Origin of the sequence: Barnesiella sp. An55 (assembly GCF_002161555.1) — a bacterium.
GTDB classification, from domain to species: Bacteria; Bacteroidota; Bacteroidia; order Bacteroidales; family Barnesiellaceae; genus Barnesiella; species Barnesiella merdipullorum.
Genome location: NZ_NFHZ01000004.1, coordinates 57,672 through 115,342 on the forward strand (window position 1 = coordinate 57,672; position 57,671 = coordinate 115,342).

Sequence of the window (57,671 nt, forward strand, 5' to 3'; positions counted from 1 at the left end):
ATGGGATTTTTCGACGACAATCTGGCCTTGAAGAAGTCGCTACCCAATTTCCAGGGCGACTGTTCGGCCGTCGAAGCCTTTGCCACAGCCAACAATGTCGATGAAATCTATTGTGCTTTGCCCATGAGCCAGGAGGAGAAAATCACCCGGTTGCTCAAGTTTTCAGAGTCGCACAACATTTCGTTCTTCATGGTGCCCGACGTAGGGCGCTACATACACAGGCAACTCGAGTTTCAGTTGGTAGGCAATGTGCCGGTGCTCTCGTTGCATCCCGAGCCGTTGCAAAATATCTTCTCCCGCATGTTGAAACGAACCTTCGACCTCGTTTTCTCGACCACCGTGCTCGTTTGCTCGCCGGTCATCTTTACCCCTATTGCCATAGCCGTAAAGCTCTCGTCGCCGGGGCCCGTCTTCTTCAAGCAGAAGCGTACCGGCTTCAAGGGGAAAGAGTTTAACTGCTACAAGTTCCGCACCATGAAAATCAATGCCGACAGTGACGAAGTGCAGGCTACTCGCAACGATCCCCGCAAGACCCGGGTGGGAGAGTTCCTGCGCAAGACCAGTCTCGACGAACTGCCCCAGTTTATCAACGTATTCCTGGGCGATATGTCGGTCGTAGGGCCCCGCCCGCACATGGTCAAGCACACCCACGACTACTCCAAGATTATCGATAAATACATGCTCCGCCACCTCATTAAACCCGGCATTACCGGTTGGGCTCAGGTGAACGGCTACCGGGGGGAGACCCGTGAACTGTGGCAGATGGAGCGCCGGGTCGAGTATGACGTGTGGTACATCGAGCATTGGAACTTCTGGCTCGATATCAAGATTATATTCCTCACCGTGGTCAACGCCTTCAAGGGTGAGAAAAACGCCTTCTGATACTCTCCGTTTCTCCGGTTACATCATTTTTATCCCGTTAAAAAACAGGACGAAATTAATCGGCGGTAACGATATCGTATGTATCTTTGCACCCCGAAAGGGAAAAAGAGATGAATACAAAGGTTAAAGGCACGATACTGGGCATCGTTTCGGCAGTAAGTTATGGCACCAATCCTCTGGGAGCCTTGTATCTGTATCGCGAGGGGCTGAACTCGAGTTCGGTACTCTTCTATCGGTTTCTGTTTGCCGTTATCATTCTGGCCGGCATCATGCTGGTGCAGCGCCAGTCGTTCGCCTTAACAAGGAAGGAGCTGAAAACCCTCTGCACGCTGGGGCTCCTCTTTGCCGTCTCTTCGCTCACCTTCTACACGAGTTTCCATTATATCGATGCCGGCATTGCCGCCACCATGCTTTTTGTCTATCCCATCATGGTCGCTGTGATTATGGCTCTCTTTTTCAAGGAGCGCATATCAAAGGTCACCCTCTTTTCAATCGCTTTGGCCCTCTCGGGCATAGCCCTGCTTTATCGGGGTGGCAGCGGAGCCGGAATCAGTACTACCGGGGTTGTGCTGGTGTTGGTCTCGGCACTTACCTATGCACTTTATATGGTTGTGGTCAACCAGTCGGCCATTGTCATGTCGTCGATCAAGCTCACCTTTTATGTCCTGCTCGTCTGTATGGTTGCCATTGCACTACAATCGGGCCTGGGCAACGGCACACAGTTACAGCCGCTTACCACGCCGCGCATGTGGCTGTTCTCCCTCATGCTGGGACTGGTACCCACCGTCATTTCGCTGGTAACTATGACACTGGCCGTTCATGCCATAGGTTCCACCCCCACGGCTATTATGGGAGCCCTCGAGCCCCTCACCGCCGTGGTCATCGGGGTGACTCTTTTTGGCGAAGCCTTTACTCCACGGCTGGGCATAGGTATCGTCATGATTCTCACCGCCGTGCTTCTCATCATCGCCTCCAAGTCATTGCCGGTTCACAAGGCCATGACCAAATTGGGGCACCTCTTGCAGGCTGTCCCTTTGCACAAGCATTGACGCCATACGAGCGTCGTTATTCACATTTGAAATGGTCGTCGAGGTGGAATCCTCGCAACAGGTCGGCCGCAGCCATGCGTTTCTTGCCGGCGAGTTGCAGCTCTTCGATGCGCACATAGCCATCGGCACAGGCAATGTCGATGCGGCTTTTCCCGTCGGTATGCACCGAGCCAGGCTCAAAAGAGTGCGATGCCGGCACGGGCGTTGTGCGGAATATCTTTACCCCCAGTCGGTTCCCCTCGGGCGATACCCACTCGCACCAGGCGGCAGGGTAGGGCGAGAGTCCCCTCACGAGGTTGTGAATCTGTATGCAAGGTTTCGACCAGTCGATGTGGCAGGTGTCCTTGAAAATCTTGGGAGCCGGGCGCAACGGCTCGTCGGTCTGTATCGAAGCCTGGTCGATAGGTTTTACCGTACCGGCAAGAATGGCATCGACCGTCTCGACCACCATGTCGGCCCCCAGTACCATCAGCTTGTCGTGGATGGTCCCCACGTTGTCTTCGGGCAGAATGGGGATGCGCTTCTGTTGGATGATTTCGCCCGTGTCGATTTCGTGTTTCAGAAAGAAGGTGGTGATACCCGTTTCGGTATCGCCGTTGATGATGGCCCAGTTCAGCGGAGCGGCCCCCCGGTATTGAGGCAGCAGCGAAGCGTGCAGGTTGAAGGTCCCCATCGGGGGCATGTTCCATACCACCTCGGGCAACATTCTGAAGGCCACGACAATCTGCAAGTCGGCATGCAGACTTCTCAACTGTTCAATAAAGGCCTCGTCCTTCAGCCGTTCGGGTTGCAAGATGGGTAAACCTTGCGAGAGAGCATACTCCTTGACCGGCGAGAACTGAATCTTGTGGCCCCGACCGGCCGGTTTGTCGGGCATGGTGATGACAGCTACCACGTTGTAGCCGCCCTCGACCAGGCGGCGCAGACTCTCGACGGCAAAGTCGGGAGTCCCCATATAGACGATACGTAAATCTTTCTTTTCCATTCTTTTTTAGTCTTGTGAGAAGTGAACCAATACTCGGCGGTACGAGTTGAAAATTTTCGATTTCGAGACAAACCCCACATACTTCCCGTTCTCTACGACCGGCAGGTTCCAGGCGTTGGTCTGGTCGAACGTTTTCATCACGTTGTCCATGCTGCTGCCCACCTCGATTTTGGCCGGAGGCATGGTCATGAACTTGCGCACATAGAATCGCTTGTACAGCTCGGGACGGAACATGATGTTGCGGATATCGTCGAGAATGACGATTCCCAGCAGCATCCCTTCGTTGTCGGTTACGGGGAATATGTTGCGGTGCGATTGCGAAATCACCTTCACCATATCGCCGAGCGACATGTCGGGGTGAACCTCGATAAAGTCTTTCTCGATTACACTGTCCATCTTCAGGAGCGTGAGCACCGCCTTGTCCTTGTGGTGGGTGAGCAGTTCGCCCTTCTTGGCCAAACGCATGGTGTAGATGCTGTGAGGCTCGAATATCCGTATGGTGGCATAGGCTACGGTCGAAGTAATCATCAGCGGCAAGAACAGCTCATAACCACCGGTCAGCTCGGTGGTGAGGAAGATGGCCATGAGGGGAGCGTGCATCACGGCCGACATCACACCGGCCATACCCATCAGGGCAAAGTTCTTGTCCGACAGCTCCAACGGGAATATACCCATATGGTTGATTATATAGGCAAAGAAAAAGCCGGCAAAACAACCCACATACAAACTGGGGGCAAACGTACCACCCACACCGCCACCTCCGTTGGTAGCGCTGGTGGCCAGCACCTTCACCAGAATGATGAGGGCCAGGAAGAGCATCATCACCCACATGTTGCCGTTCTCGGTATAGAACAGACTGCCTTCGGCCAGTTGCTTCAGGTTGTCGTTCAGCAGGCTGGTAATGGAGCCGTAGCCCTCGCCATAGAGTGGCGGCAGCAGGAAGATGGAGAGACTGAGGATAACCGAGCCGAAGATGAACTTTTTCCACGGGGTGCCTATCTTGCGGAAGATATCCTCCATGCGGGTCATCACCCGGGTGAAGTAGAGCGAGACAAAGCCGCAGAAGACACCCAGGAATATCACATAAGGGATACGGGCCGCCTCGAAGGTCTCGGTCTGCACGAAACTAAACTCGGCGCTGTAGCCCGTGAAGATATATGACACCGTCACGGCCGTAATCGACGAGATGAGCAGCGGCAATACCGAGGTCGTGGTCATATCGATCATCAGCACCTCGAGCGTAAACAGGATACCGGCAATGGGTGCCTTGAATATGCCCGCTATGGCTGCCGCCGAGCCACATCCCACCAGCAGCATGAGCAGCCGCTGGTCCAGCCGGAAGAGCCGCCCGATGTTCGACCCGATGGCTGCTCCCGTGTACACGATAGGGGCCTCGGCTCCTACCGATCCGCCGAATCCGATGGTAATTGAACTGGCAATGACCGACGTGTACATGTTGTGCGGTTTCAGTCGGCTCTTCTTCTGCGAGATGGCATAGAGTATGCGGGTAACACCGTGGCTGATGTCGTCCTTGACGATATAGCGCACATAGAGCCCCGCCAGCAGAATACCGATGATGGGGTAGATGAGGTACAGGTAGTTGGCCCCGTTGGCATCGAAGTGCGAGGTGAGCAGATTCTGGATGAGGTGAATGAGAAACTTCAGAATCAAGGCTGCCGCCGCCGTGCAGATACCGATGATGAAACTCAGGAACAGCACGAAGTTGTGCTCGTTGATATGCTTCTCCCGCCACAGCAGCAGGCGCATCAACCAGTCGTTGCGTTTCTCTTGCGGGGTATCGTCTATTTCAATATCTTCGTCTTCTATCATATCGTTTTTCTATTATACTCCTTTCCCGGTGATCACGGTGCGTATCGTGTAGATGATAATCTTGAGATCGACCAGCAGGGACATATTTTCCAAATAAAGAATATCATATTTCAGCCGGGCAATCATCTCGTCGATGTTGCGGGCATAACCATATTTCACCATACCCCACGATGTGATACCCGGGCGTATCTGGTGCAGCAGCACATAATAGGGCACCCGTTCCACGATCTGGCGGATAAAGTATTCGCGTTCGGGCCGCGGCCCCACGAGCGACATGTCGCCCTTGAGCACATTCCAGAACTGAGGCAGCTCGTCCAGCCGGTATTTGCGCAACACCCGGCCGATGTGGGTAACGCGCTGGTCGTTCTCCTCCGAGAGCAGCGGAGTCCCCGACTCGGCATCCGACTTCATCGTCCTGAACTTGTAAATCTTGAACGGGCGATGCCGATACCCGATGCGCTCCTGCTGGTAGAATACCGGCCCGCTCGAGTCGCGTTTGATAAGAATCGCCAGCACGACAAACAGTGGCGAGAGCACAATCAGGGCAATCGACGAAATCAGAACGTCGAATACCCGTTTCATGTTTTTACCCCCTTCAGAGATGGCGCAGTTGCTCATATCGACGAGAGGGGCCCCGTAGATATTGGTCAGCTTCACCCGCGACGAGATGATACTGAACTCGTCGGTCCCCAACTTGATGGGCAGGTTGAGCGGATACAGCGTGTTGATGAGGCGGTGCAATTCCACCAGATTATCCTCTTCGGGAGCCACGATCAGTTCCTGGACCTTCATCTCCCGGCACAGGCGGGGCAACTCCTCCAGGGGGTATGTGCGGTCGGCCACCTCACACGCCGGTGTCTCGTGGTTCACCCTGATAAACCCCACAATGTGGTATCCCAGAGCCTGGCGGGGCTCCTCGAGTTCGTGCATCTGCTTCACCGCTTTGGCACCACACCCGATGATAAAGGTGTTGAATTGCCATTTGCCCCGGTGGATAAGAGTGGTGGCGTTGGCTGTGATGGTAGCCCTCACGCTATACACACATACGAACTGCAACCCATAGAGCAACAGCAGCAGCTCATAGTTGTCGATTCTGATGCGCAGCACATCGTTGATGAGTGCAATAAAAAAGATGAGCAGCGTATTCACCAGCACCGACCCCATGGTTTGTACCAGCTCCTGGATGCGCGACTTGAAAAACGGCTGGTTGTAGTAGCCCGACAGATAGAAAACTCCCATCATCAGCAGCGGGAAGATAATCTGCCCTTCGATTACTCGCGACGAGAGCAGATACACCTTCAGCGACCCGCCGGCCTGGATGCCGGGGAAATGAAACCGCACGATATTGAACAAGAACCAAGCCACATTCGAGGCCAGGTAATCGCCCAACACATATCGCCTTGTCTGTCGCTTCTTGTTAATCACTCACGTATAATCTTGATGGAACCGTCGGCCTCGATTTTGATGATGCTCGAGGGTACCGACTCTTTTGCTTCGTCGCGGCGAGCCTCCACAATATAATCGACCGCGTTTTTAATCTCGTCCGAAATCTCCGAAAAGTTATGCGGCGAAGGCTGCCCGCTGATATTGGCCGATGTCGATACAATCGCTTTTTTGAACCGGCGGCACAACTCTTGCGAAAAGGTCTCGTGAGTGATGCGTATGGCAATACTCCCGTCCTCGGCCAGCAGATTGTGGGCCAGGTTGCGGGCTCCCGGATAGATAATCGTGAGCGGTTTCACCGCCACGTCGAGCAGTTGCCACGCCGTCTCGGGCACCTCGCTCACATAGTATTCCACCTTCGGCTCGCTGTCGGTAAGCACGATAAGCGCCTTGCTGTCGGCCCGCTGCTTGATTTCATACACCCGTTTCACCGCCTCGGCATTAGTCGCATCGCAGCCGATGCCCCAAATCGTGTCGGTCGGGTACAAAATCACACCGCCGCGTTCCATTACCTCGCAAGCCTGCTTGATATCTTCGCTGATTCCCATTGTAAATCCTCTTAATTAATACGATAATACGTTATATATCATGACGTCGGATAGGCGTTGAGGCCGCTTGCTGCCCCCCTTCGCCTTTTCGCAGTTGTACAAAGATAGTAAAAGGTGAGCGCAGAGAGAAACCGAAAACACAGTTTTCGAAGTTTATCTATGCCGAACCGCTATCTATCTTCTACAAAGATAGCAAAAGGAGAGCGCAGAGAGAAACCGGAAACGCAGTTTTCAAGTTTGACAAGGCCAAGCCGATATCTATCTTCGTGGCGTAAAGATAGCAAAAGGTGAGAGCAGAAAAACAAGTTTACTCGAATTTTTTTCGAGCCGCCTCCTCTCTTGAGCGTGTCACGCCGCAGGTCGGGGGTGCCCTCCGACTCCAAACCGTAAACGGTGCAACCAATCATCGGCCGGCATGCCACGGCAAGAAAAAACGACATCCCGGCGGTGAGGACGGAATGTCGTTCAGACTATGGAGGAGAGTCCGATTCCCGGCTTCGGGGATGCGGCACTCTTGTTCGGGATTAAAGAACAACCTTGCGGGTGGCGGTCGGAGTCTTGAGGATGTAGATGCCTCGCGACGGCAATTCGATCTCGGTGGCATTGCCCGTGTAAATCAAAACGCCCTGCATGTTATAGACGTTAAGGTCGGCACCGCTCGGATTGTAAAGCAAGCCGTTGGCAGCGTAGCAGCCTGAGTTATCCTTTTGGGGCGAGATAATGCCAGACGGGTCGTTGTCATACAATCGGAATTCGCTCCAGTAGGCATCGGCCTTATAGGCTTCGAGGCTGCCTTCAGGAACATAAACGGGAATAGAGCGATCTACCTCGTAGAAAGTTTTCGCCTCTATGGTCGGAGGAATGGCAGCGTTCACGATGATGCGTTTCAAATTGGAGCAGGCAGCGAAGCCGTTGTCGCCGATAGTCTGAAGAGACGACGGCAAGACAAGCTCTTCCAGATGCGAGCAACCGTAGAATGCGGCCCAACCTACTTTGGTAACGCTGGAAGGAATGGAGACAGAGGTAATTCCGGAACAATTATAAAAAACCATCTCGTTAATGCCTGTTACTGTGTAGGTATATTCTCCATAGGAGACAAGTCTGTGACAAGTATGGGAGTGGGGGAATATTCATGGATAAAATAGCGTTTATGATTGATAAATTCCGTAACTTTGTCGAGGCCTCCTCGATGAGGAAGATGCCGTTCGACCCTGTGTGACGATATCCGGTTGCCGGGGGGAGGGCGGTTTGAGCGCATGAATTTACAGATTTTTGTGCCGGTAAAAGGGGTACTGAAAAACAAGAAACGATGAAAACGAAAAAACAAGTGGTGGCAGCCGCCCTGTGTGTGGTTGCCTTGTCGGGCGGAAGTGTATTTGCCCAAAGTATGGCCGAGGATATGGCTCGATTCCGTCAGCAACAGTTGGCCGATATGAGAAAGTTTGCCAAAAACCGTTTGACCGATATGGTCAGCTATCGTGACTCGGTCAATGCCCAGTATGTCGATTTCCTGAAAAAGAGATGGGAGAACTTCAAGCTGCTCAAGCAGGGACGCAGTTTTACCCCCATGCCCGAGCCGCCGGTGTATGACCCGCGCGACAGTGTGCCGGCCGACGATGTATCGATACCGGTTGTCGAGTTGCAACCTCTGCCGCAGAGCAAGCCCGAGCCTGTAATCGTCGAACCCGATCTCCCCAAACCCAATATCGAGCCGGTACCCGTGGAGGTGAAAAAAAGAATGTCGGCCGACTTCTTCGGTACACGGGTGCAGGTAGCTGTGGCCGGTGGTCGTTGCAGCCGGATGACCGGTGTGTCTGAAGCCGAGGTGGCAGCCTATTGGAAAGCCCTGTCGGCCATGCCCGTCTCGACCTGGATAGCCGATGCCCAGCGCCTCGCCCAGGAGTTGCGCCTCGACGACTGGGGAACCTTCCAGCTGATGGGTACGCTCTTCAACGCCTATCTGCCGGGAGGAACCGAAAACGAGCTCGTCGTTTTCCGCACCTTCATGCTCAACCAGTTGGGCTACAAGGCCAAGATAGGCCGCTCGCAATCCGAACTGTTTGTGCTGCTGGCCACCACATCGCCTTTGCAGAACACATCCTATTTCACAATCACCGAGCGGGGTGGCCACACGCAATACTTTGTAATCAATCCGCACCATCGCAACCTCACCCAGGTGCAGACTTGTGCCGGCGAATATGGCGACGGAGGTCGGGCCATGAACCTTGCGGTGGTTTCGCTCCCCGAGCTGGCCAACGATATCGAGTCCACAGAGCTGACCTTCGAGAATCGCACCTATACCATCGACTGCAACCGCAACCGGGTGCGCTATTGTGAGACCTATCCCTATGTCGATTTCTCGGTCTATGCCAACGCTCCCATCGACAAGCCCACCTTCGACTGCCTGCGGGAGGAGCTCTTGCCGCAGATTACCGGGAAGTCGCAGAAAGAGGCCGCCAATTTCCTGTTGCACTGGGTGCAGAGTTCGTTTCGCTACAAGACCGATCCCGACCAGTATGGATATGAGAAATGGAACTTTGTCGAGGAGACCATCGTCTCGGACTACTGCGATTGCGACGACCGGGCCGTATTGTATGCTCAGCTGGTAAAAAATCTGCTGGGGATGAAAGTGGTGCTCATCTATTACCCGGGAGTGCATTTGGCTACGGCTGTACATTTTGATAATGACCAGGTTAAGGGCACCCATGTGAACGTGGGCAACGAGAAGTATTTCGTGTGCGACCCCACCTATGTAGGGGCCGATGTGGGCATGGCCATGCCCGACTTGCGCAATACGAAAGTCGAGATTATCACGCTGCAGGATGTCCGGTAATATACTGGTAAGAGCGAAAATATTTGCGCCGACGGGAAGCCTGGCCTGGCAGCTCGCCGGCGCAAACCGTATTACCGGGGTAATCGAATGAGCCTTCGGGAGTTGGACGATGGCAACGATATTTTGTACGCTCCCCGAAAAGTCGTATCTTCGCAGAGAAAACAGAGCGGAATAAAATGGCAGCAACAAAAGCAGATTTACCGGTAGCGATTCGCCCGTATCGACTGGGGCTCACGCTGAGTGGCGGAGGCGCCAAAGGGTTTGCCCACGTGGGCGTGTTGAAGGCGTTGGAAGAGTTGGGTATCCGACCCGATATCATCTCGGGCACCAGTGCCGGAGCCGTGATAGCCGTGCTTTATGCCGACGGCTATTCGCCCGACGAGATTCTCGACCTCTTCTCGGGCCTGTCGTTCAACGATCTGGCCGAGATTACACTGCCCCGGGCCGGCTTCTTCAAGATAGACCGTTTCAAACACTTTCTGCTGAAGTCGCTGCGGGCCCAAAACATCGAAGACCTTTCCATACCGGTAGTGGTCACGGCTACCGATCTCGACCACGGCACCTGTGTGGTGTGGCGTTCGGGAGCCATTGCCGAGCGGGTCACCGCCTCGTGCAGTATTCCCATCATATTCCCGCCGGTACTCATCGACGGCACCCACTATGTCGATGGCGGCGTGCTGCGCAATCTGCCCGTATTCCCCATACGCAACGAGTGCGACACGGTAATCGGCATCAATGTGAGTCCGCTGGTCAACAAGCGCTACAAGCAGTCGATTGTCGATATTGCCGCCCGCTCCTACAGCTTCATGTCCAAGAGCAACGTGACCGAGGATATGAAGATGTGCGACCTCTTCATTGCCATGAAAGAGGCGGCGCGCTATGCCGTCTTCGACATACACGCCCTGCGCGACATTGCCAACGTGGGGTACCAGCAGACCCTCAAACTCTTCACCGGCAAGCGGGCCTCTCGCATAAACGAATTGAACAAATAGACGAATTTCACACGATATGACCAACGAAAAAATAATCATCTACCAAGTCCTTCCCCGTCTCTTCTCAAACACTTGCGACAACTGTGTGCCCAACGGTACCTGCGAGCGCAACGGCTCGGGGAAACTGAACGACTTCACCCCCAAGGTTTTGCAGGAAATCAAGAAACTCGGGGCCAACTACATCTGGTACACCGGTGTTATCGAGCATGCGACCAAGACCGATTACTCCCGCTATGGCATCCGGCCCGATAACCGCTATGTGGTCAAAGGCGAGGCCGGGTCGCCCTATGCCATTAAGGACTATTACGACATCGACCCCGACCTGGCCGAGAATCCCCTCGAGCGCATGCAGGAGTTCGAGGCCCTTGTGGCCCGCACCCATGCGGCCGGCCTGAAGGTGGTGCTCGACTTTGTCCCCAACCATGTGGCCCGTCAGTACCACTCCGATGCCGCCCCTCAGGGAGTCGAGGATTTGGGAGCCCACGACAATAAAGAGATGCACTTCTCGCCCTCCAACAACTTCTACTACATACCCCGGCAGGCCTTTACCCCGCAGTTCTATATCGGCGAGGGCAACGACCGTTACTTCGAGTATCCGGCCAAGGCAACCGGCAACGACTGCTTCGGGGCCTTCCCCAGTGAGAACGACTGGTACGAGACGGTGAAACTCAACTATGGCGTCGATTACATGGGCGGCCATCGCCACTGTTTCGACCCCATCCCCGACACCTGGCACAAGATGCTCGATATCCTCCTCTTCTGGTGTGGCAAGGGCATCGACGCCTTCCGTTGCGACATGGCCCACATGGTGCCCGTCGAGTTTTGGGGATGGGCCATCGCTCGGGTCAAGGAGAGTTACCCCGAGGTGCTGTTTATTGCCGAGATTTATGACCAGGCCCTGTATAGGCTCTACATCGAGAAAGGCAAGTTCGACTACCTCTACGACAAGGTAGGACTCTATGACAAACTGCGGGGTGTGCTGTGCCATCAGGTATCGGCCGCACAGCTCACCTATTGCTGGCAGGCTGTCGATGGGATAGGGGGGCACATGCTCAACTTCCTCGAGAATCACGACGAACAGCGTTTCGCTTCGCCCTTTTTCGCCGGCGATGCCGCCAAGGCCATCCCGGCCCTGGTTGTAGCCACGATGATGAATACCGGCCCCATGATGATCTACTTCGGGCAAGAGTTGGGCGAGCGGGGCGATGATGCCGAGGGCTTCAGTGGGCACGACGGCCGCACCACCATCTTCGACTACTGGAGTGTACCCACCGTGCGGCAGTGGTACGACGGAGGCCGATGCTCGGTAGCCCGCCTCACCACCCCGCAGAAACGGTTGCGCAACCTCTACAAGACGATACTCAACATAGGGCGTCGCGAAAAAGCCATCGGTCAGGGCAGCTTTTTCGACCTCATGTATGTCAACGGCGAGAATCCCCGGTTCAATCCCCACCGTCACTACGCCTTCCTGCGCAAGTATGGCCACGAGCTGCTGCTTGTCGCCGTCAACTTCGATTCCTGTCCCGCCGAGGTCGCCATCAATCTGCCCGACCACGCCTTCGAAACGATGAAAATCGAAGCCGGACAATATGAGGCAACCGAGCTTATCGGTGGCGAGAAAGCCTCCAAAACCGTTGCCCCCGATGCCCCCTTTGTCTGCACCCTTCCCGCCAGTGGTGCCGTGGTGTGGAAAGTGGAATTAAAAAATTTTTCCCAACGAAACATAGAAAAAATGAAAAAGGACAAGAAAATTTCGAAATAGAAATTGTACCTTTGTCCCACAAATAATAACCTCTGTTTTTACATACCAAAAATCATGAGTCAAACACCTCCCTTCAAGGTATTTTCGGGAACCAATTCAAGGTATCTCGCTGAGAAAATCTGTAATAGTCTGGGTTGCGAATTAGGCCAAATGAACATTCAGCACTTTGCCGATGGTGAATTTGCCGTCTCTTTCGAGGAGTCGATTCGTGGCTGCCAGGTATATCTGGTACAATCGACATTCCCCAATTCCGACAACCTCATGGAATTGTTGTTAATGATCGACGCCGCTAAGCGCGCCTCGGCAAAATCTATCGTAGCTGTCGTTCCCTACTTCGGTTGGGCTCGTCAGGACCGCAAGGACAAACCCCGTGTTTCCATCGCCGCCAAGCTCTTGGCCGACATTCTGAGTGTAGCCGGTATCAACCGCCTCATCACGATGGATCTGCACGCCGACCAGATTCAAGGTTTCTTTGATGTTCCCGTGGATCACCTGTATGCTTCGTCGGTATTCATTCCCTATATCCAATCGTTGAATCTCAAGGATATGGTAGTAGCTACCCCCGACGTAGGAGGTTCCAAACGCGCCAGCACCTATGCCAAGTATCTGGGTGTGCCCCTGGTACTCTGTCACAAGCAACGCGCAAAAGCCAATGTAGTCGAGAGCATGACCGTGATTGGCGATGTAGAGGGCAAGAACGTAATTCTCGTGGACGATATGGTCGATACCGCCGGTACCATTACCAAGGCTGCCGACCTGATGATAAGCAAAGGAGCCCTCTCGGTACGTGCCATTGCCTCGCACGCCGTGATGAGCGACCCTGCCACCGAGCGTGTACAGAACTCGTCGATGACCGAGATGATCTTCACCGACAGTATTCCCTACACCAAGAAGTGCGACAAGGTACACATCATCAGCATTGCCGACCTCTTTGCCGATACCATCCGTCGGGTTTACGAAAACAAATCCATCAGTTCGCAATACCTGCTGTAATCCAGCAACCGTCATAAACGACAAAGGCCGGTACCGTCAGGTGCCGGCCTTCGTCCGTTTTATCCCCAGCTGATTGATGCCGGGTGACACGCGATGAATCGGGGGAGGGCAGGGGAGTAGCTTCCGGTTTCTGTGCCGATCTCCCTCTCCCCGTTTCCCTGTATCTCATATAGGAATGGTATGGCCATAAAAAAAGCGAGGCGCATCGCTGTTGCGATACGCCTCGAAAGGGAGAGATGATACTATGTAGGGTTATCAAATAGATTCTATATATGACTATTTACAAAAACATTATCACTATTTTTGTATTCAAAACTTGACTAATTTTTAATATCATGAAAAGAAAAAACATTATTATTCTTCTTTGTTGTCTGTGGATTATTTCTATAATAGTAATTTTTTTTGGTGTATATAAATATATTGACCAAAAGAAAATTAGATTACGATATGAATTAAGGACAAATATACAATCCTTGTTTCAAGGACAATCAAGTGGAGATGCTTTTGTCGACAATGAGGATGGTCTTTTTTATGCAAAATATTGTGATTATCCTGTACGTCATTATAAAAAAGTGACCAAACCTTTACGGCCAAAGAAAAATAAGACGTCAATAGCTATTGACCCCGAAATTGAGGAGCGGATAATCGATGAATGGAATCAAGATTATGGTGATATTGCTTTATTATATGAATTAAATTGGGGAGATGATTATCCTAATCAAAATGATGAGGGATGGAATATTATACGCGTGTATTGTGGTGGCCTCAATGAGGAATTTATTCGTACCAATACGATTTTTCCGTATAAAGTTGGATTAAAAAATACAGAATGGGGTAATTTCTATACTGTTGAACAGGCTGTTAGTGAAGCTTATGACTTTTATACAACTAATCCTAAATCTAGTTATACAAATAAATTTAGACAAGGAAACGTTAACGAACTGTGGAATAAAATCTATCAATTTAGTAATGAAAATGAATTCTTTTCCATTGAAGAAAGCATGAGGAATGGGTGGACAGCAGGAAAACCTATATATATACCTAAGAACAAAAGCTACGATGAGGCTCAGCGTGTTATGCCATATGAAAACGGATGGATGCACAATGGCTATTATCGTGTTTATATTGCAGCTACACAGGAACGGGTATTTGGCATAAAAGAGCAAGAATGGGCTGTTTCTGCTAATCGCAATCAGCTTTTACTTTGGTGGTGTGTTGGAGTGTCTCTTTTATTTTTACTATTAATTGCTCCGTTTACAATACGGCAAATAAAATCACACAAAAAGAAATCAGAAACAATTTATCAACGCCTTGTTAGACTGTGTAATCCAAAAGAGTTTATCGATAATTATGATAAAAATAAAGTAGAAAGAGCAAATTTGATATACAAGAGATTATTAGATACCAGTCCTGATGATAAAGATGCGCTGATGAGCATTTTATCATTGGCTTCATCGGAACTTGGTATCAATTTCATTGATAAAGATGAAATAAAAGAGTTAAAAGAAAAGGTTAATCCCAAGAGATTCTTAAATCCATATAATGCAGAAAAGGTTTCTTTAGCTAATAAACTATACGCAATTCTCAATAAGGATGATATCAGTTATAGTGAAGTGATAGAAGTGAAAGAAAAATTAAAAAACTTATAGATATGGGAAAATTATACCATTCATATAAGTTAGCTTCGTCAAACTGTTGTATTTGTTTAGTAATAAAAAGGTTTTCTCTAAAATCGTTTCAAATATGTATAATATAAGAATCGTAAGAAGGAGTCTGAGAGAGTAATTTCTTTATTCACTCCATCCGTTCTCGTATTCGGGCAGACACAAAAAAAAGCGAGGCGCATCGCTTTTGCGATACGCCTCGCTGGGTATAGAGGATTAGAGATTTATTAGCTTATTTCACCTCTTCGAAGTCCACGTCGGTCACATCCTTGTCGTTGTTACCGCCCTGTTGAGCGTTAGCACCCGGTTGAGCCTGTTGAGCACCGGCAGCCTGTTGTTGAGCCTGAGCGTTGTACAGGTCTTGAGCAGCAGCTTGCAGTACACTCTCCAGTTCGCTCGAAGCCGAGTCGATACCGGCAATGTCTTGAGCCTTGTGAGCCTCTTTCAGTTTGTTCAGAGCCGATTCGATGGCACTTCTCTTGTCGGCCGGAATCTTGTCGCCCATCTCTTTGAGCTGTTTCTCGGTTTGGAAGATGAGGGCATCGGCGTGATTCAGTTTGTCGATACGTTCTTTCTCTTTGGCATCGTTTTCGGCGTTGGCAGCAGCCTCGTCCTTCATCCGTTTGATTTCGGCGTCGGTCAAGCCGCTCGAAGCCTCGATACGAATACTTTGCTCTTTGCCCGTGCCTTTATCCTTGGCCGATACATTCAAGATACCGTTGGCATCGATATCGAATGTTACCTCGATTTGAGGCACACCACGCATGGCAGCGGGGATTCCGTCGAGGTGGAACTTACCGATGGTCTTGTTGTCTTTGGCCATAGGACGTTCACCTTGCAGTACGTGGATTTCTACCGAAGGCTGGTTATCGACAGCGGTCGAGAAGATTTCCGATTTGCGGGTAGGAATCGTCGTGTTGGCATCGATCAGTTTGGTCATCACACCACCCAGCGTTTCAATACCCAGCGACAGAGGCGTTACATCGAGCAGCAATACATCTTTCACATCACCGGTCAATACGGCACCCTGTATGGCAGCACCCACGGCAACAACCTCATCGGGGTTAACACCCTTCGAAGGAGTTCTACCGAAGAATTTCTCTACGATAGCCTGGATGGCAGGGATACGGGTCGAACCACCTACGAGAATTACCTCGTCGATATCCGAAGCGCTCAAGCCGGCATCCTGCAAAGCTTTGCGGCAAGGCTCGATAGTAGCCTGGATCAAGCGGTCGCACAATTGCTCGAATTTGGCACGGGTCAACGTCTTAACCAAGTGTTTGGGCACACCGTTCACAGGCATGATGTAAGGCAAGTTGATCTCGGTCGAAGTCGAGCTCGACAATTCGATTTTAGCCTTTTCGGCAGCCTCTTTCAAACGTTGTAGAGCCATAGGATCTTGTCTCAAGTCCACGCCCTCGTCGTTCTTGAACTCGTCGGCCAGCCAGTCGATGATTACATGGTCGAAGTCATCACCGCCCAGGTGAGTATCACCGTTGGTCGATTTAACCTCAAATACACCGTCGCCCAACTCCAGGATAGAGATATCGAACGTACCACCACCCAAGTCGAATACGGCGATCTTCATATCTTTGTTAGCCTTGTCGAGACCGTAGGCCAAAGCGGCAGCCGTAGGTTCGTTGACGATACGGCGAACGTTCAACCCGGCAATCTCACCGGCCTCTTTCGTAGCCTGACGTTGTGAGTCGTTGAAGTAGGCAGGTACCGTGATCACGGCATCGGTTACCTCTTGACCCAGATAGTCTTCGGCCGTCTTTTTCATTTTTTGCAGAATCATGGCCGAGATCTCTTGAGGAGAGTACATACGGCCGTCGATATCGACACGAGGCATGTTGTTGTCGCTGCGTACCACTTTGTAAGGTACACGAGCGATTTCGTTGGTTACCTGGTCGTAAGACTCGCCCATGAAACGTTTGATCGAGAACACTGTTCTCGTAGGATTGGTGATAGCCTGACGTTTGGCGGGCTCGCCCACTTTACGTTCGCCACCATCTACAAAAGCCACAATTGAAGGAGTCGTACGACGACCTTCGCTGTTGGCGATTACTACCGGCTCGGTACCTTCCATTACGGCGACACACGAGTTGGTTGTTCCTAAGTCAATACCAATAATCTTTCCCATAGTTATATACTTTTTATTTGTTATTCAATAGAGTTAATTATCTGCCGCTCTTGCGAGCGACACTCCATAATATTCAAATGCCATGCCAAAAAACGCCTCCTGCGAAAATGTTTTTTTTGTCAGTCTTTTCAAAAACGACATCGGTCGCCTGTGTCAGTATTGCTGTCGATTTGTCATATCGGTTTGGCGGAGCCCTTTGGCTCGGTGTAGAAAACGTCTGTGAGAGGCAAAAGGTTGATTGCCCGGCAGCTTATTTTCCCCGATTTATTTCGTTATTAAACCGAAATAACGTAAATTTGCCCGTCTTATAATGGGTATTGAACCTGAAGTCTAAAAGTATAAGTTAACTAAATACTAATTATTATGAACATTTCCCACATTGAACATTTAGGAATCGCTGTGAAGAGTCTCGACGAGGCTATTCCCTATTACGAAAACATTTTAGGTCTTAAATGTTATTCTATCGAAGAGGTTGCCGATCAGAAAGTTAGAACGGCCTTCTTCAAAGTTGGACAGACAAAACTCGAGCTGCTCGAGCCCACAAGCGAGGACAGCACTATTGCCAAGTTCATAGAGAAACGCGGCGAGGGTATCCACCACCTGGCTTTCGCCATTGAAGATGGTGTGGCCAATGCTCTGGCCGAAGTAGAAGCCAAGGGCGTGCGTCTTATCGACAAGGCTCCCCGCAAAGGTGCCGAAGGTTTGAACATCGCTTTCCTGCACCCCAAATCCACTTGCAGCGTATTAACCGAACTTTGTGAAGACCCTAATAAATAATAAATATGAGCAATCAACTTGAAAAAGTACAGGAGCTGATTGAGCTGCGCGCTCAGGCTCGCCTGGGTGGTGGCCAAAAAGCCATCGATAAACAACACGAGAAAGGTAAATACACAGCTCGTGAGCGCATTGCGCAACTCCTCGACGAAGGCAGCTTCGAAGAGTTGGATATGTTTGTGCGACACAGATGTACCAACTTCGGTCAAGAGAAGAAATCGTTTTTGGGCGACGGCGTCGTAACCGGTTACGGTACGATCGAAGGTCGCCTCGTTTATGTATTCGCTCAGGACTTTACCGTATTTGGCGGCTCTCTGTCCGAGACGATGGCCTTGAAAATCTGCAAGGTCATGGATATGGCCATGAAGATGGGAGCCCCCTGCATCGGTCTGAACGACTCGGGTGGTGCCCGTATCCAGGAAGGTATCAACGCCCTGGCCGGTTATGCCGAGATTTTCCAGCGTAACATCATGGCATCGGGTGTGATTCCCCAAATTTCGGCCATCCTCGGTCCCTGCGCCGGTGGTGCCGTATATTCGCCTGCCTTGACCGACTTCACAATCATGGCCAAAGGCATCTCCTATATGTTCCTCACCGGCCCGAAGGTAGTAAAGACCGTAACCGGCGAAGACGTTACACAAGAGGCCCTCGGTGGTGCCGAAGTTCACTCGGTTAAATCGGGTGTAGCCCACTTTGCTGCCGAGAACGGTGAAGAGGCCCTGGCCATCATCCGCAAGCTCATCAGCTACATTCCCCAAAACAACCTCGAGGAGGCTCCACTCGTTCCCTGCAACGACCCCATCGACCGTCTCGAAGACTCTCTCAACGAGATTATCCCCGATAGCCCCAACCGTCCCTACGACATGTATGAGGTAATCGGTGCCATCATCGACAACGGCGAATTCCTCGAAGTTCAACGCGACTACGCCAAGAACATCATCATCGGCTTCGCCCGCTTCAACGGTCAGTCGGTAGGTATCGTAGCCAACCAGCCCAAATACCTGGCCGGTGTGCTCGACAGCAACGCTTCGCGCAAAGCCGCCCGTTTCGTTCGCTTCTGCGATGCCTTCAACATTCCCATCGTCAGCCTGGTCGATGTACCGGGATTCCTGCCGGGTACGGGACAAGAGTACAACGGTGTCATCCTGCACGGTGCCAAACTGCTCTACGCCTATGGCGAAGCCACGGTGCCCAAGGTTACCATCACGCTGCGTAAGTCCTATGGCGGTTCGCACATTGTGATGAGTTGTAAACAACTGCGTGGCGACATGAACTATGCATGGCCTACCGCCGAAATCGCCGTAATGGGTGGTGCCGGTGCCGTAGAGGTACTCTATGCCAAAGAGGCCAAAGAGGCTCCCGATCCCGCCAAGTTCATGGCCGAGAAAGAAGCCGAATATACCAAACTGTTTGCCAACCCCTACAACGCAGCCAAGTATGGTTATATCGACGATGTTATCGAGCCTCGCAACACGCGCTTCCGCATCATTCGCGCCTTGCAGCAGTTGCAGACCAAGAAGTTAACCAACCCGGCTAAAAAGCACGGTAATATTCCTTTGTAATACATTTAAAGTATAAAACGATGAATAAAAAAATCTTAGGGATATTCCTGTTTGCCTCCCTTATGGTGTCATCGGCATGGGCACAGGGACGAAAAGGTTTGCGTATCAATGAAGTCTTGGTCACCAACGAAACCAACTATCAGGACGACTACGGTTGTCAGTCGGCCTGGATCGAGCTCTTCAATACCACCTTTGGTACCGTCGATGTGCGCAGCTGCTACTTGACCAACGACAGGAACAATCCCAAAAAATATCCCATCCCCAAGGGCGATGTACTCACCGAGATGCCTCCCCGTCAGCACCTGCTCTTCTGGGCTGACGATATGCCCAACCGGGGTACGTTCCATGTGAATTTCAAGCTGGATCCGACAAAAGACAACTGGATTGGCCTTTACGATGCCAACGGGCGCGACCTCATCGACTCGGTTACGGTGCCCGCCGGAATACCCGCCGATCACTCCTATGCTCGCATCGAGGATGGAGTAGGCAAATGGGTAATCAAGGGCGGCGATGAGCAATCGGGCTACGTGACACCGAGCACCAACAACATTACGCTCGACTCCAACGTGAAGATCGAGATGTTTGCCGAGCACGATCCCTTTGGCGTAGGTATGGCCATCATGGCCATGGCCATCGTCTTCTTGGGGCTGTTGCTGCTCTATCTGTTGTTCCGTCTTATCGGCCAGATTTCGGTACTCATCAAGAAGCGCAACGCGATGCGCGTACACGGTATCTCTGACAAGGAAGAGGCCAAGGAGAAAGGCTTCGGCCGTGAATCGGGCGAGGTATATGCCGCAATCGCCATGGCTCTGTATCAGCACTTCGAAGTTCACGATGTAGAAGACACCATCCTCACCATCAACAAGGTGAAGAGAGCCTACTCGCCGTGGAACTCGAAGATCTATTCGCTGCGTGAAATTCCCCATAAAAAGTAATTCCCAAATAACAATTAAAAAAACTTATGAAAGAGTATAAGTATAGAATCAACGGTAACCTCTATAAGGTTTCTGTTGGCGATATAGAGAAAAACATTGCCCATGTCGAGGTGAATGGTACTACCTACAATGTCGAGATGGAAGAGGCTGCCCCCGTTAAGGTATCTACCCCTAAACCCTCGTCGGCTCCGCGTACCGCTACGGGCGAACCCGTTATCTCCAAACCCACCGTTTCTTCGGGTGCCGACGCCGTGAAGTCGCCGCTGCCCGGTGTTGTCAACGACATTCTGGTAAAAGTGGGCGATACGGTGAGCGTTGGTCAGACGGTGCTCATCCTCGAAGCCATGAAGATGGAAAACAACATCAACGCCATCAAGAGTGGTAAAGTGACGGCCGTCAAAGTAAACAAAGGTGATTCGGTACTCGAAGGAACCGAACTTATCATAATTGAATAAGACTATGGGATTTGTAGATTTCTTAGGTGATAATTTAGTCCAGTTTTGGGAATACACTGGCTTTGCCAACTGTACCCTCCCGCACTTGGCTATGATTGTGGTCGGTTTGTTCTTTATCTATTTGGCGATAAAGAAAAACTTCGAACCCATGTTGCTCGTGCCCATCGGTTTCGGTATCCTCATCGGGAATATCCCTTTCAAAATCGATGCAGGCCTCGAAGTTGGTATATATGAAGAGGGCTCGGTGCTCAACATCCTCTATCAAGGTGTAAGTGCCGGCTGGTATCCCCCGTTGGTATTTCTGGGCATTGGTGCCATGACCGACTTCTCGTCGCTCATTGCCAACCCCAAACTGATGCTGGTAGGTGCCGCCGCCCAGTTCGGTATCTTTGGTGCCTATATGGTTGCCTTGGCCCTCGGGTTCACCCCCGACCAAGCCGGTGCCATTGCCATCATCGGTGGTGCCGATGGTCCTACGGCCATCTTCCTCTCGTCAAAACTGGCGCCTAACCTCATGGGAGCAATTGCCGTCTCGGCCTACTCGTATATGGCCCTTGTACCGGTAATTCAACCGCCCATCATGCGGTTGTTCACGACCAAGAAAGAGCGCGTTATCCGCATGAAACCGGCTCGTGCCGTGTCGCAGAACGAGAAGATCATGTTCCCCATCATCGGGTTGCTGCTCACTTGCTTCCTGGTACCGTCGGGTCTGCCCCTGCTGGGTATGCTCTTCTTTGGTAACCTGTTGCGTGAGAGCGGTGTTACTTCGCGTCTGGCCAAGACCGCAAGCGGTCCCTTGTGCGATACCATCACCATTCTGTTGGGTGTAACGGTAGGTGCCTCTACGCAGGCATCCGAGTTCCTCACTCCCAGCACGCTCGGTATCTTTGCCCTCGGTTTCATGGCATTCATCATTGCTTCGGCATCGGGTGTATTGTTCGTGAAAGTCTTCAACCTCGTGTTGCCCAAGAGCAAGAAAATCAACCCGCTCATTGGTAATGCCGGCGTATCGGCCGTACCCATGTCGGCCCGTATCTCCAACAACATTGGTCTCGAATACGATTCGACCAACTACCTGTTGATGCACGCCATGGGTCCCAACGTAGCCGGTGTAATCGGTTCGGCTGTAGCTGCCGGTGTACTGCTCGGCTTCCTCTCGTAATCTCTTTGCAGAGTTATGATAATTCGGGCGGTGCGTTCCTATTGGAGCGCACCGCCCTGTTTTTATAGCTGGGCAGGGATAATACCTATTATGGCTTCCCCCCCCTTCTGTTTTTTGATTTCCCATCGGGTTGCATTACCTTTGTCTTGGAAAGGACAGACCTTTTTCGCCTGGAGAATAGAGAACAAAATGTCGGTCATGTGGAATTTGTGGCACGGCTGCCACAAGATAAGCGAGGGGTGCAGACACTGTTATGTCTATCGGCGCGACAGTCTCTACGACAAAGACAGCCGGGTGGTTACCCGCACGGCCGCCTTCGACCTGCCGTTGCGCCGTCGCCGCAATGGCGAATACCGCATACCGCCGGGAACTCGAGTCTATACCTGCTTTACCTCCGATTTCTTTCTCGCCGAGGCCGACGAGTGGCGAACTGAAGCTTGGGCCATGATACGTCGTCGCTGCGACCTGTCGTTTGTCATACCTACCAAGCGCATCGACCGTTTCGGGGTAGCACTTCCTGCCGACTGGGGCAACGGTTACGCCCACGTAACCATAGCCTGCACCATCGAAAATCAAGAGCAGCTCGAAAAGCGGTTACCCATCTTCAAAGCCTTGCCTATCTGCCAGAAACTTCTTTTGTGTGAACCCTTGTTGGGCTCGCTCGATTTTCACGGACTGCTCACCGGCGATATCGACGAGGTCTCGGTGGGTGGCGAGTCGGGCAGTGATGCCCGGGTGTGCGACTACGACTGGGTGCTCGACATCCGCCGTCAGTGCATAGAGCAAGGGGTCTCCTTCCATTTTCACCAGACGGGTGCCCGGCTGCGCAAAGAGGGGCACATCTATCGCATACGCCGCGACCTTCAGTACTCGCAGGCCCGTCGGGCCGGCATCGACTATGAAGTTTTTCGATAGGAAAACTTTACGATAAAAAAGGTCCGGCCGATTGTATGGAGCGATTGGCCGGACCTTTCTGTTTTTATGTATGTAAGAAGAAGTTTTCGGTTAGGTGGGGAGACAACCTTCGGTTAAGGGGTAGGGCGCCGAGGAGATTGCCTGGTGGAGAAATCTCCCCGGACAAACCGGGTTGAGTATGGTATGGAGGTGGTTTGCCCGGGGAAGATGTTTACATGAAAAACGTGATGAATTACAAGCTATGTCTATTCGGTTACGGTGAATGAGGCCTTCAACCCTTCGGCACTGTTGGGGCCAATCCAGAGGTCAAACTGACCGGCCTCGACCTTTTTCTTCAGATCTCTGCCATAGAATGCCAGTTCCGAGACGGGCAGTTTGAAGGTTACCGTCTGGCTTTCGCCGGCCTTGATAAAGATGCGTTGGAACCCTTTCAACTCTTTGACGGGGCGGTCTATCGAGCCTACCAGGTCGCGCACATAGAGTTGGGCCACTTCGGTACCGTCGGTTGTGCTGTTGTTTTTGATGGTGGCCGTTACCGTTAGGGTATCGGCAGCACTCACTTCGTTGCTCGAGAGGTTGAGATTGCCATATTCAAAGGTACTGTAGGAGAGTCCATAGCCAAAGACATACAGCGGGTCTTTACCCGAGTCGAGGTAGAACGAGGTGTTGCCGAGCGACGTTTGCGGAGCCTCCAGAGGAATATCCTTGAGCGGGGTGATTTGGTCTTGGGCGGGACGTCCCGTATTGTTGTGGCTGTAGTACATCGGAATCTGTCCCACCTCACGCACGAAGGTGACAGGCAGTTTGCCGCTGGGGTTCTCCCGTCCGTAGAGCAGATCCAGGATGGCCAAGCCGCCCATCGTGCCCGGGTGGAAGTTGTAGAGCACGGCGTCGGCATAGGGCAGGTCGCGCTCGATGGTGAGCGGACGTCCGGCGATAACCACCATCACTACCGGTTTGCCGGTACTCTTCACGGCTTTCAACAGTTCCGATTGAGCCCCTATCAGGTTGATGTTCGACAGCGAGTGAGCTTCGCCCGAGAGGATAGCCTCTTCGCCCACGAAGACGATGGCCACGTCGGCCCGGCGTACGGCGCTCTTCACCCGTTCGAAATCGCTTGTGTCGGTATCTCTCGAGTAGTCGAGGCCGGCCTCATAGATATATTTTATTCCCTTGTACTCGTCGCTTTGCAGCGCCTTCAGCGGGGTAACGGTGCGGTTCTTGTCGCCATCGAACGACCAGGTGCCCAGTTGATCGTGGGGAGCATTGGCCATGGGGCCTATGATCGCTACGGTTTGTCCCTCCTTGAGCGGCAGCACGCCGTCGTTTTTCAGCAACACGGCCGACTCGACAGCGGCACGGCGAGCCGTCTTCAGGTGGTCGTCGCAGTAAATCGTGCTCGTCTTGCCCGGTTTGGAGTAGGGGTTCTCAAAGAGTCCCAGGCGGTATTTGATGCGCAGGATGTTGCGCACGGCATTGTCGATTACCTCCATCGGTACCTTCTTCTCGGCAACCAGCTGGGGCAGATGTTCGATATAGGTCTGGCTGACCATCTCCATATCTACCCCGGCGTTAGCCGAGATGCGGGCTACATCCTTGCGGTCGGCGGCAAATCCGTGCGACATCATTTCGCTCATCGAGCACCAGTCCGATACCACGAATCCGTCGAACTTCCACTCGTCGCGCAATATGGTGCGCAGCAAGAAGTCGTTGCCCGAGGCCGGTATGCCGTTGTTGTCGTTGAACGAGGTCATGAGCGTGGCGGCACCGGCCTCGATTGCTTTCTGGAAGGGGGGCAGATATACGTTGCGCAGCAAAATTTCGGGGATATAGGTCGAGTTGTAGTCGCGGCCACCCTCGGCAGCTCCGTAGCCCACGAAGTGTTTCACACAGGCGGCGATAGCGTCGCTGTCCGACAGATGTTCGCCCTGGAAGCCGCGCACCATGGCAGCACCCAGTTCGCCTGCGAGATAGGGATCCTCGCCCAGGCTCTCGGCTATGCGGCCCCAGCGGGCGTCGCGCGAGATGTCGAGCATGGGAGCGAAGGTCCAGGTGATACCCTCTTCACGCGCCTCGGTGGCAGCCATGTGGGTCCCGGCCTCGACCAGTTGAGGGTCGAACGAAGCGGCCATGCCCAGTGGAATGGGCAACACGGTTTTGTAGCCGTGTATGATGTCGCGGCCAATGATGAGGGGGATACCCAGTCGCGACTCCTCGACGGCCGTCTTTTGTATCTCGTCGATGAGCTTGGGGTCTATGTTGAGCATGGAGCCTATCTCTCCAGCCCGAATCTTGGCTTTGATCGAGTCGAGCGGTTGGTCGAAGCTGAGTTGGTTCATTTGGCCAATCTTCTCCTCGAGCGTCATTTGGCTCAACAGGTTGTCGATAAAGCGGTCTTCCTCGGTGGCGCCTGTTTGCTTGCACCCGGCGGTGAGCAGGGCGGCGACACAGATGACAAACAATCCTTTTTTCATTGTATAAGTCGAATTAAGTGGGTTATAAAATTATCTTGCAAGTATGGTTCAAAGTCTCGTTGCGCAGGTTGAGCAGGTAGAGCCCCGGCGACAGGGCGAAGGTTGCGCTCCCGTCGATTTCCTGTGAGAACACCGTTTGTCCACACAGCGAGTAGCAGGTGACCTGGGTGGGAGTGTCGATACCCTCGACGACCACTTCGCCACAAGCCGGGCGGGTATATACGTTCACCCCGTTGGCATCAACCTGGGCGAGACCCGTTGTAGGATTGGCCGAGGTGAGCAGTTGCGGTTTGTGCGGGTCGTCGGCCTCCGACGAGTAGAAGTAGAGCAGTCCCGTGGCATCGGTTTCGCCAATACGCAGTCTGAAGGTGAGCGTGCTTGCTCCAGCCTCGATTTGCTCCTTAGTCCAGTCGGTCACATCCCATTCGATATAGCTACCCAGCTCGTCGGCCCGTACGGGGCTCTCTCCTATAACGGTAAATTGGTCGGGTTTCGTATCCCAAGTCATGGTCGAGTACGACTCGGTATTGCCTGCAATCTCTACCGGATGAGTCTCTTTGCGGGGCCAGCTGGGATAGACACAGTCGTAGTAATAGGCCCGCAGGGCTATACGGGCGGCTTCGGGGTCGATGCCGGTGGTGGCAAACGACAGGTACGATTCACGGGTGTGGGTATCGGTATTTCCCTTCACCTCCAGATGGTCGGCATCGACATAGGCGGTTGTTTTGTTGGCCTGATGCACATAGGTGTCGAAGGTGGGAGTCACCGTGTGGTGTGCCTGGTAGATGTGGGCTTCGCCCGTCACGCTGCCGTTTTCGGTATAGTCGTTGGTAACAGCTACCGGCCGCACCACGGTCTCGTCGCCCGCGGGGTCAACCTCGACGATGAGCGGGTTGGTGGTGATGCTGTCGAGCTGATGTTCCTCGCCGTTGACCGTGTAGGTGAGATTCCAGGGGGGAACGCCCGTGAACCGGCAGGCAAAGTAGCCCTTCTCTTCGGGGGCAATTACCATACTCTTCTCGCTCACTTCGACCGAGGCAGGCACGGGGGTGAAGAGTTTCTCGAGCTCCTTCATGGCAATCGAGGCAATCTTCTGCTGGATATACTGTTCCTTGCCGCGCAACGGGTGCCAGCCGAAGGTGATGTCGTAGATCTTCTCGGTATCGGCGGCATACTTGAGGCTGGGCTGGCGGCCGTCGGCATCGAGCACCTTGCGGGTAAAACCTATGTTTTCGTCCAGTTCGATGAGGGGAAGTTGCCACCGTTCGGCCAGAGTGCGTATGCTTTGGTTGTAGTCGATGCGCGAGTCGTGCCAGTGGGTACACAGGATAATCGTGGCCGGCTTGCCGTTTTCGGTCTGGTAGTAACGCGACTCGGGATTGAACTTGAGGTTGTAGCAGTCGGCCTTGTAGCGCTTGATGACATAGTCGTAGGCCGTGTTGTACATTTGAATTTCGCTGTGAGTATAGTCTTCGTAGTTCTCTTTGATGCCGTTGGTGCTGGCCACATTCTGGTTGTGCACATGCATGATGATGAAGGCATCGATGCGGTCGAGCTCCTCGGTCGTGTAAAACCGGTCGTAGTACATGTCGGAGGCCGTGTTCTTGATGGCGTCGCCCGATACTGCCTTGTTCAGGGGTTCGGCATTGAACGCTTCGCAAACCAGCTCGAACCATCCGTTTTCGGGGACGGCAAACGAAGCCCCCGCCAGCAGGAAGTGGTGGTCGTAGGTAGGCTCCTGGGCCTGCGTTGTGAAGGCTGCAAGCGACAGGATACCGGCCAAGGCTGTTATTTTTATATTTATGCTCATGGGTATGGTTTTAAGGGATTATTTGTTTTTTACTTCGATGGTAGCCGTCGAGTGAATCTGTCGTGACGACGAAGCTACATGCAGCATATATTTGTCGTTCTCGAGTTTCCAATCGGCTATACCCTCGTCATAGAAGGCAAACGAAGCCACCGGGACCTCGATCTCTACCACCTGCTCTTCGCCCGGTTGCAGACAGACTTTCTTGAAGGCTTTAAGCTCTTTGACCGGACGCAGCACGCTGGGTTTCTTCTGGCTCATATAGACTTGTACCGTTTCGGCACCGGCCCGTTTGCCACTGTTCTTGAGGGTAAACGAGAGCTTCACCGTTTCGTCGGGCTGGTAGCTCTTCTTGTCGGTGCTGGCCTTGCCATATTGGAACGTGGTGTAGGAGAGTCCATACCCGAAGGGGAAACGCGATTTGATTTTTTTCGTGTCGTACCAGCGATATCCTACCAGAATATCATCTTTGTAGTATTGCGTGTTGTTCACACCCGGATACGACTCCTCGCCGAAGTAATGGGCGCTGTTGTCTTCCAGTTTTACCGGGATGGAGAAGGGTAGTTTGCCCGAGGGGCTCACCTCGCCGCTGATGACGTTGGCTGTAGCCGTGCCGGCCTGGGAGCCCAGGTACCACGATTGCATGAGACCGTCGATTTGCGAAATCCAGGGCATGCTCACGGCGTTGCCGCTGATGAGGATTATACCCGTGTTGGGATTGGCTTCGATGAGCTTCTCGATAAGCTCGTTCTGCCCGAAGGGAAGGTCCATGTTGCGGCGGTCGTCACCCTCGCAATCTTGTTGGAAATTCTTGTTGAGTCCGCCGAAGAAGAGCACGACATCGGCCTCGCGAGCCACCTTCACGGCCTCCTGTACGAGCGAGTCGGCATCGAGCCCCGAGGGCAGTTCGTTGCTGTAATTGGGTTCACCCGAGGCGTAGCCCAGGGTAAATACGATATGTTCCCGACCGTATTTTTCGATCATCCCCTCGAGGGGCGAAATCTCTCTTTGCGGTTTCAGCTCCGACGAGCCGCCACCCTGGCTCAATTGCTTGACGGCATTCTCGCCAATGACGGCAATCTTCTGGTAGCGTCCCTTCTCGATGGGGAAGAAGTGGTTCTCGTTCTTGAGCAGCACGATACCCTCTTCGGCCACCCGGCGGGCAATATCGGCATGCTCGGGAGTGAGTTTGCAACCATAGGGGCGGTAGCGGTTCATATTGGTGCGGAAACACAGGCGCAGAACCCGGCGCACCTTCTCGTCGAGGAGCGACTCGGGCAGCTCGCCGCTCTCGATTTTCTTCAGGAACGGTTGGGCCAGATAGTAGTTGTCGTAGGCCGAGCTGATGCCCCAGGTCAAACCGTTGGTCCAGGTACCCATCTCCAGGTCGAGACCATAGCGGGCCGCTTCGTCGGTATCGTGAGCCGAGCCCCAGTCGGTAAGCATCACCCCGTCGAAGCCCCAGTCTTTCTTCAAGATTTGGTTCACAAGCCGCTCGTTGTGGCTGCAATACTGGCCATGATATTTATTATATGAGCCCATGATGGCCCACACGCCACCTTCTTGCACACCGGCTTTGAAGGCAGGCAGATAGATTTCAAACAGAGCGCGGTCGCTCACCTCGACGTTGATGCGGTCGCGGTTCTTCTCCTGGTTGTTCAGGGCAAAGTGTTTCATGCAGGCGGCTACCCCGTTTTGCTGCATGCCTTTGATATAGGGTACAACCATTTGCGACGAGAGGTAGGGATCCTCGCCCATGTATTCGAAGTTGCGCCCGCTCAACGGCGTGCGGTAAATATTGACACCGGGGCCCAGGATAATATCCTTTTTACGATAGCGGGCCTCTTGACCTATGGCATTGCCATATTCAAAGGCCAGTTTGGGATTGAACGTGGCGGCCAGGCAGGTGAGAGCCGGGTAGGCGGTACACGAGTCGTTGGTCCAGTCGGCATGGTTCCAGTCGTCCCAGACAAACTCCATGCGCACCCCGTGCGGGCCGTCGCTGAGCCACAGCTCGGGAATACCCAGCCGGGGACATCCCGGCGTACTGAATTTGGATTGAGCGTGTATCAACGCGATTTTCTCTTTTAGGGTCATGCGCGACAAGGCATCCTCGATGCGGGTCTCGATGGGCTGGTTGTCGTCCAGGTAGGGCGGAACCGTCTCTTGAGCCATCAGTTGGGTCGCCAGGGTCAGCAGGATGACCGGCAAACTGCATATTCTGAATAGTGAGTGCTTCATAATCGTTTTAGTGAAAAATAGAAGTGTGACAAACAAGTCACTATGACGGGCACAACCGACACTCTTCATAGGGGGTGAGACCGGCGTGCCGCATCGGTCTTTTATTTGAAATACTGTCCCTCTTCCCGCAGACGTTTACGCAAGAAATCAACATCTACCTGATGCACATCGGGACGCGATTGCTTGGCCGCCAGAGCCGCAGCCATGCCGGCAGCTTCGCCGGTAACCAGGGCAGGCGGCATGACCCGCAGGCTGCCCAGAGCCTCTTCGTCGGCCGAGATACAACGACCGGCAGTGAGCAGGTTTTTCTTCCCCTTGGGTGTGAGGATACGGTAGGGAATACCGTGCGATTCGCCCTTGCCGTAGTGCTTGGCCTCGTAGCCGGGGATGTGGATATCCACGAAATAGCAGTTGCGGCCAATCTCGTCGTCGAAACTGCGGCGCTCGAGCCAGTCGTGAATGGTGAAGATATAGTCGCCCTCGATGCGTCGGCTCTCGCGGATACCCAGCAGCGAAGCGGTCTTCACAATAAAGCCGTTGCCATATACCTGCGGCTGGTAGTCCTTGAGCATGCGCAGGTATTCGGCAGCTACCTTGCGCCCTTTCACCATCGCCTCCGATACCTGCCAGGGGTCGGTCGCATTTTTCATGTCGATGTGGCCGGCGTTGAATTGCACGACACTGGGGCCGATGAGGTTGTTGCAGCTGTGCTGGTCGATAAGCGGGTATTTGCCCGACTTGAGGGCATCGTGAATGGGACTGTCTTTGTTTTCCCAATAGAGGTTGGGGTTGGTCATGTAGCCATACGTATCGACATTGGCAATCGAGAAGCACAGCGTAGCTCGTTGCACCTTTTCGTCGGGGTTGCCCATGAAATAGTTGGCCCCGGCCCATACGGCCAGGTCGCCGTCGCCGGTACAATCGACAAACACTTTGGCCTTGAAGGCCGAGAGCCCGTTCTTGTTGGCCACGATGATAGCCTCGATTGTATCGTCCGAAGCCATTTCGACATCGGCCAGTCGGGAGAAGAAAAGTACCTTGGCCCCCGAGGCGCAAACCAGGTCGTCATAGACGGTCATCAGTTGCTCGGGGTTGATAGCCACCCAGTCCAGTTTGTTGGCCGGTTCGTGGGGTACCCCCTTTTTGGCGGCGAGGAAAACCTTCTCGGCCAGGCCCCGGTAGATAATCTTCTCACCGTCTGAGAAAGGGCACCAGGCCGGGATCATACCCGTGGTACCCATACCGCCCAGTTGACCGGTAGCCTCGATAAGCAGTGTCTTGGCACCTTCGCGAGCGGCCGATATGGCGGCCGTACACCCCGAGGGGCCACCGCCAACGACAATCACATCCCAGTCGCTGTCGATTTGTATTTTGCGTTTCTTCATCGAGAGGGTAGGCTGTTTCTCCCCGGCCTGCAAGATAGAGGGGACGGCCGTGGCGGCCAGCAGCATGCCGCTTTTTTGGAGAAAATCTCTTCGAGATATTTTGTTGGGTTTCATAACGTATCCAGGAGTTATATGGTTTGTGTGTTTGATAATTATCTTTTCAAGTCACTGCAAGTGAGTATGTCGGGGTAGGAGGCAAAGAGCATGAAGTCTTCGCTTGCGGGGTGTCCCGGCACAGGAATGAAATAGTGTTTCTCTTCGTTCCAGGCATTTTCGCCAAACAGTACAAACGACAGTTGGTAGGGCGAAATGGTGGGGTAGAGGTATTGCGAGAAGAAGCTCGATATCTTCACCCCTTCGAGCCCCGTGCTGGTAATAGCCGGTATCTTTTTGTTCTTCTCGGCAAATTGGGTAACGACGGCAATGTCGCGTTTCAGCCCCTGAACGAACTTTTGTCCGTTGTAGTCTTCGTCTTGTAACAAGATCGAGCTGATGCCAATAATATCGACATAGCGGTTGCCGGGATAATAGGTCTGCAGGTCGTTCGATGCCTGGCCCGAGTAAACCGAGTAGGCATACAGCAGGTTGTGAGTCTGTTTTTGGTCGCGCAGGTAGTTGACCGTGAGCACCCATAGTTTTTTAAAATCGTTGGACGTACATTGTGATTCGTTCCACCACAGCGGTCGATTGGCGTTGTGTGCGTGGAAGGGTTGGAAGATAACGGCGATCGGTTCTCCCGCCTCGTTGGTCAAGCTGGCAAAAAAGCGGGCCACCTTGTCCAACGAAGCGAGGTATATTTTTTGAACCGAGTCGTTCTCTAAGATCAGTTTCACGGCATCGTGTTGACCGCAATCGCTGGCGTCGCCGCCGGTAACGGGGTTGCTGGCTCGCCAGGTAAAGACCGATATGCCTCCCTGTTGGTCGGCTTGGCGCACATAGGCTTTGAGCGCTTCAAACGAAATGGAATCGCAGTTGGTCGAGTTGCCCCTCTCGATGCCCCCGATATCCCAGCCATACACGGCAGGATAATCGCCGCAGACCGATTTTACATCCGACCGCCCGGGTTCTTCAAACCAGTTGTACCCATAGGCCAGGTCGTCCTGGTGGCCGAGCATGATACCCTTGTTCAGATTCTTTTGCAGTTTCAGGTACAGCTGCACCGTTTCTGCCGAGGCTTTGGGGTCGGCCAGCGCCTGAGCGCTCTTGCTCATCTTGGGGCTGGAGCCACAAGCCATGAGCAAGGCGATGTTCAGGAGCAATATGATTTGGATTATGCGATTTACCATTTTCTTCGATTTCGGAATAACACAATAGGCTTTTGTCCGTGAGGGATTAGTTCAAATAGTTGGAGCTTCCTTCCCAACCGGCATTCTGTGTGAGCACACCACCCGACAGGTCGATTTGCGTTTGCGGGATGGGCAGGAATCCACCCGTCTCGGGACGGAACACAATGTTTTTCGTTTCGGCATTGGCTTGGCCACGACGGTTGTAGGTGACGATACCGGTTTGGTTTGTGGTAATTTCGTCTTCATCGTGCCAGCGCAACAAGTCGTAGTAACGAATACCCTCGAAGGCCAGTTCGAAACGACGCTCGGCCTTGATATTCTCGAGCGTGGCGGGAACCGAAGCCAGTCCGGCACGGTTTCTTACCCGGTCGAGATACTGTTGGGCATTGGGGGCTCCCAGTTCGGCGGCCATGAGCAACACGTCGGAGAAGCGGATGATAATCAAGTCTTGGATGTTGTCGCGTTGGTAGTCGGTACCCTCCATGCCATAGAAGTCGTAGCTGAAGTTGTGAACAGAGGTCTTCGTCTCGTCGGTCCACACGTTGATGGGAACATATTTCTTCTGGAAGTAGCAGGTGTTGTCCTGTTGGTTACCGCCACCGAAATCAAAATCGGCCACCTCGTCGGTATTTCTGACATCGAGCACCGAGGCATCGCGACGCACGTCGTTGGGATCCCAGTCGTTGTAGATTTTGGGATTTACCGTACCCATGCCCCAACCTTGACCGAAGGGGAATGTCTTGGTGTAGTTCTGTTCGCGGAATCCCGAGTAGAGGCATATCTGGTTGCTCTTCTGTTGAGGCGAGTTCCAGTCGTTGCCCAGAGCCGAGTATTTGATGGCAAATACCGTCTCTTCCGAGCCGTCGCCAGCCCATGACAGGTTGTTGTCGGCCGTATATTTATAATCCTGTACATAGGAGTAGGGCCACAGGTTGCGGAAGTCGGGGAGCAGGTCGTGACCGCTGTTCTCGACACAATCGACAATCCAGGTTACCATTTGGTCTTTGGTCACCTGACCACCGTCGTTCAAGGGCAGAGCATCCTTCTGGTAGTAGCCGGTATAGAAGAGGAACACACGAGCCATCAAGGCTTCGGCAGCCCATTTGGTTACACGGCCCAGGTCTTTGGCTCGGTCGATGTCTTGGAATTTTACGTCGGGCAACAGTTCGATCGAGGTTTTCAGGTCGGTAGCGATTTGGGCATAAAGCTCATCGGGCGATGCTTTGGGAATGTTCACCGGTTCGGGATCGAGTACCAGGGGCACCTGTCCAAACATGCGCACCAGGTCGAAATAGAAGTAGGCGCGCAAGAAGTGAGCCTGACCCAAAATATTGTTTTTCGACTCCTCGCTGTTCCATACGACCTGGTCGAGGTTGGACAGCAGGTAGTTGCTGCGGAATACTCCGAAGTACATGGCACGCCAGGGGTTGTTGAACATGTCTTCGCTACTTTTCTTGAACTGGTCGATGGCCTTGCAACTCTTGTCGTCGGGGCCACCACCGCCCAGACGATCGTCCGACATCAGTTCCGAGACGAAGAAGAGGCTACCCAGAGGTTCGGGACGTCCCAGAATAGAATATACACCCGTGAGCAGTTGCGACACGTCGGCCTCGGTCTGCGGGAAGTTGCTCGAGTCTTTCTTGGTCTTGTTGCTCGAGTCGAGGAAATCCTCACAACTGGAGAACAAGAGGATACCGAGGATTACATACAATATCTTTTTCATATCGTGATTTCTTTATTTGCGATTAAACGGTTTTTGATAAGGAATTAGAATTTGAGGTTAAGACCAAACATGTAGGTGCGTGAACCGGGATAGTAACCCAGGTCGATACCCGAGGTCCACTCATCGCCGCCACCATAGCCCACTTCGGGATCCATGCCCGAGTATTTGGTAAAGGTGAAGAGATTTTGTACCGTGGCATACACACGCAGTTGCGAAATGTATTTCGATTTGATCAGGCGGCTGAAGTCGTAGCCCAGTGTCACGTTGCTGATGCGGAAGTAGTCGCCATCCTCGATATAAAGATCCGATACATATCCATAGTTGATGGAGCTGCCGTTGATCGAAGGCAGATGGTTCGAGGTGCCCTCGCCGTGCCAGCGGCCCAGAATCTCGGTCGTGTAGTTGTCAAACGTCGTGTTGGTGTTGTTGCGGTACGATTTGGCAATTTGGTTGCCGGCTACGCCATAACCGGTGAGCGAGAAGTCGAACCCTTTGTAGCCCAGGGTTACCGACACACCGTAGGTAACGTCGGGATGCGGGTCGCCAATGAAAGTCTTGTCGCCGTCGTCGATGGTACCGTTGTTGTTCAAGTCCATGAAGATTACGTCGCCAGGTTTGGCATCGGGCAGAATCTTTTGAGTAGCACCGGTCTCAGGGTCGGCCCAGGTATAAGAGTCGATTTGCTCCTGATTCTGGAAGATACCGTTGGTCTTGTAGCCGTGGAAGAAACCCAGGGGTTGTCCCACCTCGGCACGAGCCAGATAGGTCGTGTTGTGAGTGAGCACGTTCGATGTACCGTTGATGAAGCCCTCGCCATTGTCGATGCTGAGAACCTCGTTGTCGTTGTACGACATGTTTCCTTTGATGCTGTAAGAGAAATCGCCCACCTGGTCGCTCCAGTCAAGCGCAATCTCAACACCCGAGTTTCTGATATCACCACCGTTGATGTAGGGCGCATCGGTACCCCAGATACCCAAGCCTTGCGGTTTCACGAGCCAGCCCAACGTCAGTTTTTCATACCAGTCAAACGAGAATCCCAGTCGGCTGTTCAGGAATCGGGTATCCAAACCGATATCGGTTTGTCGCGAAGTCTCCCACGTCAGGTCGGGGTTGGCAATCTTGTCGGCGTATGCACCAATGGTGTAGGCTGTTTTGTCTTCGCCAAAGTAGTAGATGGCGGCGTTGGTAGCGTTGCCAATGGCGATAGTCTCGAGGTAGGCGAGGCGGCCGATGTTGCAGTTACCGTTTTCACCCCAGCTGGCACGCAGTTTCAATTGGTCCATGAAGTTGACATTCTCTTTGAAGAAATTCTCTTCGTGAATGTTCCATCCGGCCGATACCGAGGGGAAGTATCCCCAGCGATGACCGCGGGCAAAGTTGGAAGAACCATCGGCACGCATCGTTACGCTGGCCATGTATTTGCCGGCATAGTCGTAGTTGACACGACCGAAGAACGAGACAATACCACCGTCGTCCCAAGGCGAGCCGCTCACGGTAGTCGTTCCGCTGGTCACGGTCTTTACGTTGTTCAGGTAGGCATACTCAAAGGAGTTGAATTCCGAACCCTTGTTCGAGCCACCCAGATTCTCACCGAATCCCCAACGCTCCATCGAGTTACCTACCAGTACGTTGAATTTGTGGAAGTCGTTCAGGGTAAACTCATAAGATACCGTGTTGTCCCAGCTCCATTGCAAGCCGTTCCACGAGCTTTGGGTTACCTTGTCTTGGTCCGAGAAATTAACCGAGTTCAAGCGATATACCGGTGTGTATTCACGACTCGTACCGCCGTTGTAGGCGAAGCCGAAGGTCGAGCGCCATTTCAGGTTTTTGATAGGTTCGAAGATGAGGTAGAGGCTACCACGAGCCGAGTAGTTGCGGCTGTTCACCCGCGAACGCAGATAATCCATTTGGGCGATGGGGTTCACCGACTGGTAGTCGAGCCCTTCGAGCGGCGTGTGATAATCGCCGTTCTCGTCGTAAACGGGGAGCAGCGGGTTACCGGCCAGGGCACTGCGCACATCGTTCCAATAGATATTGCCGGTACCCATACCCAGGCCCGTGCTGTTTACGAAACCGGCCGTTATGTTCTCGCCAAAGGTAAGAATGTTGCGATTGCCGTTACGAATGACGTGGTGTTCAGAGTTCAAACGCAGGGTGTAGCGCTCGTACAGCGATTTTACCTCGGGATTCTCCAGGCCGATTACCGGCTCCTGTGAAGTGTAGGAGAAACCAAAGGAGAAGGTCGAGATATCGTTACCACTGGTTACATTGACTGCATGTCCCATTTGCGGAGCATTTTCGAGAGTCATCTCCTTCAACCAGTTGGTACCTTTGAACGTACCGTTGTCAACCCCTTCCAGAATATAGCCGGGAATACGGTCGGCAAAATACTGGCGGTCATAACCGGCCTCATTGAGAATATCGAGATATTGTTGGGCATTGAGGGGAGTTGCCGTCTTGGCCAGGTTTTGGAAACCGATATAGCCATCATACTCGATACTGGCCTTCCCTTTTTTACCCTGCTTGGTAGTAACCAGGATTACACCGTTGGCTGCACGGGCACCATAGATGGCGGCCGAAGCAGCATCTTTGAGCACATCGACCGACTCGATGTCCGAGGGACTCAGCATCGAGATATCGCCATTGGGTACACCATCTATAATATAGAGAGGATCCGAGTCGCCAATGGTACCGAGACCACGAATGGTTACTTTGAAGCCATCGCCTGGCTTACCGCTCTGTTTGATGATGTTGACACCCGGGGTTTGGCTTTGCAGGGCGCCCAGCGTGTTCACCGTGTTCAGTTTGGCAATGTCGTCGCCCTTCACCTGCACGGTAGCACCCGTCACCAGTTTTTTCTGTTGCACGCCGTAACCGATGGCCACAAACTCCTCGAGCATGTTCGAGGCCGGGCTCAGTTCAATGTTCAGGAAAGTTTTGTCTTTTACATGTACGGTCAAGGTCTCATACCCCAGATACGATACGACCAACGCCGCATTGGGCGACACGGTCATCGTAAAGCGGCCATCCTTGTCCGAAATCGTTCCGTTGGTTGTCCCTTTCTCGGCTATACTGGCGCCGATGAGCGGTTCGCCGGCCGCAGCGACAATACCCGAAATCTTTTTCGACTGCGCGAATACGGAACTGCCGCATGCCATAAAAAGCAACAAGAAGATGAGAAACCCCTTGGCTCTTTGTCTTGTTTGTTTGGTAGTGAAGTTTTCTTTTTCCATGATTAGATTGTAATGAATTATTTTGTGTTTTCTTGCACTGTGATATTAGTTGAATTTCGTATGTCAAAATTAGTCGGTAGTTCTCTTGAGTGGTTGCATATATAAGTATTACTCTTTTCGTATGCGCAGGATAGTTTGTAAAAATGTAGCGAAGAGTTAAAGATTTGTCGCCAGCCATGGAGCCTCATTGTATTTAAAGAAAAAGCACTACATTTGTAGAGCAAATGCATAGCGCATTTACAGTAGATTTAGCATCATCACAATAATAATGATACACACAAAAGGACTGCGAGTAGTGCTCCTCTTGCTATTCGGGTTGACAATTTATCCGCTCTGGGCCAATACCGATAAATTCTACGGCCTGACAGAGGGTTTGTCCAACAGCCACGTCAATAGCATATACCAAGATAGAGCCGGTCTCATATGGATCTGTACCGATAACGGGTTGAACAGTTTTGATGGCGTGAAGTTCAAAACCTATTATCATGCATTGGACAATGAGGCCTCGCTGGGTAACAACTCGGTGCTGTCGGTTTACGACGACTCCAAAGGCAACCTGTGGGTGGGAACAACCGGCGGGTTGCAGCTGCTCGATCGGGAGACCGACCGCTTCACGACCATCCACTTCTCCTATCCCTATATTACCGACTTCAGCTACATCAGTTGCATTATCGAGGACAGCCGGGGAAACATATGGCTCTCTACCAGCCGGGCAGGTGCCATCTGTCTCAAGGGCGACGACCATCGCCCCATTTATTACCTGCCTACCAACAGCAACATCTGTTCCGACAAAATCAATACCATCTACGAAGACCGTTTCGGGAACATCTGGATAGGCTCTCAGGACAACGGCATCAGTGTGCTGAATATGGAGAACCACACGATTGTCAACTATGCCCACGACCCCAACGATATCAACTCCCTGTCGAGCAACAAAGTATTCTCGTTTGTCGAGCTGCCCGACGGCGATATGCTCATTGGTATGATCGATGGGGGTATCGATCTGTTCGATTACTCGTCCAAGAAATTCATTCGCAATTACATCCCCTCGGTCGAGGGGGCCTTTACCTTGAAAAAGGGGCCCGGCAATACCATCTGGATTGGTACCGATGGCAATGGTCTCAAGACCTTCGACTACGTTACCGGGGCTATCAGTACCTATGACTCCGATCTGACCAACATAGATATGCACCATACCAAGGTCCACGGTATTCTCGAAGATCGACAGGGCAACCTGTGGCTCGTGCTCTATCAAAAAGGCATCATGATGATACCCCAGCAGAAGCGCATTTTCCACAACTGGGGGCTCAACTTCTTCCATCCCGAGCTGAATATCGGTACCGAGTGCGTGCTGAGTATTCTCGAGGACAGTTCCCGGCGCGTATGGATAGGAACCGACGGCGACGGCATCTATCGGCTGAACTCCGACCGCAAGGTCGATCGTCACTACACGACCAGCAAGTTGCCGGCCAACGTGGTGCTGGCCATCTTCGAAGACAGCAAGAAGCGCATCTGGCTGGGTACCTATCTGCACGGACTCTTTCTCTATGACGAGGGGACCGATTGCTTTCGCAACGTGAAGTTACACGTCGATGGCAAGTCGGTAAAAGATATCTATACCATCGAGGAGGGGGCCGATGGTACCCTCTGGATTGGAACCAACGAAAACGGCTTGTGCCTCTACAACCACGACACCGGTAAGATCAAGAGCTATACCTACGACATGCTGTACAGTGGCAATCAAATACCCAGCAACTCGGTGCATACCATCTTCTTTGGTCGCGATCGGCAGGTATGGATTGGCACCAGTAGTGCCGGTCTCACCCGGTTCGACCAGAAAACCGGCCTCTTTCACGACTACAATGTCGAGAATGGCAAGCTCAAGAACAACAACATCTATTCGGTGGCACAAGACAAGGCCGGCAATATATGGGTAGGAACCAAAAGCGGGCTGCATTACCTCGACCTGGCGCACGATACAACGCGCATATATACCGAGGCCGACGGCTTGGCCAACTCCTCTATTGCTGGCATCGAGATCGATGGCAACGGCAACCTGTGGATAAGCACCTCGCTGGGCCTCTCGTTCTATAATGTGAAGACCAAAACTTTTTCCAACTACTACACCTCCGATGGCTTGCAGAACAACGAGTTCAGGCGCGGAGCCCACTTCGGCTCCAAGAGCGGCGAACTGTTTTTTGGCGGCATCGATGGGCTCACGGCCTTCTATCCCTTTGTACCTCATGCCGAACATGAACTGATCAATCTGATATTTACCAACCTCTATTTCTACAACGAGAAAATCGAAGTCAGCGATGGCGACGATGCCGTGTTGACGCGCGACATCAACGCTACCGACCGCATCGAAATCGGGCCCGATATCCGCAGTTTCTCCATCGAGTTTGCCGCCCTGGAATACAACTCGCCCGAGAAGGTGGTTTATCAGGTAAAAATGGAAAACTTCGATACCGAGTGGCGCACACTCCCCATGGGTAGCCGCCTGGCCACCTATACCAACCTGAACCACGGTTCCTACACCTTCATGGTGAGGGCTTTCCTGCCGGGTACGAAGCCTATCGAGCGCAGTCTCTCCATCGTTGTCACGCCGCCTTTCTACCTCACCTGGTGGGCCAAGACCTTCTATTTCCTCTGTGTCATTGCCGCGCTTGTACTCTTTTTCTACATGATGGAGCGTCGAGTGCGCCGCAAGAAAGAGGATATACAGAAAGAGAACGACAACCTCATCATGCAGTCGAAACTCCAGTTCCTCACCGACATTTCGCACGAGATACGCACCCCGTTGACACTCATCCTCTCGCCCATACAATCGTTGATGAAAGATACCCCCGAGGGGCCGCTGCTCAATGTCTATAAATTGATTAATCAGAACGGGCAGCGCATCCTGCGCCTCATCAACCAGGTGATGGAGATGCGCAAACTCGACCGCGGTCAGGTGCGTTTGCTCACCGTACCCACCGATGTGGAACGATTCTTCCGGGAGGTATCCTCGTCGTTCGACAACATCGCCCAGGAGAAGAAGATACGTTTCGAGATACAGGTCGAGCCGGGGCTTCCCCAGGTGTGGATCGACCAGGAAAAGCTGGACAAGGTAATATTCAACGTCCTCTCCAACGCCTTCAAATACACGCCCGAAGGGGGCCATATCGACATCTCGATAAGTCGCGACGGCGACCAGCTGAAAATACGCATTGTCGACTCGGGCGAGGGCATTCCGCCCGAACAGCGCGAGCTGATATTCAACCGCTTCTACCAGGTACCCACGATGGGCAACCGCAACAAGATGGGAACCGGTATCGGGCTGCACCTGTCGCGCAGCCTCATGGAGATACACCACGGGCGCATCTATGTCGAGGATTCCTCCGAGGGTGGAGCCGTATTTGTCATCACGCTGCCCATCGACAACAGCTATCTGAAGAAAGAGGAGATGCAGGCCGAGGGGGCCGAAAACAGCCTGGCAACCATCGTGCAACCGGCCTTGCAGGACTTTATCGAGGAGGATACCCACGAAGATCACACGCAGGGCTCTACCTCGTCCTTCCGTTACAAACTGCTTGTGGTCGAGGATGATAAGGATATACGCAAATACCTCAAGGAGATTCTTGGCGACTATCGGGTAATCGAGGCCGAGAATGGCGTGAAGGGGCTGGAACTCGTAATCAGCGAGATGCCCGATTGCGTGATCACCGATGTGATGATGCCCGAGATGGACGGTATCGAATTGTGCAAGAAGATAAAGACCAATGAACAGACCTGCCAGATACCGGTCATCCTGCTCACGGCAAAAACTGCCATCGAGCAGCGCATCGAGGGCATCGAGGTAGGAGCCGACTCGTATATCCCCAAGCCCTTCAACGTGGAGCACTTGCGAACCCGTGTGCGCAAGCTCATCGAGTTGCGCCGCACCATCCGCGAGAAGTACGAGGGCAAACACGAACTGCGCAAAGAAGATATCAAGATAAAGTCGGGCGACGAGAAACTGCTCGAGAAACTCGAACAGATTGTCAAGGAGCAAATCTCCGATCCCGACCTCTCGGTCGAGACCATCAGTCGCCAGATAGGAGTGAGCCGCTCGCAGTTGCAACGCAAGCTCAAGCAGCTCACCAACCAGAATCCCAGCGACTACCTCAAGACCGCCCGCCTGCGTTATGCAGCCTCGTTGCTGGTGACCAAGAACCTCTCCATCTCCGAAGTAACCTACGAAGCGGGATTCTCGTCGCTCTCGCACTTCTCCAACAGTTTCCGCGACTTCTACGGCATGTCGCCCAGCCGCTATGTCGAGTTGAACCATGCCAATGCCGAGCAGACAGGCCGGGACGCCGAAACTGCCGAGCCCGGTGAAGAGAAGCCCGGGCAGTCGTGAACTTCCCGTCGCCCTATGGCGTCGCTGCCATTTCCTCGGGGGCGGTGAGCATTTTGCAACTTGAGTTGCGGGGGGAAACCCTTTCCACAAAAACAGAAATCTGTGCGACATTTTTGAAAATACCGAAGCCCCGGCCATGCCTATCTTTGTAGTGTTTAACGCTAATAGAATTTTTTTGTCATGGAAAAAATGCAATGGCTCATGGCCGGCTTTTCGCTCTGCCTGATGACGGCGTGCAGTGCGACAACCCACCTGGTATTTGAAGACAATTTCGACGGGACCGGTCTCCCCGATTCCTCCCGGTGGGGATATGAAGAGGGGTATGTGCGCAACGGCGAGTTGCAGTATTACACCGTGGCCCGTCTCGAGAACTGCTATTTGAAAGACGGTTACCTCCATATCGTGGCCCGAAACGACAGTGCCACCATCGAGAACGGACGCTTTGGCAAGGCCTGGGCCACCCCGGTCGATACGACACGGTGCGACAGTGTAGCACCCGTAACCTCGGCCAGCATTACCACCAAAGGCCTGGCCGAGTGGAAATACGGTCGGGTAGAGGTGCGTGCCAAGTTGCCCGATTGTCTGGGCTCCTGGCCAGCCATTTGGATGATGCCCGCCCGCGACGCCTATGGCGAGTGGCCCCGTAGCGGCGAAATCGATATCATGGAGAATGTTGGTTACGAGCTTCCCAAAGTACACTATGCCATCCACACCGAGAAGTATAACCACACCAAGAACAACCAGAAACGGCATACCGTCGATTGCGCTACGGTAGCTACCGATTTCCATGTATATGGATTGGAGTGGCGGGCCGACAAGCTCACCTGGTATCTCGACGGGGTCGAAACCTACTCGGTAGTCAAGGACGAAGAGGGGTGGGAGGCCTGGCCTTTCGACCAGCCCTTCTATCTGATACTCAACTTTGCCTTTGGCGGAGGCTGGGGCGGAAGCCAGGGGGTGAATCTCGAAGGCCTTCCGCAGGAGTACGTCATCGACTATGTGAGAGTATATCGTTGATCAAAGATACATCGCGAGCCATCCTCTTTCGGCCGCCCGGTTGAGACCCGTTGGGACTGAATGAATCGAGATTTTTTTTGCCGGGAGGTCGGAGAGGTTGTGCCCTCGATGATTGTCGCACACCACCTGCAAGCGATGGAGCCAGGTGGTCGAGATTTATGAAAGAGGCTCCATTGCATAATATGCAGAAAAGGTAAAAAAGATGGGGGCAGAAGCCTCGCCAAGGCCGTGTAAAGGCCCTGTTGCAACATTTATCTAAGTTTTCGCTACAATTATTCAACTGCAAACGCAAAACTTCAAACAATGAAATACTCCTTGTAAAGGCTTCGCAGATATAAAACCTACATTTGTATGTCTCGAAAAGGAGACCTCGCACAAGTAAATTATTTGTACAACATAAAACAGAAAGAGATTTATGAAAAAGAGAATGACTTCGATTTTTGCCCTGTTCCTTGGAATCTTGGGAGCTGCAGCCCAGGTACCGGGTTCATTTCAATATCAGGCGGTGATGCGCAACGACGATGGCAGCATAGCTGCCAATGAGCCCCTCGAGGTGAAGGTACGCATTCACCAGGGCACCGCCGACGGTACGGTGGTATATGAAGAGGAACACACCACGTCGAGTAACGCCTCGGGTATCATCACTCTCAAGGTAGGTGACGGCACCAACACATCGCGCACCAATACCTTCTACGATATCGACTGGAGTGCCGGAAATTACTTTTTTGAGACGCAAGTCGATAGAGGCACCGGCTATGAAAGCCTGGGCACTCAACAGATGCTGAGCGTACCCTATGCCAAGTGTGCCGTCGTTGCCGACAACGTACATGTAAAATCGCCCGACGGGAGACTGTGGCGCATCAAGGTAGCAAATGATGGTACCATCTCGGCCGAAGCCGTAACCGAAGAATAAGAGAGTGAGGTCGTGATGAAGAAAACGATACTATTATTAAGTATAGCGATGGTCTTGAGTGGCAAGGCCTCGGCTCAGTCGGTTCTGGCAACCACCGGCGGCAGTAGCGAGACAATTACCTGGACGCTGGGCGAGGTATTCACCGAGTCGGTTATGCGCTCCAATGTGGTGCGATTCTCGCAAGGATTCAACCAGCCGATAACCATATCGACCTCGGGCATCCTGAATGTAAAGGGCGACAAACTCACCTTTACCGTGGGGCCCAATCCCGTAGCCGACGAGTTGTATCTCACCATCTCGGAGAGTGGGGTCAGCACCTGGCGACTCTACGACACGCAGGGCCGCATGCTCGACTCGGGTCGTTTGAACGATGCCCAGCAGACTGTGATTGGTTTTTCCGACAAGAAAGTAGGAGAGTATGTATTGAAAATCGAGAATGAAAAAGGAACCCGTTCGGTCCTGATTCTAAAAAAATAGATAACAGATGAAAAGAATAATTTTTGCCATATTAGCCGTAGCCCTGTTTTCGGTAGTCGATTTGTGCGCTCAAACCGTAAAGGGAATACCCTATCAAGCGGTCGTACGCAACGCACAAGGCAACCCGGTTCCCAATCAGGAGTTAACGGTACGTTTCTATATTCTGCGCACTTTGTCAACCCGGACCGATGCCGACCCCAAGTTACTGTATAGCGAAACCCACAATACCGTGAGCGATGCCAATGGTTTGGTTTCGTTGCAGGTGGGCAAGGGAACTCCGCTCGAAGGCTCCTTCGATCAAGTCGATTGGTGGGGAAACATCTCCATCAAGACCGAAATCGATATGGAGGGTGAATCTACCTTCACCACTACTCAGGAGCTGGGCACGGTACCCTATGCGCTTTCGGCCGAGAATGTATTGTTGCTCAAGTCCGACGACGGTACCCAGTGGAGCCTCGAGTGTGACAACGAGGGTAACTTGAAATCGGTGAAGATTCCCCAGCGTTATACCAAGCTCGTCTTCTCCGACGAGTTCGAGGGCACCGGTCTGCCCGACGATACCAAGTGGGGATATGAAGAGGGTTACACCCGCAACGGCGAGGAGCAATACTATACCGTTGCCCGTGAAGAGAACTGCTACATGGCCGACGGTTGTCTGCATATTGTTTGCCGCAACGACAGTGCCCTCATCGAGAATGCCCTTTACGAGAAGCCCTGGAGCGCAAGTGGTTCGCACGGTTATCGTGCCGATACGATTATACCCATCACCTCGGCCAGTGTCGTTACCAAAGGCAAGTTTGCCTTTACCTACGGCCGGGTAGAGGTGCGCGCCAAACTGCCCGTATGCCTGGGTTCCTGGCCGGCTATCTGGATGTTCCCCCAAGATCGCAGCGACTGGCCTGCCTGTGGCGAGATCGATATTATCGAGCATGTAGGCTACGATCCCGGCAATATCTATTTCACGGTTCACTCGTCCGAGATCAACGGTAACAACCAACCCAACCGCTACGCCTCGAGCGCACCCATCGAGAATCCCGAAGACTGGCACGTCTATGCCTTCGAGTGGCACCCCGACCGTCTCATGTGGTTTATCGACGGCGAGCTCAAGTTTACCGTTATACGGTCGCGGGTTTACTCCGACAGCAACTGGCCCTTCAACAAAGACTTCTATCTGCTGCTCAACTTCGCATTCGGTGGCGGATGGGGTGGCCGCGAGGGAATTGATGTAGAGGCTCTGCCGCGTGAATATGTGATAGACTATGTGAGAGTATATCAATAAACAAATCGAAACAGATAAAACCAATAAGACTAAATCATGAAAAAAACAACTACACTTGTTTGTACCGCTTTGATGGCGGCAGTATGTAGCTTTCCCGGGAGGGCCGACAAAACCTATTATGTCGATCCCGACGGAAATGCACCCGAGAATATGACGGTCGATGCCGTTTATACCAAGGTTGCATCGGCCATCAACAGTGTGACGACCGACGAGCCGGTAACCATCTATCTGAAACCGGGACACGAATTCAAGGAGAGCAACATGACAACGGGCGCGAACCGGGTCGATTTGACAATCATCGGCGACAGCTCCACGATCAATGCCGGGGCCGCACAGCGTATCCTGCGCACCGAGGCTGCCCGCCTGGTGTTGAAAGGTATCACCTTTACCGGTGTCAATGACTATACCAGCATGGGCGGTGTACTCTACTTTGCCGGTAATGCCAATGACGGGTCGGAACTGGTGATTGACAGTTGTGCCTTTGAAAACTGCTCCTTGACATCTGGTGCCGACGGCGGTGCCGCCATTGCCACCGGCTCGAACGTCATGAATGTGACGATAACCAACAGCGTGTTCAAGAACAACGAGACCGAAGGGTATAGAGACGCCATGAGCGGTACCTCTATTCACTTCCAGGGGAAAGACGGTGTGCTTACAATCGAAAACACTACGTTCCAGGGCAATGTGATCAACTCCAATTCGGGAGCCATTGCCGTGGGCATCGTGAATGGTTCGAACATGCAGGTTCGCATGGCCAACAATACCTTCTACAACAACACCACGTTGGGAGTTCCCGTAGGGTCGGTACCCAATGTCTTGGTAAAAGGTTCGAGCAATACGGCCGAGATCGTCAACAACACCTTCTACTTCGATTTGAGAGACGATGCCGAGGGTGAGGAGGGCGACCAGACCCTGATGAAAAAAGTCTATAAAAGGACCTCGGCCGTTAACGTGAGCGAGACCGGTGACAACACCATCTACTTTATCAACAACGCTGTGGTTGGTCTGCGCAGCGCAGTCATTTCGGCTGCCACCACCGGCCGCACCATCGTGTGCCAAAACAACTACGCCGCCGTGCTCGAGCCTCACGGGTATGTACCCGAGTTGGCCAACGACGAGAATGGCAACGTGTTGCTCACCGCTCGCGAGTCGAACGTAGGCGACCCCTTCATTGCCGATATCGACAGCCTCACGACGTTGATAGGCGAGGTAGGCTTGGCCGATACCCTTTCGACCGACAACTTCGTGCCCTATTTGGCCACGACCGAGGAGAGCCCTCTTATCGATGCCGGTACTCTCGAGTATCTGATTGGCGAAGAGAATATCGTTCCGCTGGTCGATGTCATGGGCAACAGCCGCGACGACAACGGCGTGGATATTGGAGCCTATGAGTATGTGCCCGAAGATCTGCCCACGGCTATCGCCGGTACCGATGTCGCCCCCAACCTCAGAGTCTATGTACAGGCCGGCGACCTGGTTATCGAAAACCACACCGATACCGAGTTCCAAGTAACCCTCTTCCAAATCGACGGTCGCTGCTTCGCCTCGATGCCCGTGCGGCAAACGGCAGTAGTCAATGGTGGAACACTCCCCCGAGGCGTGCTGCTGGTAGTCGCCAATAACGGAACAGAACAAATCGTAAAAAAAGTAATCTTATAATTTAATATCAATATCTTATGAAAAAGAATTTCTTATTAGTGGCTCTGTTGGCAGGTTGTTGCGGAGTAAACTCCTTTGCTGCCACAGAATATTATGTAAAGGCCAGCACGGGTAACGACAGTTACAACGGTGCTTCGTGGAATACCGCTTTCAAAACGGTAAGTAAAGCTATTGGTAGCGTAGCCGAAAACGAAGAGACTATCATCTACCTCGAACCCAATACCGTGTTTGATACGGGCGGCCAATTGGACCTGGGTAACAACAAGAATGTAACCCTTATCGGTAACAACACGACCTTGCGTGCTGCCGAGAAACCGGGTAAGGAAGGCGGCGAGGGCGCTCGTATCCTGCGTGCAGCCGGCGGTTGCAACCTCACGGTAAAAGGTATCGTGTTCCTCAATGGCCGTCAAATCGAGTATAACCCGGGTGGTGGACTCTTCTTCGCCGGTAACACGCTGGTAGTCGATAGCTGTACCTTCATCGACAACGAGTCGGGTTCGGGGGGCTCGGGCATCGCTTCTCGTGGTGTGAGTGTGACGGTGCGCAACTCTTATTTCGACGGTAACTATGTGAACAGTGGTTATGGCACGGGTGCCGCCCTTGTACAAGCCGGTGTGAAAGATGGCGAAGCTGGCTCGCTGGTAGTAGAGAACTGTACGTTCTATCGCAACGACCTGAATGGTGTAGGTACGGCTATTTCGACCAAAGATGCCGGTGCCAGTTATACCAACGTGAAAGATGTGAAGATTGTCAACTGTACCTTCATCGCCAATACCTCCGATCTGGCCAACCAGGCTGCCATCGATGTATCGGATAACAGCGAAATCCCCATCAAGATTATCAACAACACCTTCTACGACAACGACGGTGCTCTGCGTGTAGGTGATATCTATGGTGAAAAAGGTGGCGAAGTTATCTTCATCAACAACCTCGTGTATGCCAATGCATCGGGTATCTTCGGTGCCGAGGGTTATTCGGTAGCCGACCTGCGTTCGCCCATCATCGGTTACAACAACATCATCGTAGGTGCCGAGCGTGGTGTCAACGAGTATATCGACGACGAGTGCTTCAACGACAAGAAAGACCAGTACAGCAACCGCGTGGAGACGTTGGCTTCGTATCCTCTCTCGATGGTTGCTTTGGCTACCGAGCTCTCGACCGATAACTATGTACCTTACCTGGCTTTGACGGCCGAAAACAGCGACGCCGTAAATGCCGGTTATTCTACGGGCGTATATGCCGACCTCATCCCCACAACCGATATCCGGGGTGCACTCGCTGTCGGCACCCGCGATATAGGTGCTTATGAATATGCCAATTTGTTGGGCGTATCTTCGTTGGAGGCCGAGGCTACCGATTTCGTAATCACTCGCAATGGCGACCAGGTTACGGTTGTCAATACCGCCGATCGCGACTTCACCCTCACCGTAGTCGATATGTTGGGCCGCACGGTTTATACGGCACAGGCTGCCGGCCAACTCACGGTTGACGGTCAGGAGCTGGGTGCTCGCTGCGCTATCCTCGTACTTACCGACGGTGTGAGCAAGAAAGTTCAAAAAATGATGTTTTAAATCTTGAAGTGTTTCTCAGATAGGAAATAGGATTGATTATAGGGGCTGTACCGGAATGTGAAATTTGGGTACAGCCCTTTTTTATCCCGATTCCCTGGTCCTGCATTGATTCTCCATCCTGGTAGGCCGATAGAACGGGGCTTGGCACAGACTAACTTGAAATCACCTGTTTTTCGTTTGCCACTACGCTTACCTTTCACTATCTTTGCACGAGTTGTAAAAGGGGTCGAGCCTCGGGTTTTCGCCCAAACGTTAGGGGGTTGCCCGCTTTTACACGAAAAAGAAAGGATAATATGCGTTTACATGGTATATGGCTGGGAGTGGCTTTGGCTCTCGTTGCTCCCGTGTGCCGAGGCGAAATGATTGCGCCGTTGAAGATACCTTTGTTGATGAGTGCCAATTTCGGAGAGTTACGTCCCAACCATTTTCACTCGGGAATCGATTTGAAAACTCAGGGCCGCACCGGCCTGCCTGTCTATGCGATGGATGGCGGCTATGTGTCGCGGGTGGTCGTTTCGCCGTGGGGATTCGGTCGTGCAATTTATATCAACCACCCTTCGGGGCTGACGACTGTCTATGGTCACCTGAAAAGTTTTGCCCCCTTCATCGACGAGATTGTGCGCCGCATGCAGTATGAACAGGAAGACTTCTCGATCGATTGCGAATTTGCCGAGGGCGAGATTCCCGTGGGGCAGGGCGATATCATTGGTTACAGCGGCAACGCCGGATCGTCGGGTGGGCCTCATCTGCATCTCGATATTCGCGATACCGCCACACAAGATCCCATGGACCCGCAAGAGTGGCTTTCGCAGTATATTACCGACGATGTGGCTCCCGAGGTGCGTCGGCTGGTCATCTATACCCATGCCGGAGTCATGGAGAACTCGTCGCGCCGGATCGAGCGCAATGTGACCCGCAGCAAAGCCAGCTCCTACACGGTGGCCGATGCGGTGCCGGTGTGGGGCGATGTGTCGTTTGGCATCGAGGCCTACGACCGCATGACCGGCACGGCCAACAAATATGGGGTGCATCAGGTCGATTTGTATATCGACGACAGCCTCTTCTTCTCGACCAGCATCTATCGCTATTCGTTCGACGAGACCCGTTACATCAACAGCTATACCGAGAACGGCAAAATCATGCGCACCTATGTGGCCCCCGGCAACCGACTGCGCTCGATCTATAAGCAGGTCGAGAATCACGGTATCCTCCATGTGGGTGAGGAGCGCACCTACCGATGCCGCTATGTGCTCACCGATTACGACGGCAACCAGTCGGTCTTGAACTTTTCGCTCGTCGGCAAGTTACAGGAGCCTGTCGAGCCGCACAAGTCGGGCATCTACTTCTCCTATGCCGTGGACAATCTTTACAAGAAAGACGACTTCGGCCTCTTTGTCCCCGCCGGGGCTTTGTATGAAAACATCGATTTCACCCGTCGCAAACTCGAGTCGCGCCGGTACTACTCCGATACTCAGGTAATCGGCCTCGAAGAGATTTCGCTTCACCGTCCGGCCGACCTCTCGATACGGCTCACCCGCGATGTGGCCACCAACAAGGCCCAGTATTATCTGGTACGAATCAAAGGCAGCCGGCTTTATCCCGTGATCGGCGAGTATGCCGACGGCTGGTACAAGGCCAAGATTCGCAACTTCGGCTCCTATGCAGTAGCCTTCGACTCGGTACCGCCCACCATTCAGCCGGTAACCCCCGAACGCTGGTCGCGCGGAACCGTGACCCTCAAGATTGCCGATGCCGCAAGTGGGCTCAAGAGCTACCGGGGCGAAATCGACGGCAAGTTTGTCCTCTTCGAACTGGACGGCAAGACCGCCCGCATCACCTATCGCCTCGAGAGCAACCGGGTGAAAAAGGGCAGCAAGCACACCTTGCGGGTAGTCGCCACCGATATGTGCGGTAACGAGCAGGAGTATTCCGGCTCATTTGTATGGTAAATAACAACAATAGATTAGATATGAAGAAAATTGCGATTTTATCTCTTTTGACCGTGGCCGCCTGGCCGCAGGCTTGGACCTGTACGAGTTTGATAGCCGGTAAGCAGGCTACGGCCGACGGGAGTGTGTTGGTAACCTATTCGGCCGATTCCCATACGCTGTATGGAGCGCTCACCTCGTCGCCGGCAACCGACTGGCCCAAAGGTTCCATGCGTAAGATTGTCGAGTGGGACACCAACAAACCGCTGGGCGAAATCGAACAGGTCGAGCACACCTATGCCGTGGTGGGCAACATGAACGAGCATCAGCTCACGATTGTCGAATCGACCTGGGGCGGGCGTCCCGAGTTGGTCGATACGACTGGCATTATCGATTATGGTTCGCTCATTCAGCTGGGTCTCGAGCGGGCCAAGACTGCCCGCGAAGCCATCAAGGTGATGACCGGCCTGGTCAAGAAGTATGGCTATTGCAGCAGCGGTGAGTCCTTCACCATTGCCGACCCCAACGAGGTCTGGATTATGGACCTCATTGGTAAAGGTCCGGGCCGCCGTGGCGCCGTGTGGGTAGCCGTGCGCATCCCCGACGACTGCATTGCCGGCCATGCCAACTATCCCCGCATCCACCAGATACCGCTCGACGACAAGGAGAACTGCCTCTACTCGCCCGATGTCATTTCGTTTGCCCGCGAGATGGGCTACTTCGACGGGCTGAACAAGGATTTCAGTTTTGCACAGACCTACTATCCTGCCGACTTCGGAGCCCTGCGGGCCTGCGATGCCCGGGTGTGGGCCTTCTTCCGCAAATACGACGCCACGATGGACAGCTACCTGCCCTATATCAATGGCGAGACCTATAATCCTTTCCCCCTCTACATCAAGCCTTCGCGCAAACTCTCGGTGCAGGATATGAAAGAGGCCATGCGCGACCACTTCGAGGGTACCCCCTTCGACATGACGCAGGATGTAGGGGCCGGTCCCTTCAAGGTGCCATACCGTTTCCGCCCCATGTCGTTCGAGGTCGAGGGTAAATCCTACTGTATGGAGCGGGCCATCGCCACGCAGCAGACCGGCTTCACGCTTGTGGGCCAGATGCGCAACTGGTTGCCCGATGCCGTGGGCGGCGTGCTCTGGTTTGGTGCCGATGATGCCAATACCTGCATCTATGTGCCCATGTATTGCAGCATCACCCGGGTGCCCGAGTGCTTCAGCCCCAAGAATGGCTCGATGTACGACTTCTCCTGGACCTCGGCCTTCTGGATTCACAACTGGGTAGCCAACATGGCCTATGCCCGTTACGAGCCCATGATTGGCGATATCCGCAAGGTACAGACCGCCGTCGAGACCTCGCTCAATACCCGCCAGGCCGCCATCGACAAGGCTGCCGCCGACCTCTATGCCACTTCGCCTGCCGATGCCATCGACTTCCTCACCCAGTACAGCTGCGAGGCCGCCGAGGCTTCGACCGCCCGCTGGAAGCAACTGGGCGAGTACCTCATGGTCAAATTCCTCGACGGTAACGTCAAGCGCGAGGAGAACGGCCACTTCAAGGACAACGGCTACGGCTTGCCCGATTCGCCGCTCTTCCCCGGCTACTCCAAGGAGTACTACGAAGAGATTGTGCGTCAGACCGGCGACCGTTTCCTCGAGAAAGCCCCGCAGTTCTAACCCTGTTTTTCCCCCGAAGCGCGAAAATGATGAGAAACTTTTTCTCAATTTTTGCACCAGTCTCGGGGAAATAACTAAATTTGTCACAGAAGAAAATAATTAACTGTTGAATTCTGAATATATGGAAAACGAAGAATTATTGAAACAAGTAGAGGCCAAAGCCCAGGTATGGTTGGGCGAAGGCTATGACGAAGAGACGAAAGCCGCTGTGCGAGCCATGCTCGACAACGAAGATAAGACCGACCTCATCGAGGCCTTCTACAAAGACCTCGAGTTTGGCACGGGTGGTCTGCGCGGTATCATGGGTGCAGGCACCAACCGCATGAACATCTACACCGTGGGTGCCGCCACACAAGGTCTCTCCAACTATTTGAAGAAGGCCTTTGCCGACCTGCCCCAGATCAAGGTAGCCATCGGTCACGACTGCCGCAACAACAGCCGCCGCTTTGCCGAGGTGGCTGCCGACGTCTTCTCGGCCAACGGCATCAAGGTCTATCTGTTCGACGCCCTGCGTCCTACCCCCGAGGTTTCGTTCGCCATCCGCGAGCTGGGTTGCCAGAGTGGTGTCATCCTCACCGCCTCGCACAACCCCAAGGAGTACAACGGCTATAAGGCCTACTGGAGCGACGGTGCCCAGATGATTGCCCCCCACGACAAGAACACCATCGACGAGGTGAACAAGATTACCTCGGTCAAGGATGTGAAGTTCCAGGGCAACCCCGCACTCATCGAGATTATCGGCGAGGAGATCGACCGTCGTTACCTCGACCGCATCAAGACCCTCTCGCTCAGCCCCGAGGCCATCGCTCACCACCACGACATGAAAATCGTCTATACGCCTATCCACGGTACCGGTGTGCGCCTTGTTCCCGCCTCGTTGAAGAACTTCGGCTTCACCAACATCATCCACGTGCCCGAGCAAGACGTTGTCAGCGGCGATTTCCCCACCGTCGTTTCGCCCAACCCCGAGGAGCCCGCAGCCCTCGACATGGCTATCAAGAAAGCCATCGAGACCGATGCCGAGCTCGTCGTAGCCTCCGACCCCGATGCCGACCGTATCGGTATGGCCGTGCGCAACGACAAGGGCGAGTTCATCCTCGTGAACGGTAACCAAATCGTGATGATATTCCTCAACTACCTCATGACCCGCAACAAGGAGCTGGGGCTGCTCAAGGGTAACGAGTACATCGTCAAGACCATCGTTACGACCGAGACCATCAAGACCATTGCCGAGCGCAACGGCTTCAAGATGTACGACTGCTACACCGGCTTCAAGTGGATTGCCTCGGTTATCCGCGAGAACGAGGGCAAAGCCCGCTACATCGGTGGCGGTGAGGAGAGCTACGGATTCCTCCCCGAGGACTTCGTGCGCGACAAAGACTCCGTTTCGTCCATCTCGCTCATGGCCGAGATTGCCGCCTGGGCCAAGGACAAGGGCATGACCATGTACCAGATGTTGCAAGACATCTATATCAAATATGGCTACTCCAAGGAGAAAGGCATCTCGGTCGTTCGCAAGGGCAAATCGGGAGCCGAAGAGATTCTGGCCATGATGAAGAGCTTCCGTGCCAACCCCATGAAAGAGTTGGGTGGTTCGCCCGTGGTACTGGTCAAAGACTACGATTCGCTCGAGTCTGTCAACCCCGTCACCGGCGAGAAGAGCAAACTCGATATGCCCGTCACCTCCAACGTGCTGCAATACTTCACCGCCGACGGTTCCAAGGTGTCGATTCGTCCCTCGGGTACCGAGCCCAAGATCAAGTTCTACATCGAGGTGCGTGGCATCAAGATGGACAGCTATGCCGACTACGATGCCGCCAACGCTGCTGCCGATGCCAAAATCGAGACCATCAAGAAAGAGCTGGGCATTTGATTCTCCACGCCACGAAGCCGCGCATGACGCTGCGGCTTGAAAAGATAGCACCCCCGCGAAACGACGTTTCGTGGGGGTGTCTTTTTTTGGGGGGGGTATGGCCTCATTCGTGGGGAATCGGGCGGAAGCTCCCCTCCCGTATCACCCGCAGCAGACAGTCGGCAAAGGCCGAGGCCGCCCGCTTCCGGTAGCTCCCTTGCGGCCAGAAGAGGTAGCCCGGCGAGGTGAGCGGTTCGGCACAAAGGATGGGAATCTGCACCAGGTCGGGCTCGTTGGCCACCGCTGCCTGGGTGAGTATGGTGCCCCAGTAGCCGCCCCGCAGCAGATGCAGAATGGTGTGCACGTCGTTCATCTCTATGCCCACGGCCAGCGACAGCCGGTATTTGCGGCGCAGCTCCTCGATCTTCTTGCGGGTGGCAAAGCCCCGCTCGGGAAGGATGAGCGGCGTTTCGGCGAGGCGTTTCAGCGTGATCGACGAGAGCGAGGCCAGTCGGTGCGAGTGGTGCACCACAAAGTAGAGCTCCGACAGGAAGAGCGGCACCGTCTCCAGGTCGTTGCTCATGGCCTGGGGTTTGAACGAGAGCAGCAAGTCCAGCTCATGGCTGTCGAGCAGTTGCAGCAACTCCTCCGAAGTGCCTTGAGTAACGTGTATCCTTATCTCGGGATAGCTTTGAGTAAACTGTTCCAGTGCCGGGATCATGAGCGAGATCATGCTGTAGGTTACCCCCACGTGCAACTGCCCGGTGCGTATGCCCTTCAGATCGCGTATCATCTGCTTGCCGTCGGTCGCATCCTGTATCGTCTTTTGAGCATAGGGCAGAAACGCCATACCCGCCTCGGTGGGGATGATGCGTTTGCCTATGCGGTCAAAGAGAAGCACCCCCAGCTCCTCCTCCAGCTGCTTGATTTGTTGCGACAGCGTACTCTGCGAGATATTCAGCACCCGCGCCGCCTCCGAGAAGTTGCGCAGTTCGCAAGCCGCCTTAAAGTAGTTCAGTTGACGCAGTTCCATCTCCTTAATCGGTTTTATCGATAGATGTTATTGAAAAAATCTGTTTTGCAAATATAGACAAATATTTTTCGTTGCATTAGATTTGTTCCAAATTTATAGGGCGGATAAAGTAGGGGAGGGGCGGCACGGCCCTTTCCCGGCTGCGCAGAAATCGGGGGGGCAGAGCAACCACCTCTCCATACCGGGACATCGACAGCCAGCCGCTCATACACACATTGGTTATACAATTTAAATTAAAAACATCATCACTCATGAAAAAAATCTTTTTTATGGCCTGCCTGGGACTGTCGTTACTGGTATCGGCCTGCACGCAAAAGAAAGCGGTGTCGCAGGCACCCGTAGTCGTTCAAGAAGGAATCCGTTTCTGCGAAAGCACCTATCCCTACGACGGCGGCCTGCTCATCGCCAACTTCGGTACTGAACAGCTCAATCCCCTCAATACCGAGGGCAAAGGCTACATCCTCCACTACAAGGATGGGAAGACCTCGACCTTCATCCCCGCCGACGGCAACCTCTCGGCCCCCAAGGGCATGTATGTCGGCAAGGGCCATCTCTTCGTGTGCGATGTAAACAAAGTCGTAGTCTATGATCTGGCCCGGCGCGAGGCCCAGCCCCGCATCCTCTCGTTGCCCGAGGGATGCCTCTTTGTCAACGACCTGGCCGCCGTAGGCGACACCCTCTACGCCTCGGTAACCAATGCCGACAAGATTTTCAAGATCGATATCAGCGACATGGCCAATATCGGCGCTCCCGTCGAGTGGCTCACCGTGCCCGGTCCCAACGGATTGCTCGCCGACGGAGAGTCGCTCTACATCGCCTCCTATCCCGCCGACGGCAATACCCGCCCCGAGCACACCATCTATCGCGTGGCCAATGTCGCTGCTCCCGCCCTGGAGAAGGTCATCGATGCCCCGGGACAATACGACGGCATCGCCTTCTCGGCCGACAGCACCGCCCTCTACATCACCAATTGGGCTCCGGCCGGGTTGAGCCGTATCGACCTGAATACCGGAACGGTTACCCCGGTATCGGTCGAGTTGGAACAACCGCTGGTCGGCCCTGCCGATATCTCCGTGGCCGACGGTCACATCTATATCCCCGACTTGCCCAACAGCCGGGTGGTGGTAGTGGCCGAGTGAAACGGCTCCTTCCGGCCACCCGAGCGACAGGCCGGCTCAAAAACACCCCAGGCGAAGGGAAAGCCCTTCGCCTGGGGTGTTCTGTCTCACGGCATACCGCTGTTCCGTCATTCCGCGCCACTGGGCCCCGCCGTCCCGTCATTCCGCGCTTCCTCGTCATACCGCGCTCCGACGCGGTGCTTCCCGGTCATTCCGCACTTGATGCGGAATCCAGGAATATCGGGTAAAGGCCCTATCCATAAGAGGCCCCACACTGGACCCCGCATCGGGGTGCGGGGTGACTCACGCACTGGACCCGGGTATAAAAGAATCGGGGGGTGTGCTTGTGCACAACCCCCCGGTGTGTAAATGGGGTATTGTTTCGCCCTACCTCCTGGAGTGGGATCAGAACTCGGAGGTGAAGTGGAATTTGATCTTGGGGAAGTCGTTCTGCGCCATTTGCAGCACATAGCTCGAGTCGGCCATAAAGACATCGCGGCCCTCTCGATCGACACTCATGAACTGGTGCTTGCGCTTTTTGAAGGCCTCGAGGGCCTCGGGGTCGTCGCTCTCGATCCAGCAGGCCTTGTAGAGGCTGATGGGTTCCCAGCGGCATTGGGCGCCATACTCGTGCAGCAGTCGGTACTGGATGACCTCGAATTGCAGCTGGCCCACGGTGCCGATGATCTTGCGGCCGTTGAACTGGCTGATGAAGAGCTGGGCCACGCCCTCGTCCATGAGTTGGTCGATGCCCTTGTTGAGCTGTTTCGACTTCATGGGGTCGTCGTTTTCGATATACTTGAACATCTCGGGCGAGAAGCTGGGCAGCCCCTTGAAGTGGAGCTCTTCGCCGCAGGTGAGCGTGTCGCCAATCTTGAAGTTGCCGGTATCGGGCAGACCCACGATATCGCCGGGGTAGGCCTCATCGACCACCGATTTCTTTTGGGCCATGAAGGCGGTGGGGCTCGAGAAGCGCATCATTTTGTTGTTGCGCACGTGCTTGTAGTTGGCATTACGCTCAAACTTGCCCGAGCATACCTTGACGAAGGCGATGCAGCTGCGGTGGTTGGGGTCCATGTTGGCGTGAATCTTGAATACGAAACCGGTGAAGTTCTCCTCCTCGGGACGCACTAGTCGCTCCACGGCCTGGACGGGGCGGGGCGAGGGGGCTATCTTGACGAAACAGTCGAGCAGCTCTTTCACACCAAACATGTTGAGGGCCGACCCGAAGAATACGGGGGCCGTGCGGGCGGCCAGATAGTCCTCGACGTTGAACTCGGGATAGACCCCCTCGATGAGCTCGAGGTCGGCGCGCAGTTTCTCGGCATCCTGTTCGCCGATGTAGGCTTCGAGTTCGGGGCTGTTCACGTCGTCGAGCTCGATGCGCTCCGTCACCACCTGCTTGTTGGGGGTGAAGAGGTTGAGGTTTTGCTCATAGATGTTGTAAACCCCTTTGAACTTCTGGCCTATGTTGATGGGCCAACTGAGCGGGCGCACGTTGATTTTCAGCTCCGACTCCAACTCGTCGAGGATGTCGAAGGGGTCGCGCCCCTCGCGGTCGAGCTTGTTGACAAAGACAATCACCGGCGTGTTGCGCATGCGGCACACCTCCATGAGCTTGCGGGTCTGGGTCTCTACACCTTTGGCCACATCGACTACGATGATGACGCTATCGACCGCCG

Annotated in this window: 39 protein-coding genes (2 of these 39 cut by a window edge); 24 read left to right on the forward strand and 15 right to left on the reverse strand. The window is 53.5% G+C overall.

Features of this window, described 5'->3' with window-relative positions:
* Positions 1-882, forward strand: the 3' portion of a protein-coding gene (locus tag B5G10_RS03550; RefSeq protein ID WP_087423380.1) for an undecaprenyl-phosphate glucose phosphotransferase. The gene continues 501 nt to the left of window position 1, outside the view; the window shows 882 of its 1,383 coding nt (coding positions 502-1,383); the start codon falls outside the window, past its left edge; its stop codon occupies positions 880-882.
* Between the two features lie 110 nt (positions 883-992).
* A complete protein-coding gene (locus tag B5G10_RS03555) occupies positions 993-1,931 on the forward strand; it encodes an EamA family transporter (RefSeq protein ID WP_087423381.1) in 939 nt (312 codons plus the stop codon).
* A 16-nt stretch (positions 1,932-1,947) separates the two neighbouring features.
* Here the strand turns inward: B5G10_RS03555 and fmt are convergent, their stop codons facing one another.
* From fmt to B5G10_RS03580, 5 genes are all read right to left on the reverse strand, one after another.
* Entirely contained in the window at positions 1,948-2,916 is a 969-nt protein-coding gene (fmt, locus tag B5G10_RS03560) for a methionyl-tRNA formyltransferase (protein ID WP_087423382.1), read from the reverse strand.
* A 6-nt stretch (positions 2,917-2,922) separates the two neighbouring features.
* Positions 2,923-4,746: a chloride channel protein gene (locus tag B5G10_RS03565; RefSeq protein WP_206396544.1), complete on the reverse strand. Its 1,824-nt coding sequence runs from the start codon at positions 4,744-4,746 to the stop codon at positions 2,923-2,925.
* Between the two features lie 12 nt (positions 4,747-4,758).
* Positions 4,759-6,171, reverse strand: a complete 1,413-nt coding sequence (locus tag B5G10_RS03570) for a sugar transferase (RefSeq protein WP_087423383.1) — start codon at positions 6,169-6,171, stop codon at positions 4,759-4,761.
* The gene (locus B5G10_RS03575; RefSeq protein WP_162612476.1) at positions 6,168-6,731 is read right to left on the reverse strand and encodes an L-threonylcarbamoyladenylate synthase; all 564 of its coding nucleotides are present in this window, start codon (positions 6,729-6,731) and stop codon (positions 6,168-6,170) included. The genes B5G10_RS03570 and B5G10_RS03575 overlap by 4 nt, the downstream gene beginning before the upstream one ends.
* A gap of 530 nt (positions 6,732-7,261) precedes the next feature.
* On the reverse strand, positions 7,262-7,867 hold the full coding sequence (locus B5G10_RS03580; RefSeq protein WP_343285883.1) for a leucine-rich repeat domain-containing protein: 606 nt from the start codon (positions 7,865-7,867) through the stop codon (positions 7,262-7,264).
* 179 nt (positions 7,868-8,046) lie between these two features.
* On the opposite strand from B5G10_RS03580, the gene B5G10_RS03585 reads away from it, so the two are divergent.
* The 5 genes from B5G10_RS03585 (at position 8,047) to B5G10_RS03605 (ending at position 14,966) form a co-directional block, all read left to right on the forward strand.
* Complete coding sequence (locus tag B5G10_RS03585; RefSeq protein ID WP_087423386.1) at positions 8,047-9,570, forward strand: hypothetical protein; 1,524 nt, start codon at positions 8,047-8,049, stop codon at positions 9,568-9,570.
* 176 nt (positions 9,571-9,746) lie between these two features.
* Positions 9,747-10,562: a patatin-like phospholipase family protein gene (locus tag B5G10_RS03590; protein ID WP_087423387.1), complete on the forward strand. Its 816-nt coding sequence runs from the start codon at positions 9,747-9,749 to the stop codon at positions 10,560-10,562.
* Between the two features lie 16 nt (positions 10,563-10,578).
* Positions 10,579-12,324, forward strand: coding sequence for an alpha-amylase family glycosyl hydrolase (locus B5G10_RS03595; protein ID WP_087423388.1), 1,746 nt, complete (start codon positions 10,579-10,581; stop codon positions 12,322-12,324).
* A gap of 54 nt (positions 12,325-12,378) precedes the next feature.
* Positions 12,379-13,317 (forward strand): ribose-phosphate pyrophosphokinase, encoded by a 939-nt coding sequence (locus B5G10_RS03600; RefSeq protein WP_087423389.1) that lies wholly within the window; start codon positions 12,379-12,381, stop codon positions 13,315-13,317.
* A gap of 335 nt (positions 13,318-13,652) precedes the next feature.
* The gene (locus B5G10_RS03605; protein WP_087423390.1) at positions 13,653-14,966 is read left to right on the forward strand and encodes a hypothetical protein; all 1,314 of its coding nucleotides are present in this window, start codon (positions 13,653-13,655) and stop codon (positions 14,964-14,966) included.
* A 247-nt stretch (positions 14,967-15,213) separates the two neighbouring features.
* Here B5G10_RS03605 and dnaK read toward each other — a convergent pair whose 3' ends face one another.
* Positions 15,214-17,124 carry a molecular chaperone DnaK gene (gene dnaK / locus B5G10_RS03610; protein ID WP_087423391.1) on the reverse strand — a complete coding sequence of 637 codons (1,911 nt, stop codon included), beginning with the start codon at positions 17,122-17,124 and terminating at the stop codon, positions 15,214-15,216.
* Between the two features lie 363 nt (positions 17,125-17,487).
* Between dnaK and mce the strand changes: the two genes are divergently transcribed.
* The 6 genes from mce (at position 17,488) to B5G10_RS03640 (ending at position 22,927) form a co-directional block, all read left to right on the forward strand.
* Positions 17,488-17,901 carry a methylmalonyl-CoA epimerase gene (gene mce, locus B5G10_RS03615; RefSeq protein ID WP_087423392.1) on the forward strand — a complete coding sequence of 138 codons (414 nt, stop codon included), beginning with the start codon at positions 17,488-17,490 and terminating at the stop codon, positions 17,899-17,901.
* Between the two features lie 5 nt (positions 17,902-17,906).
* Positions 17,907-19,460 carry an acyl-CoA carboxylase subunit beta gene (locus tag B5G10_RS03620; protein WP_025278056.1) on the forward strand — a complete coding sequence of 518 codons (1,554 nt, stop codon included), beginning with the start codon at positions 17,907-17,909 and terminating at the stop codon, positions 19,458-19,460.
* 20 nt (positions 19,461-19,480) lie between these two features.
* Positions 19,481-20,395 carry an OadG family transporter subunit gene (locus B5G10_RS03625; protein ID WP_087423393.1) on the forward strand — a complete coding sequence of 305 codons (915 nt, stop codon included), beginning with the start codon at positions 19,481-19,483 and terminating at the stop codon, positions 20,393-20,395.
* A 26-nt stretch (positions 20,396-20,421) separates the two neighbouring features.
* A complete protein-coding gene (locus B5G10_RS03630) occupies positions 20,422-20,850 on the forward strand; it encodes a biotin/lipoyl-containing protein (RefSeq protein ID WP_087423394.1) in 429 nt (142 codons plus the stop codon).
* A gap of 4 nt (positions 20,851-20,854) precedes the next feature.
* Positions 20,855-22,012, forward strand: coding sequence for a sodium ion-translocating decarboxylase subunit beta (locus tag B5G10_RS03635; protein WP_087423395.1), 1,158 nt, complete (start codon positions 20,855-20,857; stop codon positions 22,010-22,012).
* A 189-nt stretch (positions 22,013-22,201) separates the two neighbouring features.
* Complete coding sequence (locus B5G10_RS03640) at positions 22,202-22,927, forward strand: DUF5131 family protein (protein ID WP_087423396.1); 726 nt, start codon at positions 22,202-22,204, stop codon at positions 22,925-22,927.
* Between the two features lie 245 nt (positions 22,928-23,172).
* Here the strand turns inward: B5G10_RS03640 and bglX are convergent, their stop codons facing one another.
* From bglX to B5G10_RS03675, 7 genes are all read right to left on the reverse strand, one after another.
* A complete protein-coding gene (bglX, locus tag B5G10_RS03645; protein WP_087423397.1) occupies positions 23,173-25,401 on the reverse strand; it encodes a beta-glucosidase BglX in 2,229 nt (742 codons plus the stop codon).
* 22 nt (positions 25,402-25,423) lie between these two features.
* The gene (locus B5G10_RS03650) at positions 25,424-27,211 is read right to left on the reverse strand and encodes a DUF5040 domain-containing protein (RefSeq protein ID WP_087423398.1); all 1,788 of its coding nucleotides are present in this window, start codon (positions 27,209-27,211) and stop codon (positions 25,424-25,426) included.
* A gap of 18 nt (positions 27,212-27,229) precedes the next feature.
* A complete protein-coding gene (locus B5G10_RS03655) occupies positions 27,230-29,449 on the reverse strand; it encodes a glycoside hydrolase family 3 C-terminal domain-containing protein (protein WP_087423399.1) in 2,220 nt (739 codons plus the stop codon).
* Between the two features lie 101 nt (positions 29,450-29,550).
* Complete coding sequence (locus tag B5G10_RS03660; RefSeq protein ID WP_087423400.1) at positions 29,551-30,900, reverse strand: FAD-dependent oxidoreductase; 1,350 nt, start codon at positions 30,898-30,900, stop codon at positions 29,551-29,553.
* Between the two features lie 86 nt (positions 30,901-30,986).
* Entirely contained in the window at positions 30,987-32,120 is a 1,134-nt protein-coding gene (locus tag B5G10_RS03665; RefSeq protein WP_087423401.1) for a glycosyl hydrolase, read from the reverse strand.
* 46 nt (positions 32,121-32,166) lie between these two features.
* On the reverse strand, positions 32,167-33,843 hold the full coding sequence (locus tag B5G10_RS03670; RefSeq protein ID WP_087423402.1) for a RagB/SusD family nutrient uptake outer membrane protein: 1,677 nt from the start codon (positions 33,841-33,843) through the stop codon (positions 32,167-32,169).
* A 44-nt stretch (positions 33,844-33,887) separates the two neighbouring features.
* A complete protein-coding gene (locus B5G10_RS03675) occupies positions 33,888-37,076 on the reverse strand; it encodes a TonB-dependent receptor (protein WP_087423403.1) in 3,189 nt (1,062 codons plus the stop codon).
* Positions 37,077-37,344: 268 nt separating this feature from the next.
* Between B5G10_RS03675 and B5G10_RS03680 the strand changes: the two genes are divergently transcribed.
* The 10 genes from B5G10_RS03680 to B5G10_RS03725 all read left to right on the forward strand — a co-directional run bounded on the left by B5G10_RS03680 (position 37,345) and on the right by B5G10_RS03725 (position 53,859).
* The gene (locus B5G10_RS03680) at positions 37,345-41,457 is read left to right on the forward strand and encodes a two-component regulator propeller domain-containing protein (protein WP_087423404.1); all 4,113 of its coding nucleotides are present in this window, start codon (positions 37,345-37,347) and stop codon (positions 41,455-41,457) included.
* A gap of 180 nt (positions 41,458-41,637) precedes the next feature.
* The gene (locus tag B5G10_RS03685; protein ID WP_087423405.1) at positions 41,638-42,474 is read left to right on the forward strand and encodes a glycoside hydrolase family 16 protein; all 837 of its coding nucleotides are present in this window, start codon (positions 41,638-41,640) and stop codon (positions 42,472-42,474) included.
* Positions 42,475-42,889: 415 nt separating this feature from the next.
* Positions 42,890-43,387: a hypothetical protein gene (locus tag B5G10_RS03690; RefSeq protein WP_143241043.1), complete on the forward strand. Its 498-nt coding sequence runs from the start codon at positions 42,890-42,892 to the stop codon at positions 43,385-43,387.
* A 15-nt stretch (positions 43,388-43,402) separates the two neighbouring features.
* Complete coding sequence (locus tag B5G10_RS03695) at positions 43,403-43,864, forward strand: T9SS type A sorting domain-containing protein (protein ID WP_087423407.1); 462 nt, start codon at positions 43,403-43,405, stop codon at positions 43,862-43,864.
* Positions 43,865-43,871: 7 nt separating this feature from the next.
* A complete protein-coding gene (locus B5G10_RS03700; protein WP_087423408.1) occupies positions 43,872-45,143 on the forward strand; it encodes a family 16 glycosylhydrolase in 1,272 nt (423 codons plus the stop codon).
* 36 nt (positions 45,144-45,179) lie between these two features.
* Positions 45,180-46,802: a right-handed parallel beta-helix repeat-containing protein gene (locus B5G10_RS03705; protein WP_143241045.1), complete on the forward strand. Its 1,623-nt coding sequence runs from the start codon at positions 45,180-45,182 to the stop codon at positions 46,800-46,802.
* A 17-nt stretch (positions 46,803-46,819) separates the two neighbouring features.
* The gene (locus tag B5G10_RS03710; protein ID WP_143241046.1) at positions 46,820-48,373 is read left to right on the forward strand and encodes a right-handed parallel beta-helix repeat-containing protein; all 1,554 of its coding nucleotides are present in this window, start codon (positions 46,820-46,822) and stop codon (positions 48,371-48,373) included.
* Positions 48,374-48,666: 293 nt separating this feature from the next.
* Positions 48,667-50,322 carry a M23 family metallopeptidase gene (locus B5G10_RS03715; RefSeq protein WP_087423411.1) on the forward strand — a complete coding sequence of 552 codons (1,656 nt, stop codon included), beginning with the start codon at positions 48,667-48,669 and terminating at the stop codon, positions 50,320-50,322.
* A 20-nt stretch (positions 50,323-50,342) separates the two neighbouring features.
* Positions 50,343-51,986, forward strand: a complete 1,644-nt coding sequence (locus B5G10_RS03720) for a C69 family dipeptidase (RefSeq protein ID WP_087423412.1) — start codon at positions 50,343-50,345, stop codon at positions 51,984-51,986.
* A gap of 121 nt (positions 51,987-52,107) precedes the next feature.
* Positions 52,108-53,859 carry a phospho-sugar mutase gene (locus tag B5G10_RS03725; protein WP_087423413.1) on the forward strand — a complete coding sequence of 584 codons (1,752 nt, stop codon included), beginning with the start codon at positions 52,108-52,110 and terminating at the stop codon, positions 53,857-53,859.
* Positions 53,860-53,962: 103 nt separating this feature from the next.
* Here B5G10_RS03725 and B5G10_RS03730 read toward each other — a convergent pair whose 3' ends face one another.
* Positions 53,963-54,871 (reverse strand): LysR substrate-binding domain-containing protein, encoded by a 909-nt coding sequence (locus B5G10_RS03730; protein WP_087423414.1) that lies wholly within the window; start codon positions 54,869-54,871, stop codon positions 53,963-53,965.
* Positions 54,872-55,122: 251 nt separating this feature from the next.
* On the opposite strand from B5G10_RS03730, the gene B5G10_RS03735 reads away from it, so the two are divergent.
* Complete coding sequence (locus B5G10_RS03735; protein WP_087423415.1) at positions 55,123-56,010, forward strand: hypothetical protein; 888 nt, start codon at positions 55,123-55,125, stop codon at positions 56,008-56,010.
* A gap of 384 nt (positions 56,011-56,394) precedes the next feature.
* On the opposite strand, the gene B5G10_RS03740 is transcribed toward B5G10_RS03735, so the two are convergent.
* Positions 56,395-57,671, reverse strand: partial view of a peptide chain release factor 3 gene (locus B5G10_RS03740; RefSeq protein WP_087423416.1) — the 3' portion only. It continues 304 nt past the right edge of the window; 1,277 of the gene's 1,581 nt are visible here — the last part of the coding sequence; its start codon lies off the right edge, out of view — the gene reads right to left on this strand; it ends in the stop codon at positions 56,395-56,397.

Excerpts from the sequence above, each read along its gene's own strand:
- B5G10_RS03660 (WP_087423400.1), bottom strand. The coding sequence starts at position 30,900 with ATGCTGCTGGCCGCCACGGCCGTCCCCTCTATCTTGCAGGCCGGGGAG.
- B5G10_RS03585 (WP_087423386.1), top strand. The coding sequence starts at position 8,047 with ATGAAAACGAAAAAACAAGTGGTGGCAGCCGCCCTGTGTGTGGTTGCC.
- B5G10_RS03625 (WP_087423393.1), top strand. The coding sequence starts at position 19,481 with ATGAATAAAAAAATCTTAGGGATATTCCTGTTTGCCTCCCTTATGGTG.
- B5G10_RS03620 (WP_025278056.1), top strand. The coding sequence starts at position 17,907 with ATGAGCAATCAACTTGAAAAAGTACAGGAGCTGATTGAGCTGCGCGCT.
- fmt (WP_087423382.1), bottom strand. The coding sequence starts at position 2,916 with ATGGAAAAGAAAGATTTACGTATCGTCTATATGGGGACTCCCGACTTT.
- B5G10_RS03650 (WP_087423398.1), bottom strand. The coding sequence starts at position 27,211 with ATGAGCATAAATATAAAAATAACAGCCTTGGCCGGTATCCTGTCGCTT.
- B5G10_RS03705 (WP_143241045.1), top strand. The coding sequence starts at position 45,180 with ATGAAAAAAACAACTACACTTGTTTGTACCGCTTTGATGGCGGCAGTA.
- B5G10_RS03595 (WP_087423388.1), top strand. The coding sequence starts at position 10,579 with ATGACCAACGAAAAAATAATCATCTACCAAGTCCTTCCCCGTCTCTTC.
- B5G10_RS03710 (WP_143241046.1), top strand. The coding sequence starts at position 46,820 with ATGAAAAAGAATTTCTTATTAGTGGCTCTGTTGGCAGGTTGTTGCGGA.
- dnaK (WP_087423391.1), bottom strand. The coding sequence starts at position 17,124 with ATGGGAAAGATTATTGGTATTGACTTAGGAACAACCAACTCGTGTGTC.
- B5G10_RS03640 (WP_087423396.1), top strand. The coding sequence starts at position 22,202 with ATGTCGGTCATGTGGAATTTGTGGCACGGCTGCCACAAGATAAGCGAG.
- B5G10_RS03725 (WP_087423413.1), top strand. The coding sequence starts at position 52,108 with ATGGAAAACGAAGAATTATTGAAACAAGTAGAGGCCAAAGCCCAGGTA.
- B5G10_RS03635 (WP_087423395.1), top strand. The coding sequence starts at position 20,855 with ATGGGATTTGTAGATTTCTTAGGTGATAATTTAGTCCAGTTTTGGGAA.
- bglX (WP_087423397.1), bottom strand. The coding sequence starts at position 25,401 with ATGAAAAAAGGATTGTTTGTCATCTGTGTCGCCGCCCTGCTCACCGCC.
- B5G10_RS03670 (WP_087423402.1), bottom strand. The coding sequence starts at position 33,843 with ATGAAAAAGATATTGTATGTAATCCTCGGTATCCTCTTGTTCTCCAGT.
- B5G10_RS03730 (WP_087423414.1), bottom strand. The coding sequence starts at position 54,871 with ATGGAACTGCGTCAACTGAACTACTTTAAGGCGGCTTGCGAACTGCGC.
- B5G10_RS03675 (WP_087423403.1), bottom strand. The coding sequence starts at position 37,076 with ATGGAAAAAGAAAACTTCACTACCAAACAAACAAGACAAAGAGCCAAG.
- mce (WP_087423392.1), top strand. The coding sequence starts at position 17,488 with ATGAACATTTCCCACATTGAACATTTAGGAATCGCTGTGAAGAGTCTC.
- B5G10_RS03735 (WP_087423415.1), top strand. The coding sequence starts at position 55,123 with ATGAAAAAAATCTTTTTTATGGCCTGCCTGGGACTGTCGTTACTGGTA.
- B5G10_RS03700 (WP_087423408.1), top strand. The coding sequence starts at position 43,872 with ATGAAAAGAATAATTTTTGCCATATTAGCCGTAGCCCTGTTTTCGGTA.
- B5G10_RS03720 (WP_087423412.1), top strand. The coding sequence starts at position 50,343 with ATGAAGAAAATTGCGATTTTATCTCTTTTGACCGTGGCCGCCTGGCCG.
- B5G10_RS03605 (WP_087423390.1), top strand. The coding sequence starts at position 13,653 with ATGAAAAGAAAAAACATTATTATTCTTCTTTGTTGTCTGTGGATTATT.
- B5G10_RS03555 (WP_087423381.1), top strand. The coding sequence starts at position 993 with ATGAATACAAAGGTTAAAGGCACGATACTGGGCATCGTTTCGGCAGTA.
- B5G10_RS03690 (WP_143241043.1), top strand. The coding sequence starts at position 42,890 with ATGAAAAAGAGAATGACTTCGATTTTTGCCCTGTTCCTTGGAATCTTG.
- B5G10_RS03630 (WP_087423394.1), top strand. The coding sequence starts at position 20,422 with ATGAAAGAGTATAAGTATAGAATCAACGGTAACCTCTATAAGGTTTCT.
- B5G10_RS03685 (WP_087423405.1), top strand. The coding sequence starts at position 41,638 with ATGGAAAAAATGCAATGGCTCATGGCCGGCTTTTCGCTCTGCCTGATG.
- B5G10_RS03680 (WP_087423404.1), top strand. The coding sequence starts at position 37,345 with ATGATACACACAAAAGGACTGCGAGTAGTGCTCCTCTTGCTATTCGGG.
- B5G10_RS03695 (WP_087423407.1), top strand. The coding sequence starts at position 43,403 with ATGAAGAAAACGATACTATTATTAAGTATAGCGATGGTCTTGAGTGGC.
- B5G10_RS03655 (WP_087423399.1), bottom strand. The coding sequence starts at position 29,449 with ATGAAGCACTCACTATTCAGAATATGCAGTTTGCCGGTCATCCTGCTG.
- B5G10_RS03600 (WP_087423389.1), top strand. The coding sequence starts at position 12,379 with ATGAGTCAAACACCTCCCTTCAAGGTATTTTCGGGAACCAATTCAAGG.
- B5G10_RS03565 (WP_206396544.1), bottom strand. The coding sequence starts at position 4,746 with ATGATAGAAGACGAAGATATTGAAATAGACGATACCCCGCAAGAGAAA.
- B5G10_RS03590 (WP_087423387.1), top strand. The coding sequence starts at position 9,747 with ATGGCAGCAACAAAAGCAGATTTACCGGTAGCGATTCGCCCGTATCGA.
- B5G10_RS03715 (WP_087423411.1), top strand. The coding sequence starts at position 48,667 with ATGCGTTTACATGGTATATGGCTGGGAGTGGCTTTGGCTCTCGTTGCT.
- B5G10_RS03665 (WP_087423401.1), bottom strand. The coding sequence starts at position 32,120 with ATGGTAAATCGCATAATCCAAATCATATTGCTCCTGAACATCGCCTTG.